Annotated in this window: 47 protein-coding genes and 1 other RNA gene; 17 read left to right on the plus strand and 31 right to left on the minus strand. The window is 63.8% G+C overall.

The window, feature by feature from the left end:
- Positions 1-218: 218 nt before the first annotated feature.
- Genes TZ03_RS05250 through TZ03_RS05260 form a run of 3 tightly spaced genes read right to left on the minus strand, consistent with a single transcriptional unit; the run spans position 219 to position 5,433 of the window.
- Positions 219-3,284 (minus strand): efflux RND transporter permease subunit, encoded by a 3,066-nt coding sequence (locus tag TZ03_RS05250; RefSeq protein WP_051096224.1) that lies wholly within the window; start codon positions 3,282-3,284, stop codon positions 219-221.
- Positions 3,281-4,348, minus strand: a complete 1,068-nt coding sequence (locus tag TZ03_RS05255; protein WP_051096226.1) for an efflux RND transporter periplasmic adaptor subunit — start codon at positions 4,346-4,348, stop codon at positions 3,281-3,283. Before TZ03_RS05255 ends, TZ03_RS05250 begins: the two co-directional genes overlap by 4 nt.
- Complete coding sequence (locus TZ03_RS05260) at positions 4,345-5,433, minus strand: efflux RND transporter periplasmic adaptor subunit (protein WP_051096228.1); 1,089 nt, start codon at positions 5,431-5,433, stop codon at positions 4,345-4,347. The genes TZ03_RS05255 and TZ03_RS05260 overlap by 4 nt, the downstream gene beginning before the upstream one ends.
- Positions 5,434-5,748: 315 nt before the next feature.
- Here TZ03_RS05260 and TZ03_RS05265 point away from each other — a divergent pair, with 315 nt between their 5' ends.
- Positions 5,749-6,204, plus strand: coding sequence for an REP-associated tyrosine transposase (locus TZ03_RS05265; protein ID WP_051096231.1), 456 nt, complete (start codon positions 5,749-5,751; stop codon positions 6,202-6,204).
- A 106-nt stretch (positions 6,205-6,310) separates the two neighbouring features.
- Here TZ03_RS05265 and TZ03_RS05270 read toward each other — a convergent pair whose 3' ends face one another.
- The 7 genes from TZ03_RS05270 to TZ03_RS05300 all read right to left on the minus strand — a co-directional run bounded on the left by TZ03_RS05270 (position 6,311) and on the right by TZ03_RS05300 (position 14,619).
- Positions 6,311-7,204: an ABC transporter permease subunit gene (locus tag TZ03_RS05270; protein WP_051096234.1), complete on the minus strand. Its 894-nt coding sequence runs from the start codon at positions 7,202-7,204 to the stop codon at positions 6,311-6,313.
- Positions 7,201-8,121 carry an ABC transporter permease subunit gene (locus tag TZ03_RS05275; protein ID WP_051096236.1) on the minus strand — a complete coding sequence of 307 codons (921 nt, stop codon included), beginning with the start codon at positions 8,119-8,121 and terminating at the stop codon, positions 7,201-7,203. Before TZ03_RS05275 ends, TZ03_RS05270 begins: the two co-directional genes overlap by 4 nt.
- Positions 8,118-9,260, minus strand: a complete 1,143-nt coding sequence (potA, locus tag TZ03_RS05280) for a polyamine ABC transporter ATP-binding protein (protein ID WP_051096238.1) — start codon at positions 9,258-9,260, stop codon at positions 8,118-8,120. Before potA ends, TZ03_RS05275 begins: the two co-directional genes overlap by 4 nt.
- 71 nt (positions 9,261-9,331) lie before the next feature.
- A complete protein-coding gene (locus tag TZ03_RS05285) occupies positions 9,332-10,426 on the minus strand; it encodes a polyamine ABC transporter substrate-binding protein (protein ID WP_051096240.1) in 1,095 nt (364 codons plus the stop codon).
- 157 nt (positions 10,427-10,583) lie between these two features.
- Positions 10,584-11,681, minus strand: coding sequence for a polyamine ABC transporter substrate-binding protein (locus tag TZ03_RS05290; protein ID WP_051096241.1), 1,098 nt, complete (start codon positions 11,679-11,681; stop codon positions 10,584-10,586).
- A 169-nt stretch (positions 11,682-11,850) separates the two neighbouring features.
- Positions 11,851-13,212, minus strand: coding sequence for an aspartate aminotransferase family protein (locus tag TZ03_RS05295; RefSeq protein WP_051096243.1), 1,362 nt, complete (start codon positions 13,210-13,212; stop codon positions 11,851-11,853).
- A 48-nt stretch (positions 13,213-13,260) separates the two neighbouring features.
- The gene (locus tag TZ03_RS05300) at positions 13,261-14,619 is read right to left on the minus strand and encodes a glutamine synthetase family protein (RefSeq protein WP_051096246.1); all 1,359 of its coding nucleotides are present in this window, start codon (positions 14,617-14,619) and stop codon (positions 13,261-13,263) included.
- Positions 14,620-15,193: 574 nt separating this feature from the next.
- On the opposite strand from TZ03_RS05300, the gene TZ03_RS05310 reads away from it, so the two are divergent.
- Positions 15,194-16,570 carry a glutamine synthetase family protein gene (locus tag TZ03_RS05310; protein WP_051096256.1) on the plus strand — a complete coding sequence of 459 codons (1,377 nt, stop codon included), beginning with the start codon at positions 15,194-15,196 and terminating at the stop codon, positions 16,568-16,570.
- Between the two features lie 303 nt (positions 16,571-16,873).
- On the opposite strand, the gene argA is transcribed toward TZ03_RS05310, so the two are convergent.
- Both argA and argE read right to left on the minus strand, forming a co-directional pair.
- The gene (gene argA / locus TZ03_RS05315) at positions 16,874-18,172 is read right to left on the minus strand and encodes an amino-acid N-acetyltransferase (RefSeq protein WP_051096258.1); all 1,299 of its coding nucleotides are present in this window, start codon (positions 18,170-18,172) and stop codon (positions 16,874-16,876) included.
- 124 nt (positions 18,173-18,296) lie between these two features.
- Entirely contained in the window at positions 18,297-19,439 is a 1,143-nt protein-coding gene (gene argE, locus TZ03_RS05320; protein WP_051096260.1) for an acetylornithine deacetylase, read from the minus strand.
- Positions 19,440-19,668: 229 nt separating this feature from the next.
- Here argE and TZ03_RS05325 point away from each other — a divergent pair, with 229 nt between their 5' ends.
- Complete coding sequence (locus TZ03_RS05325) at positions 19,669-21,036, plus strand: CYTH domain-containing protein (protein ID WP_051096262.1); 1,368 nt, start codon at positions 19,669-19,671, stop codon at positions 21,034-21,036.
- A gap of 103 nt (positions 21,037-21,139) precedes the next feature.
- Here TZ03_RS05325 and TZ03_RS05330 read toward each other — a convergent pair whose 3' ends face one another.
- Complete coding sequence (locus TZ03_RS05330) at positions 21,140-21,610, minus strand: Lrp/AsnC family transcriptional regulator (RefSeq protein WP_051096264.1); 471 nt, start codon at positions 21,608-21,610, stop codon at positions 21,140-21,142.
- Between the two features lie 126 nt (positions 21,611-21,736).
- Here TZ03_RS05330 and TZ03_RS05335 point away from each other — a divergent pair, with 126 nt between their 5' ends.
- The 3 genes from TZ03_RS05335 to TZ03_RS05345 all read left to right on the plus strand — a co-directional run bounded on the left by TZ03_RS05335 (position 21,737) and on the right by TZ03_RS05345 (position 24,336).
- Positions 21,737-22,042 (plus strand): hypothetical protein, encoded by a 306-nt coding sequence (locus TZ03_RS05335; RefSeq protein WP_051096266.1) that lies wholly within the window; start codon positions 21,737-21,739, stop codon positions 22,040-22,042.
- 204 nt (positions 22,043-22,246) lie between these two features.
- Positions 22,247-23,932 carry a GspE/PulE family protein gene (locus TZ03_RS05340; RefSeq protein WP_051096268.1) on the plus strand — a complete coding sequence of 562 codons (1,686 nt, stop codon included), beginning with the start codon at positions 22,247-22,249 and terminating at the stop codon, positions 23,930-23,932.
- 89 nt (positions 23,933-24,021) lie between these two features.
- Positions 24,022-24,336 (plus strand): DUF2388 domain-containing protein, encoded by a 315-nt coding sequence (locus TZ03_RS05345; protein WP_051096270.1) that lies wholly within the window; start codon positions 24,022-24,024, stop codon positions 24,334-24,336.
- 118 nt (positions 24,337-24,454) lie between these two features.
- Here the strand turns inward: TZ03_RS05345 and gcvP are convergent, their stop codons facing one another.
- The 10 genes from gcvP to TZ03_RS05395 all read right to left on the minus strand — a co-directional run bounded on the left by gcvP (position 24,455) and on the right by TZ03_RS05395 (position 36,989).
- Positions 24,455-27,328: an aminomethyl-transferring glycine dehydrogenase gene (gene gcvP / locus TZ03_RS05350; RefSeq protein ID WP_051096273.1), complete on the minus strand. Its 2,874-nt coding sequence runs from the start codon at positions 27,326-27,328 to the stop codon at positions 24,455-24,457.
- A 194-nt stretch (positions 27,329-27,522) separates the two neighbouring features.
- Positions 27,523-27,906 (minus strand): glycine cleavage system protein GcvH, encoded by a 384-nt coding sequence (gene gcvH / locus TZ03_RS05355; protein ID WP_051096275.1) that lies wholly within the window; start codon positions 27,904-27,906, stop codon positions 27,523-27,525.
- Positions 27,907-27,956: 50 nt separating this feature from the next.
- Positions 27,957-29,039: a glycine cleavage system aminomethyltransferase GcvT gene (gene gcvT / locus TZ03_RS05360; protein WP_051096277.1), complete on the minus strand. Its 1,083-nt coding sequence runs from the start codon at positions 29,037-29,039 to the stop codon at positions 27,957-27,959.
- A 137-nt stretch (positions 29,040-29,176) separates the two neighbouring features.
- Positions 29,177-30,799 carry an ABC transporter permease gene (locus TZ03_RS05365; RefSeq protein WP_051096279.1) on the minus strand — a complete coding sequence of 541 codons (1,623 nt, stop codon included), beginning with the start codon at positions 30,797-30,799 and terminating at the stop codon, positions 29,177-29,179.
- A 163-nt stretch (positions 30,800-30,962) separates the two neighbouring features.
- Complete coding sequence (locus TZ03_RS05370) at positions 30,963-31,964, minus strand: extracellular solute-binding protein (RefSeq protein ID WP_051096281.1); 1,002 nt, start codon at positions 31,962-31,964, stop codon at positions 30,963-30,965.
- 212 nt (positions 31,965-32,176) lie between these two features.
- On the minus strand, positions 32,177-33,394 hold the full coding sequence (locus TZ03_RS05375) for a 2-octaprenyl-3-methyl-6-methoxy-1,4-benzoquinol hydroxylase (RefSeq protein ID WP_177328437.1): 1,218 nt from the start codon (positions 33,392-33,394) through the stop codon (positions 32,177-32,179).
- Between the two features lie 9 nt (positions 33,395-33,403).
- Positions 33,404-33,886 carry a DUF4442 domain-containing protein gene (locus TZ03_RS05380; RefSeq protein WP_051096285.1) on the minus strand — a complete coding sequence of 161 codons (483 nt, stop codon included), beginning with the start codon at positions 33,884-33,886 and terminating at the stop codon, positions 33,404-33,406.
- Positions 33,883-35,082, minus strand: a complete 1,200-nt coding sequence (ubiH, locus tag TZ03_RS05385) for a 2-octaprenyl-6-methoxyphenyl hydroxylase (RefSeq protein WP_051096287.1) — start codon at positions 35,080-35,082, stop codon at positions 33,883-33,885. Before ubiH ends, TZ03_RS05380 begins: the two co-directional genes overlap by 4 nt.
- A complete protein-coding gene (gene pepP, locus TZ03_RS05390) occupies positions 35,079-36,413 on the minus strand; it encodes a Xaa-Pro aminopeptidase (RefSeq protein WP_051096289.1) in 1,335 nt (444 codons plus the stop codon). Before pepP ends, ubiH begins: the two co-directional genes overlap by 4 nt.
- A 21-nt stretch (positions 36,414-36,434) precedes the next feature.
- Positions 36,435-36,989, minus strand: coding sequence for a YecA family protein (locus TZ03_RS05395; protein ID WP_051096292.1), 555 nt, complete (start codon positions 36,987-36,989; stop codon positions 36,435-36,437).
- Between the two features lie 181 nt (positions 36,990-37,170).
- Here TZ03_RS05395 and TZ03_RS05400 point away from each other — a divergent pair, with 181 nt between their 5' ends.
- The 4 genes from TZ03_RS05400 (at position 37,171) to TZ03_RS05410 (ending at position 38,557) form a co-directional block, all read left to right on the plus strand.
- Positions 37,171-37,353: a TIGR02449 family protein gene (locus TZ03_RS05400; protein WP_051096548.1), complete on the plus strand. Its 183-nt coding sequence runs from the start codon at positions 37,171-37,173 to the stop codon at positions 37,351-37,353.
- Positions 37,350-37,670, plus strand: a complete 321-nt coding sequence (locus TZ03_RS05405) for a cell division protein ZapA (RefSeq protein WP_051096293.1) — start codon at positions 37,350-37,352, stop codon at positions 37,668-37,670. The genes TZ03_RS05400 and TZ03_RS05405 overlap by 4 nt, the downstream gene beginning before the upstream one ends.
- A 17-nt stretch (positions 37,671-37,687) precedes the next feature.
- Positions 37,688-37,867: non-coding RNA, 6S RNA (ssrS, locus tag TZ03_RS28360), on the plus strand.
- Positions 37,868-37,948: 81 nt separating this feature from the next.
- Positions 37,949-38,557: a 5-formyltetrahydrofolate cyclo-ligase gene (locus TZ03_RS05410; RefSeq protein WP_051096295.1), complete on the plus strand. Its 609-nt coding sequence runs from the start codon at positions 37,949-37,951 to the stop codon at positions 38,555-38,557.
- A 19-nt stretch (positions 38,558-38,576) separates the two neighbouring features.
- Here the strand turns inward: TZ03_RS05410 and TZ03_RS31210 are convergent, their stop codons facing one another.
- Positions 38,577-38,729, minus strand: a complete 153-nt coding sequence (locus tag TZ03_RS31210) for a hypothetical protein (RefSeq protein ID WP_177328438.1) — start codon at positions 38,727-38,729, stop codon at positions 38,577-38,579.
- 179 nt (positions 38,730-38,908) lie between these two features.
- On the opposite strand from TZ03_RS31210, the gene TZ03_RS05415 reads away from it, so the two are divergent.
- The 4 genes from TZ03_RS05415 (at position 38,909) to TZ03_RS05430 (ending at position 44,365) form a co-directional block, all read left to right on the plus strand.
- Positions 38,909-39,358 (plus strand): EVE domain-containing protein, encoded by a 450-nt coding sequence (locus TZ03_RS05415; protein ID WP_025341054.1) that lies wholly within the window; start codon positions 38,909-38,911, stop codon positions 39,356-39,358.
- 216 nt (positions 39,359-39,574) lie between these two features.
- A complete protein-coding gene (locus tag TZ03_RS05420; protein WP_051096297.1) occupies positions 39,575-40,534 on the plus strand; it encodes an HlyD family secretion protein in 960 nt (319 codons plus the stop codon).
- The gene (gene rbbA, locus TZ03_RS05425; protein WP_051096299.1) at positions 40,531-43,251 is read left to right on the plus strand and encodes a ribosome-associated ATPase/putative transporter RbbA; all 2,721 of its coding nucleotides are present in this window, start codon (positions 40,531-40,533) and stop codon (positions 43,249-43,251) included. Before TZ03_RS05420 ends, rbbA begins: the two co-directional genes overlap by 4 nt.
- 1 nt (position 43,252) lies before the next feature.
- The gene (locus TZ03_RS05430; protein WP_051096301.1) at positions 43,253-44,365 is read left to right on the plus strand and encodes an ABC transporter permease; all 1,113 of its coding nucleotides are present in this window, start codon (positions 43,253-43,255) and stop codon (positions 44,363-44,365) included.
- Positions 44,366-44,537: 172 nt separating this feature from the next.
- Here TZ03_RS05430 and TZ03_RS05435 read toward each other — a convergent pair whose 3' ends face one another.
- On the minus strand, positions 44,538-44,942 hold the full coding sequence (locus TZ03_RS05435) for a flagellar basal body-associated protein FliL (RefSeq protein WP_051096303.1): 405 nt from the start codon (positions 44,940-44,942) through the stop codon (positions 44,538-44,540).
- A 157-nt stretch (positions 44,943-45,099) separates the two neighbouring features.
- Between TZ03_RS05435 and TZ03_RS05440 the strand changes: the two genes are divergently transcribed.
- On the plus strand, positions 45,100-46,077 hold the full coding sequence (locus TZ03_RS05440) for an NADPH:quinone oxidoreductase family protein (protein WP_051096305.1): 978 nt from the start codon (positions 45,100-45,102) through the stop codon (positions 46,075-46,077).
- Positions 46,078-46,183: 106 nt separating this feature from the next.
- On the opposite strand, the gene TZ03_RS05445 is transcribed toward TZ03_RS05440, so the two are convergent.
- The 5 genes from TZ03_RS05445 to trxA form a co-directional block, all read right to left on the minus strand.
- Positions 46,184-46,834 (minus strand): gamma-glutamylcyclotransferase, encoded by a 651-nt coding sequence (locus TZ03_RS05445; protein ID WP_051096307.1) that lies wholly within the window; start codon positions 46,832-46,834, stop codon positions 46,184-46,186.
- Between the two features lie 277 nt (positions 46,835-47,111).
- Positions 47,112-48,080 carry a CDP-6-deoxy-delta-3,4-glucoseen reductase gene (locus TZ03_RS05450; protein ID WP_051096309.1) on the minus strand — a complete coding sequence of 323 codons (969 nt, stop codon included), beginning with the start codon at positions 48,078-48,080 and terminating at the stop codon, positions 47,112-47,114.
- A complete protein-coding gene (ubiD, locus tag TZ03_RS05455) occupies positions 48,080-49,546 on the minus strand; it encodes a 4-hydroxy-3-polyprenylbenzoate decarboxylase (RefSeq protein WP_013974733.1) in 1,467 nt (488 codons plus the stop codon). Before ubiD ends, TZ03_RS05450 begins: the two co-directional genes overlap by 1 nt.
- Before the next feature lie 202 nt (positions 49,547-49,748).
- A complete protein-coding gene (gene rho, locus TZ03_RS05460; RefSeq protein ID WP_003253661.1) occupies positions 49,749-51,008 on the minus strand; it encodes a transcription termination factor Rho in 1,260 nt (419 codons plus the stop codon).
- 227 nt (positions 51,009-51,235) lie between these two features.
- Positions 51,236-51,562: a thioredoxin TrxA gene (gene trxA, locus TZ03_RS05465; protein WP_012274768.1), complete on the minus strand. Its 327-nt coding sequence runs from the start codon at positions 51,560-51,562 to the stop codon at positions 51,236-51,238.
- A 256-nt stretch (positions 51,563-51,818) separates the two neighbouring features.
- On the opposite strand from trxA, the gene ppx reads away from it, so the two are divergent.
- The gene (ppx, locus tag TZ03_RS05470; RefSeq protein WP_051096311.1) at positions 51,819-53,321 is read left to right on the plus strand and encodes an exopolyphosphatase; all 1,503 of its coding nucleotides are present in this window, start codon (positions 51,819-51,821) and stop codon (positions 53,319-53,321) included.
- Here the strand turns inward: ppx and ppk1 are convergent.
- Complete coding sequence (gene ppk1, locus TZ03_RS05475; protein ID WP_051096313.1) at positions 53,308-55,563, minus strand: polyphosphate kinase 1; 2,256 nt, start codon at positions 55,561-55,563, stop codon at positions 53,308-53,310. The two genes, ppx and ppk1, sit on opposite strands and share 14 nt — an antisense overlap.
- Before the next feature lie 213 nt (positions 55,564-55,776).
- Between ppk1 and TZ03_RS28365 the strand changes: the two genes are divergently transcribed.
- Positions 55,777-56,421 (plus strand): DedA family protein, encoded by a 645-nt coding sequence (locus tag TZ03_RS28365; RefSeq protein WP_177328439.1) that lies wholly within the window; start codon positions 55,777-55,779, stop codon positions 56,419-56,421.
- Positions 56,422-56,846 lie beyond the last annotated feature (425 nt).

Raw genomic sequence — 56,846 nt, forward strand, 5'->3', positions numbered from 1 at the left:
TCCTTGGGGTGAAGGTGCCGGGCTGAGGTTTTGAAGGGGATTGCGCCTGGCTTGAGGGCAATAGTAGTGAGGCGGAGTTATTCTTAAAAATACTGTTTAAGAATGTTTATATAACCATTTATACAAATCAGCATGAAGCCTTTGTAGGAGCGGGTTTACCCGCGAATGCGATGGTGGATCCACCATTGCATTCGCGGGTAAACCCGCTCCTACAGTGTTCAGTGTTGGGTTTTAGTCGTGTTTTCAGGCTCGCGGATCTTGTACCAGGCCACATACAAGGCCGGCAGGAACAGCAGCGTCAGCAGCGTTGCACTGATGATGCCGCCGATCATGGCGTAGGCCATCGGCCCCCAGAACACTTCGCGGGCAATCGGGATCATGCCCAGGCTCGCCGCCGCCGCCGTCAGCAGAATCGGCCGCCGCCGGTGGTTGGTGGCCTCCATCACCGCGTCCCAGGGGGAATAGCCCTGCGCTTCGAACTCGTCGATCTGGGTCACCAGGATCACCGAGTTGCGAATGATGATGCCCGCCAGCGCCAGGATGCCAAGGATTGCCACGAAACCCATCGGCGTGCCCGTGGGCACCAGCGCCAGCACCACGCCGATCAACCCCAGCGGCGCCACGCTGACCACCAGGAACAGCTTCTGCACGCTGTGCAGCTGGATCATCAGGAAAGTCGCCATGAGGAACAGCATCAGCGGGATGACCTTGGCGATCGGCCCCTGGGCCTTGCTGCTTTCCTCCACGGTACCGCCAGTGGCCACTTCGTAACCGACTGGCAGCTTGCTGGCGAACTCGTCGATCTTCGGCTTCAGCTGGGCCACCAGGTCGGTGGGCTGGATGGCGCCGTTGACCGAGGCCTTGATGGTGATGGTCGGCTTGCGGTCGCGGCGCCACACCAGCGGCTGCTCCAGCTCGTAGCGCACGGTGGCGAACGCCAGCAGCGGGATCGAGGTGCCGTTGGGGGTGAGGATTTGCAGGTTCTGCAGGGTATCGGGCGAGCCGCGTTCACTGTCCTCGGCGCGCGCGACCACGTCGACCAGGTAAATGTTGTCGTTGACCTGGGTAATCTGCACGCCGCTGACGATGCTGTTCATCACATTGGCCACGTCTTCCGATGACAGCCCCAGCTGGCGCGCCTTGTCCTGGGCGATCTCCACGCGCAGCACCTTACCCGGCTCGTTCCAGTCGTAGATCATCTCGCCGATGTGCTCGTTCTGGTCGAGCAAGGTGGCCAGCTCGATGGCGTGCTTGCGCACCTGGTCGATGTTGGCGCCACTGACCCGGTACTGGATCGGCCGCCCCACCGGCGGGCCCATCTCCAGTGACTGCACGTTGGTACCGATGCCGACGAACTCTTCATGCAAGATCTTCTGCAGGCGCTCCATCATGCCCTGGCGCTCTTCGAAGCCTTTGCTGACGATCACCAACTGGGCGTAGTACGGGTTCTGCAGCTGCTGGTCGAGGGGCAGGTAGAAGCGAATCGCACCCTGGCCGATATAGGTACTCCAGTGCACCAGGTCGGGGGCATCCTTGATTCGCGCCTCGAAGCGGTCGACCACCTTGCGTGTCTCCTCGATCGAGGCGTTTTGCGGTAGGTTCAGGTCGACCAGGATCTCCGGGCGGTCCGACGAAGGGAAGAACTGGTTCTGCACGAAGCGCATGCTGAACAGCGACAGGGCAAACAGCAGGATGGTGCCGATGATCGTCAGCCAGCGATGGCGCATGCACCACAGCAGCCCCCCTTCGAACGCCCTGCCAACCCGCCCGGGTTCGGCTTCATGTGCCTTGAGCTTGCTGCTGCTGAGAATATGCACACCCAGCACCGGGGCGAAGAACACCGCAACGATCCATGACACCAGCAAGGCCACGGCGATGACCGCGAACAGCGTGTAGGTGTATTCACCGGCGGAGCTGGCGTTCAGGCCGATCGGCACGAAACCGACCACGGTCACCAGGGTGCCGGTGAGCATCGGGAACGCCGTGGAGGTATAGGCAAAGGTGGCCGCCTGCTCCTTGCTGTCGCCCATCTCCAGCCGGGTGACCATCACCTCCACGGTGATCATCGCATCGTCCACCAGCAGGCCCAGGGCAATGATCAGCGCACCCAACGAAATCCGCTGCATGGTGATGTCGCTGTACTCCATGAACACGAACACCATGGCCAGCACCAGCGGGATCGAGCAGGCCACCACCAGGCCGGCACGCACGCCGAGGCTGACGAAGCTCACCGCCAGCACGATCACCACCGCCTCGAACAGCGCGCTGGTGAAGCCGCCGACCGCCTGCTTGACCACCACCGCCTGGTCCGACACGGTGTGCACCCCAACGCCTATCGGCAGGTCTTCGACCACCTGGTCCATGCGCTTTTTCAGCGCCGCACCGAACACCTGGATGTTGCCGCCGGCCTTCATGCCGATGGCCAGGCCAAGGGCCGTCTGGCCGTTGTAGCGGAACATCGGCGACGGAGGGTCGACGTAGCCGCGCTCGATGTCGGCGATATCGGCCAGACGGAAGAAGCGGTCGTTGATCCTCAGGTTGACGGTTTGCAGGTCCTTTTCCGAGGCGAACTGCCCGGTGGTGCGCACCGAGATGCGCTCCGGGCCGGCCTCGATCACCCCGGCCGGGGTCACCGCGTTCTGCGATTGCAGCGCCTGCATCACCTGGCGCTGGTCGATGCCCAGGGCGGCCAGCTTGCGCGTGGAAAAGTTCAGGTACAGCACCTCGTCCTGGGTGCCGATCAGCTCGATCTTGCCGATGTTGGGCACGTCACGCACTTCGGCCCGCGCCTGTTCCACGTAATCACGCAGCTGGCGCAGGGTCAGGCCATCGGCGGTGAAGGCGTAGATCGAGCCGAACACGTCACCGAATTCGTCGTTGAAGCCTGGTCCCTGGATGCCCGAGGGAAACTCACCGCGAATGTCCTGGATCTTCTTGCGCACCTGGTACCAGATTTCCGGAATGTCCTTGGCCTTGGTGGTGTCGCGCAGGTACACGTAGACCGTGGACTCGCCGGGGCGGGTGTAGCTTTTGGTGTAGTCGAGCGAGTCGAGCTCCTCGAGCTTCTTCTCGATGCGGTCGGTGACCTGGTACAGGGTTTCGTCCTGGGTCGCGCCGGGCCAGCGGGTCTGTATGACCATGGTCTTGATGGTGAACGACGGGTCTTCTTCACGGCCCAGGTTGAAGTAGGAAAAAATCCCCATCAGCAGGCCGACGAACATCAGGTACCAGACGAACGATTGATGCTTGAGTGCCCAGTCGGACAGGTTGAAGCTTCCTTTCATTGCGCATCCTCGTCGAAGGTGACCTTCTGGCCAGGCTTGAGGCTGTTGACGCCGGCGGTTACGACCCGTTCGCCGGGCTGCACGCCTGAGGTCAGCACAATGCTGTAGGCGGTGCGGTCGATCAGCGCCACGTCACGGGTGGCCACGGTCTTGTCCTGCGTATCGATCACCCACACCTGGGTCTTGCCGTCACGCTCGAGCAAGGCACTCAAGGGCAACTCGCTGCGCGGGGTCACTGCCGAGCTCAGGGTCACGCTGATGGCAGTGCCCAGGTGGAAAGCCGCTGGCGTGCTGGCCAAAGTCAGGCGGGCGCGCCGGGTGCGGGTGGCGGCATCGGCCTGGGGCTCCAGTTCGCGCAGGCTGGCGGTGGTGTTGATGGTTGGGTCGAGTTGCGAGGCAACGGTGAAGGTCAGGCCTTTGCTCAACTGCTCGGCCAGACCGATCGGCAGGTCGATCACCGCCTCCTTCACATCCGGGCGCGCCAGGGTCACCACGGCCTGGCCGGCGGTGACGGTTTGCCCGGCTTCGGCCTGCCAGGCCGTGATCACGGCAGCGTGGTCGCTGCGCAGGGTACTGTAGTCGAGCTGGTCACGGGCCTGGCTGACGGCCGAGCGCGCCTGTTCCAACGCCGCACTGGTGGTTTTCAGGTTGGTCTGGGCGATGTCCAGCTGGGCCTGGGCACCGACACCGCGGTCGTACAGCTGCTGCTGGCGGCGGGCATCGGCCTGGGCGTTGATCCACTGCGCCTGCACCCTGGCCAGGTCGCCTTCGGCGGCGCGCAGCTGGTTTTGCTGGTCGGTCGGGTCGAGGGTGGCCAGGGTGTCGCCCGGTTTCACCTGGGCGCCCACATCCAGCCAGCGCCGGGCGATGCGCCCGGAAACGCGGAAGCCCAGGGTGCTTTCGAAACGCGCCTGGATACTGCCGGCAAAGCGCCCCAGCTGTGATTGCACCTGGGGCTCGACCTTGACCGACAGCACCGGCCGAATCGGCTCTGGCGCTTCCTTCTCGCTACCGCAGCCGGCCAGCAACACGCCGGCCGCGAGCATCAGCAGCAGGCGTTTCATAGCTCACCCCCCTGGGCCTTGGCATCGACCTTCTGCACCTGCATGCCGGGGTGCAGCAACTGCCCGCCATTGACCACCACGGTCTCGCCACCCTTCAAGCCGCTGGCGACCACGATCTTGCCAGTCAGGTAACGGCTGACCTCGACTGTGCGCAGCTCTACCTTATCGCCCTCGCCCACCACCCATACGGCAGGCTCATGCAAGGCCTTGGTCAGCGCCGACCACGGCAGCTCGATGCTGGGCCGGCCCTGCGCGTTGGTGGTAGCGGTCACCGGCGCGCCCAGTTGCATGCCCGGCGGCACGTCCTTGAGCCCGACCTTGACCTGCACCGTGCCGCTTTGCGCCGACACGGTGGGGGTGATTTCGCGCACGAAGCCGTGGGCCTGGATCTTCGGGTCATCCAGCAGACTGACGACCACCCCGGCATCGCTGGGCGGTGCTACCAGCAGCGATTCGTAGACGTTGAACACGGCATCACGGTCGCCATCGGTGGCCAGGCTGAAAATCGGCATGGTTGCCTGCACCACCTGGCCGACCTCGGCCTGGCGCTCGGTGATCACGCCGTCGGCCTCGGAGACCAGTGCGGTGTAGCCGAGTTGCTCGTTGGCATTGGCCAATTGCGCCTGGGCGGCCTTGAGTGCGCTCTGGTTGCTGCGCAGCGCCGCTTCGGCAGAATCGTATTCGCTCTGGCTGGTGTAACCCTTGGGCAGCAGTTTTTGCTGGCGCACGAAGGCGGCGCTGGTCTGGGTGACCCGCGCTTGCGCGGCGAACACCTCGGCCTTGGCCGAGTCGACGTTGTTCTGCAGGTCTTTCGGGTCCAGTCGCGCCAGCACCTGGTTGGCCTTGACGTGATCGCCCACGTCGACGCTGCGCGAAATGATCTTGCCGCCTACACGGAACGACAGGTCGGTCTGCACCCGCGCCTGTACATCGCCGGTCAGGGTGACCCTGGCAGCGAAGTCGGTGGACTGAACCTGTTGCACGCCAACCCGAGGCAGCGCCTCGGGGGCCTCTTCCTTGCTACAGCCGGCGAGCATGTACAGCAGCCCCAGGCAAACGACCGACAGCGGACGCATCAACGTCATGCAGGCTCCTTGCTTGCGCACAAATGATTTGTGGGATGCGACTGTCAGCGTAGTTCAGGGTTCGATAAACATCACTGATGGGGGCCAAGCTGGCATCTTCGGTGCCTGTGCCGGCCCCTTCGCGGGCACGCCCGCTCCCACAAGTACGGCGCAAGTCTTGAGGAATTCACTATCCCTGTGGGAGCGGGCGAGCCCGCGAAGAGGCCGGCACAGTCACGGATAAGCTTCTGCCATATCCAGAAACCATCAGCCACCCGGCAACCTCGCTTCAGCCGCTACCTTTCAAAGGGCGGTTCATTTTCAAGGAAGATCACAATGTCGTTAGCCGAGTCCCACCGACTGCGCCGTGGGCGCTTTTCCGAGCCAGGCAGGCTCTACATGCTGACCACCATCACGCACCAGCGAAAGCCACTTTTCCTCGACTTTCACCATGCCCGGCTGGTGGTCAAACATCTGCGGATCTCAAATGACATTCAGGACTGCCGGTCATTGGCCTGGGTAGTGATGCCGGACCATCTGCATTGGCTGATAGAACTGAAGGAAGTGACATTGGGGACACTGATGCGAAAGTTCAAATCACGCACAGCCATTGCGTTACGCAAGGCAGGTGTCAGGCATAAGCCGATATGGCAAGCGGGTTACCAGGACCATGCGCTGCGGCGGGAAGAGAGTGTGGTGCATGTAGCCCGGTACATTGTTGCCAATCCCTTGAGGGCTGGATTGGTCAGGAGTGTCAGGGATTATCCTCACTGGGATGCGGTATGGCTTTGAATCGGTGTTGGGGCCTTCGCGGGCTTGCCCGCTCCCACAGGGATTACCACAAGCCGGAAAGCCGTGCGGTCCCTGTGGGAGCGGGCAAGCCCGCGAAAGGGCCGGGTCAGGCCGACGCAGCCAGCTGCGTCGGGCGCTTGACCTGTGGCTGCGAGGCATTGGCCGCAGCGCCTTCCTCGATCGCCTGCTGAATCGCCTTGCGACGACGTTCTTCGGCCTGGCGGCTGAAGTACCAGACGAAGAAAGTCACCAGCGACACCGACAGCAGGATCAAGCTGGCCACGGCGTTGATCTCCGGCTTCACGCCCAGGCGCACCGCCGAGAACACTTCCATCGGCAAGGTGGTCGAGCCAGGGCCGGACACGAAGCTGGCCAGCACCAGGTCATCCAGCGACAGGGCGAACGACATCATGCCACCCGCCGCCAACGACGGCGCGATCATCGGGATGGTAATCAGGAAGAACACCTTCCACGGCTTGGCACCCAGGTCCATCGCCGCTTCCTCGATCGACAGGTCCAACTCGCGCAGGCGAGCCGACACCACCACCGCCACATACGCCGCGCAGAACGTGGTGTGGGCGATCCAGATGGTGACGATGCCGCGCTCCTGGGGCCAGCCGATCATCTGCGCCATGGCCACGAACAGCAGCAACAGCGACAGACCGGTGATCACCTCGGGCATCACCAGCGGCGCGGTGACCAGGCCGCCGAACAACGTGCGGCCCTTGAAGCGGGTGACCCGGGTCAGCACGAAGGCCGCCAGGGTGCCCAGCGCCACTGCAGCCACCGCCGTATAGCAGGCGATTTCCAGCGAGCGCATCACCGAACCCATCAGCTGGGTGTTGTCGAGCAGGCCGACATACCACTTCACCGACCAGCCGCCCCACACCGTCACCAGCTTGGAGGCGTTGAACGAGTAGATCACCAGGATCAGCATCGGCAGGTAGATGAACAGCAAGCCGAGCACCAGCATCAGCTTGGAGAAACTGAAGCGTTTCATGCCCTGCCCTCCATTTCTTTGGCCTGGCTGCGGTTGAACAGCAGGATCGGCACGATCAGGATCGCCAGCATCACCACCGCCAGGGCAGAGGCCACCGGCCAGTCACGGTTGTTGAAGAACTCTTGCCACAGCACCTTGCCGATCATCAGGGTTTCCGGGCCGCCAAGCAGTTCAGGAATCACGAACTCACCCACCACCGGGATGAACACCAGCATGCAGCCGGCGATGATGCCGTTCTTCGACAACGGCACGGTGATCTTCCAGAAGCTGTTGAAGGTGCTCGAACCCAGGTCGGAAGCGGCTTCCAGCAACGAAGGGTCGTGCTTCACCAGGTTGGCGAACAGCGGCAGGATCATGAACGGCAGGTACGAATAGACCACGCCGATATACACCGCCAGGTTGGTGTTGAGGATCTGCAGTGGCTGGTCGATCAGCCCGATCCATTGCAGGAAGCCATTGAGCAAGCCGTTGTTGCTGAGAATGCCCATCCAGGCATAGACACGGATCAGGATCGCGGTCCAGGTCGGCATCATGATCAGCAACAGCAAGACCGTCTGCGTCTCTTTCTTGGCGTTGGCGATGGCATAGGCCATCGGGTAGCCAATCAGCAGGCACAGCAATGTGCTGAAGAAGGCCATCTTCAGCGAGCCCAGGTACGCCGAGATGTACAGCTCATCCTCGGTCAGCAGGCCGTAGTTGGCCAGGTTGAGCACCAGCTGCATCTTGTCTTCGACGTAGCTGTAGATCTCGGTATACGGCGGGATCGCCACGTCGGCTTCGGCGAAGCTGATCTTCAGCACGATGAAGAACGGCAGCATGAAGAACAGGAACAGCCAGATGAACGGCACGCCGATCACCAGGTGCCGCCCCTCCGGGGTGATGCGCTGGAAGGCTCGCTTGAGCTTGCGCAGTTTCATGACCGCAGTACCACGCCACTGTCGTCTTCCCACCACACATACACTTCATCGCCCCAGGTCGGCCGGGTGCCCTGGCGCTCGGCGTTGGCGACGAACGACTGGACGACCTTGCCGCTCGGCAACTCGACGTAGAACACCGAATGGCCGCCCAGGTAGGCGATGTCGTGGACCTTGCCGCGCGACCAGTTGTGCTCGCAGGTCGGTTGCTGGGTGGTGACCAGCATCTTCTCCGGGCGCAGGGCGTAGGTGATGTGCTTGTCTTCCACCGAGGTGGTGATGCCGTGGCCGACGTAGATCTTGCGCTCCAGCTCCGGGCTGGCAATGATCGCGTGGCCTTCGGCATCGTCGACCACATCACCTTCGAACAGGTTGACGTTGCCGATGAACTCGCACACCAGGCGGCTGGTGGGCGTCTCGTAGATGTCCACCGGCGAGCCGATCTGGGCGATCCAGCCCAGGTGCATGATGGCGATGCGCTGGGCCATGGTCATGGCCTCTTCCTGGTCGTGGGTCACCATCACGCAGGTCACGCCCACGCGCTCGATGATCTCCACCAGCTCCAGCTGCATCTGCGAACGCAGTTTCTTGTCCAGCGCGCCCATCGGTTCGTCGAGCAGCAGCAGCTTGGGGCGCTTGGCCAGGGAGCGGGCCAGGGCCACGCGCTGGCGCTGGCCACCGGACAGCTGGTGCGGCTTGCGCTTGGCGTACTGGGTCATGTGCACCAGCTTGAGCATCTCGGCCACGCGGGCGTCGATCTCGGCCTTGGGCATCCTGTCTTGCTGCAGGCCGAAGGCGATGTTCTGCGCCACGGTCATGTGCGGGAACAGCGCGTAGGACTGGAACATCATGTTGATCGGCCGCTCGTAGGGCGGCATGTCGGTGATATCGACGCCATCGAGGAAGATCCGCCCTTCGGTCGGGCGCTCGAAGCCGGCCAGCATACGCAGCAAGGTGGACTTGCCGGAACCGGAGCCGCCCAGCAGGGCGAAGATCTCGCCCTTGCGGATTTCCAGGGACACATCGTCCACGGCTACCGTTTCGTCGAACTTTTTCGTGACCCGGTCGATCTTGACCAGCACCTGCTTGGGTTGCTGGCCACCCTCGAGGGCTTTTTTATAGGCACCGGAGGCAACTGCCATGAGTGAAACTCCCAACAAGATTTTTGTGCCCGCACGGCCTGGTCTGCAGGTGCCGCTGCGGGTCTGGATTTTTACTTGCCCGACTTGACCTTGGTCCAGCTACGGGTCATCAGCCGTTGCACCTTGGGTGGCAACTCTGAGTTCACGAACATCTTGTCCAGCACTTCCTGCGGTGGGTAAACCGCAGCGTCAGTCCTCACGGCCTGGTCCATCAGGTCGCCAGCCTTGGGGTTCGGGTTGGCGTAACCGACGTAATCACTGACCTGGGCGATAACCTCAGGCTTCAGCAAATAGTTGATGAAGGCATGCGCCTCTTTGACGTTCTTGGCGTCCTTGGGGATCGCCAGCACGTCGAACCAGAGGTTGCCGCCTTCCTTGGGAATGGCGTAGGCCAGGTTCACGCCCTTCTTCGCTTCTTCAGCGCGGGCCTTGGCCTGGAACACATCACCCGAGAAACCCGCCGCGACGCAGATGTCGCCGTTGGCCAGGTCGGTGATGTACTTGGACGAGTGGAAGTAGGTCACGTACGGGCGTACCGCCAGCAGTTTCTGCTCGGCAGCCTGGTAGTCCTTGGCATCGGTACTGTTGGGGTCCAGCCCCATGTAGTTGAGCACCGCCGGCAGCATCTCGTCCGCCGAGTCGAGGAAGGCCACGCCGCACTTGGCGAGCTTCTTCATGTTCTCGGGCTCGAACAGCACGGCCCAGGAGTCGATGGTGTCCACGCCCAGTGCGGCCTTCACCTTGTCGACGTTGTAACCGATGCCGTTGGTGCCCCACAGGTAAGGCACGGCGTACTGGTTGCCCGGGTCGTTCTTTTCCAGGCGCTTCATCAACGCCGGGTCGAGGTTGGCATAATTTGGCAGCAGGCTCTTGTCGAGCTTCTGGAACGCGCCCGCCTTGATCTGCTTGCCGAGGAAATGGTTGGACGGCACGACCACGTCGTAGCCGGTGTTACCGGCCAGCAGTTTGCCTTCCAGGGTTTCGTTGGAGTCGAACACGTCCTGCACGGGCTTGATGCCCGTGGCTTTCTCGAAGTCCGCGAGTGTGGTCGGGCCGATATAGTCGGACCAGTTGTAGAAGTGCACCGTAGGCGCCGCTTGGACGCTGCATGCCAGCGTCAGGCCCGCTCCAGCCATCAAGGCCTTGCGTAATAAGGAAATAGACAAGTGGGTGGTCCTCACAATCAGTGCCTGGGTAGCGACAATGCTGCCGCACACGCAAAACCGGCGCGCAACTTACCTTCGCAGCCTCGATGCCGCAATCATCAATTGCCTTTCACTGGCTCTGGGCCGGAAACCCCGGCCCAGAGGTGCTGCATCGGGGTTATTTGCCCGACTTGATCTTGGTCCAGCTGCGGGTGATGGCGCGCTGGGCGGATTGGTCCGGCGCGGCGATCGCGTACAGTTGCTTCTTCACATCAGCTGGCGGATAGATGCTCGGGTCGCTGGTGATGTCCTTCTCCACGAACGGAGTGGCGGCCTTGTTGCCATTCGGGAAGCGCACAGCGTTGGTGATTTCGGCCATGACTTCCGGCTGCATCAGGAAGTCCATGAACTTGTAGGCAGCTTCCTTGTGCTCGGCATCTTTAGGGATGGCGACCATGTCGTAGAAGGTACCAGCACCTTCTTTCGGAATGATGTAGTCCACTTTGACCTTGTCGCCAGCTTCGTGGGCGCGGGCCTTGGCCTGCTCGACGTCACCCGAATAACCGACGGCGACGCAGATGTTGCCATTGGCCAGGTCGCCGATGTACTTGGACGAGTGGAAGTAGGTAATCGAAGGACGAACCTTGAGGAACAGATCTTCGGCGGCCTTCAGGTCTTCTTTCTTGGTGCTGTTGCTCGGCAGGCCCAGGTAGTGCAGCGCGGCCGGCAGCATTTCGGTCGGGGCATCCAGGAAGCTCACGCCGCAGCTCTTGAGCTTGGCGATGTTCTCAGGCTTGAACACGGCGTCCCACGAGTCGATGTGGTCGACGCCCAACGCGGCCTTGACCTTCTCCGGGTTGTAGCCGAGGCCGATCGAGCCCCACATGTAGGGGAAGGCGTATTTGTTGCCCGGGTCGCTGGCATCACCGACGGCCTTGAGCAGGTCTTCGTCGAGGTTGTTCCAGTTCGGCAGTTTGGAACGGTCCAGTTCCTCGTAAACGCCAGCCTTGATCTGCTTGGCCAGGAAGTTGTTGGACGGCACCACGATGTCGTAGCCGGACTTGCCGGCCAGCAGCTTGGCTTCGAGGGTTTCGTTGCTGTCGAAAACGTCGTACTTGACCTTGATCCCAGTCTGCTTCTCGAACTTGGCGATGGTGTCCGGAGCGATGTAGTCCGACCAGTTGTAGACGTTCAACACCTTGTCTTCAGCCTGAACAGCGGTGGCCATGGCACCCATCAGCGCCGCAGCCAGCAACGTCTTGCCCATTTTCTTCATGCGTAATGCTCCAGAATTTTTATTTAGCCATCTGTTCAGCAGCCAGGACCTACGGTGCAGAGCGCGCGGCGACTGAAACAGTCGCTAGTCTGGCAAGTTACAAGGCTCTGTTTCAAGGAAAGCAGGGCCTTGTAACGACTTAATGTCACATCGCTAGCCTAGCAGGTGCTCAGTTGATCGCTTCCAGCGTCAAGTCGAGGCACTTGCGCGCCTTCTCCACCAGCTCATCGATCTCCGCATGGCTGATCACCAGCGGCGGCGCGATGATCATGGTGTCGCCCACCGCGCGCATGATCAGGCCGTTGTCGAAGCAGAAGGTACGGCAGATCATGCCCACGCCCTTGCCTTCGTAACGGCTGCGGGTGGCCTTGTCCTTGACCAGCTCGATCGCGCCGAGCAGGCCCAGGCCGCGTACCTCGCCCACCAGTGGGTGGTCCTGCAGCTCACGCAAACGTTTCTGCAAATACGGTGCCGCTTCGCTGCGCGCCTTCTCGATGATTTTCTCATCGCGCAGGATGCGCAGGTTTTCCAGGCCCACCGCGGCCGCCACCGGGTGGCCGGAATAGGTGAAGCCATGGTTGAAATCGCCACCCTCGCTGAGCACCTGGGCCACAGTGTCACGCACGATCACACCGCCCATGGGGATGTAACCGGAGGTCAGGCCCTTGGCGATGGTCATCAGGTCGGGCTTGAGGTCGTAGTAGTCGGAGCCGAACCACTCGCCGGTACGGCCGAAACCACAGATCACTTCGTCGGCGACGAACAGGATGTCGTACTTGGCGAGGATCTCCTTCACCTTCGGCCAGTAGGTGTCCGGCGGGATGATCACCCCGCCGGCGCCCTGGATCGGCTCGGCGATGAAGGCGGCGACGTTGTCTTCGCCGACTTCGAGGATCTTCTTCTCCAACTGCTCGGCCGCCCACACACCGAACGCATCCGGGGTCATGTCGCCGCCTTCGCCGAACCAGTATGGCTGCGGGATATGCACGATGCCCGGGATCGGCAGGCCGCCCTGCTCGTGCATGCCGCTCATGCCACCCAGGCTGGCACCGGCCACGGTGGAGCCGTGGTAGCCGTTGATGCGGCCGATGATGGTCTGCTTGTGCGGCTTGCCCTTCAGCGCCCAGTAGTGGCGGACCATGCGCAGCACGGTGTCGTTGCCTTCGGAGCCGGAGCCGGTGAAGAACACATGGGTCATGCCTTCCGGCGCCACGTCGGTGATCGCCTTGGCCAATTCCAGCGCAGGCGGGTGGGCGGTCTGGAAGAACAGGTTGTAGTACGGCAGTTCGCGCATCTGCTTCTCGGCCGCCTGCACCAGCTCCTCACGGCCATAGCCCACTGCCACGCACCACAGCCCGGCCATGCCGTCGAGGATCTTGTGCCCCTCACTATCCCACAAATGCACACCCTGGGCCTTGGTGATGATGCGCGGCCCTTTCTCCTTCAGCTGCTTGTAGTCGCTGAAGGGCGCCAGGTGATGCTCCCCACTCAGGGTTTGCCATTCACGGGTTTGCGGGTTGTTGACGCTCATGTGCTTCTCCGTTATTCGACAGCCGCGTCCTCTGCGGCACCGGGTTGATCAGACAGCGAACAGCAGGAACTCACGTTCCCAGGAACTGATGACACGTTTGAAGTTTTCGTGCTCGGCGCGCTTGGTGGCGACGTAGCCGGTGATGAATTTCTTGCCCAGGTACTGCACCAGCGCACGGCTGTTTTCCATGCGTTCCAGGGCGTCTTCGATGGTCAGTGGCAGGCGCAGGTTGCGGCGCTCATAGCCACGGCCCTGTACCGGCGCGCTGGCCGCGATGCCTTCGACCATGCCGATGTAGCCGCACAGCAGGCTGGCGGCAATGGCCAGGTACGGGTTGGCGTCGGCGCCCGGCAGGCGGTTCTCGACCCGGCGGCTTTGCGGGCCGGCATCCGGCACGCGCAGGCCGACGGTACGGTTTTCTTCGCCCCACTCCACGTTCACCGGCGCCGAGGTGTCGGGCAGGAAGCGGCGGAACGAGTTGACGTTGGGGGCGAACAGCGGCAGCGCCTCGGGGATGAACTTCTGCAGGCCACCGATGTGGTGCAGGAACAGCTCGCTCATGCTGCCGTCTTCATTGCTGAAGATGTTCTTGCCGGTGGCCACGTCGACCACGCTCTGGTGCAGGTGCATGGCGCTGCCCGGTTCGCCGGTCATGGGCTTGGCCATGAAGGTGGCCGCTACATTGTGCTTGAGCGCGGCTTCGCGCATGGTGCGCTTGAACACCAGGATCTGGTCGGCCAGGTGCAGGGCGTTGCCGTGACGGAAGTTGATCTCCATCTGCGCCGTGCCGTCTTCGTGGATCAGCGTGTCGAGGTCCAGCTGCTGCAGCTCGCACCAGTCGTAGACGTCTTCGAACAGCGGGTCGAATTCGTTGGCGGCTTCGATAGAGAACGACTGGCGGCCGGTTTCCGGGCGGCCCGAACGGCCTACCGGGGGCTGCAGCGGGAAGTCCGGGTCTTCGCTGCGCTTGGTCAGGTAGAACTCCATCTCGGGCGCGACGATCGGCTGCCAGCCCTTGTCGGCGTATAGCTTGAGGACTTTCTTCAGCACGTTGCGCGGCGACAGTTCGACCGGGTTGCCCTTCTTGTCGTAGGTGTCGTGGATCACCTGGGCGGTCGGCTCGATGGCCCACGGCACCAGGAACACGGCGTCTTCGTCGGGCCGGCAGATCATGTCGATGTCCGCCGGGTCGAGCAGTTCGTAATAGATGTCGTCGTCGACGTAGTCGCCGGTCACGGTCTGCAGCAGCACGCTCTCGGGCAGGCGCATGCCTTTTTCGGCGATGAATTTGTTGGTGGGCGAAATCTTGCCGCGCGTGATGCCGGTCAGGTCACTGATCATGCATTCGACTTCGGTGATCTTGTGCTCTTTCAACCAATCGGTGAGCTGGTCGAGGTTGTTACTCATAAATACCTCAGGAGGTAAGGTGGGCCGCGCATTGATTCTGGATGGAGTACATTGCTAAAGCAAAAACCCCCGCGCAGAGCCACAGTGGATACACTGAAAACAGGTGTGTCCGTAATGAGTTCGAAGGGCAGGAAGACGAAACGAAGGGCGGCAAGCCGCTACGAGGGCAGGCCTGGAAACGCCAAACGTCAATTATTGCGGCCAGGGCGGCCACGCCATTGACGAAGCTTGCAGAGATGACGGAGGTACCCGACGACACTGCGCAGGCAGTGCTTTCAGGTCGCGGCAAGCGGACCATGTGACCCTCGTATTATTGTGTTCTGGGTTGAGACCGAGCTTAGCCTTGTTCATTTTTTTACACAACACCTCCGTAAAAAATAAAACACGGCGTGTCGGAGATAGCCCTTTACGTAGGAAATAGCGGATAATGGCTTGCCCTGATATGCAGCAAATCTGCCGTCGATGTGCCATTTCAGGGCATCATGGGGTTGGCTTGACATCAGTTTGTCTTTTCGATTGACTGGTCCTGCAAGCCCCCCTTGATTGATATTTTTAACAACAAAGGTGTTGCATCATGTCGGTACCCCCGCGTGCCGTTCAGCTTAACGAAGCGAACGCGTTCCTTAAGGAACATCCTGAGGTTCTCTACGTTGACCTTCTGATTGCAGATATGAATGGTGTGGTGCGTGGCAAGCGCATAGAACGCACCAGCCTCCACAAGGTTTACGAGAAAGGCATCAACCTGCCTGCCTCCCTCTTCGCCCTGGACATCAACGGTTCCACCGTCGAAAGCACCGGGCTGGGCCTGGACATCGGCGATGCGGACCGCATCTGCTATCCAATCCCCGACACACTCTGTAACGAGCCGTGGCAAAAGCGCCCTACCGCCCAACTGCTGATGACCATGCACGAGCTGGAAGGCGAGCCGTTCTTCGCCGACCCACGCGAAGTGCTGCGCCAGGTGGTGAGCAAGTTCACTGATATGGGCCTGACCATCTGCGCCGCGTTCGAGCTGGAGTTCTACCTGATCGACCAGGAGAACGTGAACGGCCGACCACAGCCACCACGCTCGCCTATCTCGGGCAAGCGCCCGCAGTCGACCCAGGTATACCTGATCGACGACCTCGACGAATATGCCGACTGCCTGCAGGACATCCTCGAAGGCGCGAAGGAACAAGGCATCCCGGCTGACGCCATCGTCAAGGAGAGCGCCCCGGCGCAGTTCGAAGTCAACCTGCACCACGTGGCCGACCCGCTCAAGGCCTGCGACTACGCGGTACTGCTCAAGCGGCTGATCAAGAACATCGCCTACGACCATGAAATGGACACCACCTTCATGGCCAAGCCCTACCCGGGCCAGGCAGGCAACGGCCTGCATGTACACATTTCCGTGCTGGACAAAGATGGCAACAACATCTTCACCAGCGAGGATCCCGAGCAGAACGCCGCGTTACGTCACGCTGTCGGCGGTGTGCTCGAGACCCTGCCCGCGTCCATGGCGTTCCTTTGCCCGAACGTCAACTCGTACCGCCGTTTTGGCGCGCAGTTCTACGTACCGAACGCGCCAAGCTGGGGCCTGGACAACCGCACCGTGGCCCTGCGCGTACCGACTGGTTCGGCCGATGCCGTGCGCATCGAGCACCGCGTAGCCGGTGCCGACGCCAACCCGTACCTGATGATGGCTGCCGTGCTGGCTGGCGTGCACCATGGCCTGACCAACAAGGTCGAGCCAGGCGCACCGATCGAAGGCAACTCGTACGAGCAACTGGAGCAGAGCCTGCCGAACAACCTGCGCGATGCCCTGCGCGAGCTGGACGACAGCGAGATCCTCAACAAGTACATCGATCCGAAGTACATCGACATCTTCGTCGCGTGCAAGGAGAGCGAGCTGGAGGAGTTCGAGCACTCGATCTCCGACCTCGAGTACAACTGGTACCTGCATACCGTGTAAACAAAACGCCGCCCCCATTGTGGGAGCGGCCTTGTGTCGCGAAAGGGGTGCGAAGCGCCCCCAAGATTTCGTGTAACAAGCTGAGATTGCCGGGGCCGCTTTGCGGCCCTTTCGCCGGCAAGCCAGCTCCCACCTCGACGGCATAGGCCTCAAGCCCTGTGCAGTACCTGTGGGAGCTGGCTTGCCGGCGATGAGGCCGGCCCAGGCAATACAAGACAGTTGCTCCCACAGGTACTGCACAACCTTCAGGGCTGGCGCTTTCCCTGTGGGAGCTGGCTTGCCGGCGATAGGGCCAGTACAGGTTTACAAAGGCTTCTCGAAAATCTTCGAATTACGCTGGTAGTTGTACAGCGAAGCCCGCGCCGCCGGCAGCCGCTCCACACCACTCGGCGCAAAGCCGCGCTCGCGGAACCAATGCGCCGTGCGCGTGGTAAGCACGAACAGGGTACTCAAGCCCAACTGCCGCGCCCGGCTCTCGATGCGCTCCAGCAACTCATCTCCGCGCCCGCCATGGCGGTATTCCGGGTTCACCGCCAGGCACGCCAGCTCTCCGGTGTCGGAGTCGGCAATCGGGTACAACGCCGCACAGGCGATGATCATGCCTTCACGCTCGACCACGCTGAACTGCTCGATCTCCCGCTCCAGCACTTCGCGCGAACGGCGCACCAGGATGCCCTGCTCTTCCAACGGGCTGATCAGCTCCAGCAGGCCGCCAACGTCCTCGATGGTCGCCTCGCGCACCACTTCGAACTGCTCCTGCGACACCAGCGTACCGCCACCGCCACGGGTGAACAGCTCGGTCAGCAAGGCGCCGTCTTCGGCATAGCTGACGATATGGCTGCGCGCCACACCGCCCTTGCAGGCCTCGGCCGCAGCATCCAGCAACTCACCCTGGTAGTCGCTGCCCAGGCGCTGCAGATGCGGGGCAACCTGCTGCGGGCGCAGCTCACGCACCAGCTTGCCGTCGGCATCCAGCAGGCCCGGCTCGGCACCGAACAGCAGCAACTTGTCGGCTCCCAGCTCGATGGCGGCGCGGGTGGCCACGTCTTCGCAAGCGAGGTTGAAGATTTCCCCGGTGGGCGAGTAACCCAGTGGCGACAACAGCACGATGGAACGCTCGTCGAGCAGGCGGCTGATGCCCTTGCGGTCGACCCGGCGCACTTCGCCGGTGTGGTGGTAATCCACCCCTTCGAGCACGCCGATCGGCCGCGCCGTGACCAGGTTGCCAGAGGCTACACGCAGGCGTGAGCCCTGCATCGGCGACGCGGCGATATCCATCGACAGGCGCGCCTCGATGGCCAGGCGCAAGGCGCCGACGGCATCGATCACGCAATCCAGGGTGGCGGCATCGGTGATGCGCATGCCACGGTGGTAATGCGGGGTCAGCCCACGATCAGCCAGGCGGCTTTCGATCTGTGGGCGCGAGCCATGCACCAGCACCAGCCGCACGCCAAGGCTGTGCAGCAGCACCAGGTCGTGGACGATATTGCCGAAATTAGGGTGTTCCACCCCATCGCCAGGGAGCATGACCACGAAGGTGCAGTCGCGATGGGCATTGATGTACGGGGAGGCATGACGCAGCCAGTTGACGTAGTCGGGCATGACAGGGCCTGTGGATAAGTGGACGGAGAACGGCGATACAGGGAGCGTTCAGGATCATCGTCGGAACAGGCTTGCGGTCACGCGCGGTCTCCTCTATGCAGGAACGAATCAACTCGATGGACGTTTAGTTCAGGCAGTAATGCCGGATCAGGTCACGCAATAGACGCACGGTAGGCTCGATTCGTGACATTTCAAGGTATTCGCCGGGCTGGTGGGCACAGGCGATGTCGCCGGGGCCCAGCACGATGGTCTGACAGCCCAGCTGCTGAAGATAAGGCGCTTCGGTGCCGAACGCCACCGCTTCGGCACGGTGGCCGGTCAGGCGCTCCGCCACTTGCACCAGCTCGGCATCCGCGGCCTGTTCGAACGGCGGCACTTCCGGGAACAGCGGCGCGTAGTCGATACGCACCTCGAAACGCTCTGCCACGGGCACCAGCTTGTCGCGGATAGCCGCGCGCAGCTGCTCCACATCCATGCCCGGCAACGGCCGCAGGTCGAATTCCAGGGCACACTGGCCACAGATGCGATTGGGGTTGTCGCCGCCGTGGATACAGCCGAAGTTCATGGTCGGCGTCGGCACGGTGAATTGCGGGTTGCGGTAGGTTTGCTGCCATTGCTGGCGCAGGCCCATCAGCTCGCCCATCACCGCGTGCATGGCCTCCATGGCGCTACGGCCAAGGCTTGGGTCCGAGGAATGGCCACTGCGCCCGAGGATGTCTATGCGGTCCATGAGGATGCCCTTGTGCATGCGGATCGGCCGCAGCCCGGTGGGCTCGCCGATCACCGCCGCACGCCCCAGCGGCTGGCCGGCCTCGGCCAGGGCGCGGGCGCCGGACATGGAGCTTTCTTCGTCACAGGTAGCGAGGATCAGCAGCGGCTGCTTGAAATCGTGCTCCAGCAGCGGAATGACCGCTTCGATGATCAGGGCGAAGAAGCCCTTCATGTCGCAGCTGCCCAGGCCGACCCAGCGGCCATCGGCCTCGGTCAGCTTCAGCGGGTCGCTGGTCCACAACTGTTCGTCATAAGGTACGGTGTCGCTGTGCCCGGCCAGCACCAGGCCGCCCGGGCCTGTGCCACGGCTGGCCAGCAGGTTGAACTTGCCAGGGCTGACCTGTTGGATGTCGCACTTGAAGCCAAGGTCGCCCAGCCAGCCGGCCAGCAGGTCGATGACCTGGCGGTTGGACTGGTCCAGCGCAGGCTGGGTGCAACTGACCGAAGGCGCGGCGATCAAAGCGGCGAACTGGTCTTTCAGCGTCGGCAACGGCATGCGCGTACTCCTCGGAAGCGTTGCCCATCATAGCAATGCCATTCGTTCGCAGGGCAAGAGTGTGGGCTTCTTCGCGGGCTCGCCCGCTCCCACAGGGATTTCACTGCCTTCAAGGGCTGCGCTTTACCTGTGGGAGCGGGCGAGCCCGCGAAGAAACCACCACGATCCAACAGACCACAGCCGACTCCTGTAAACTCTTTGCCAACCACGCCCCTCCTTCGAGTCTGTGATGCACAAAGAAACCGAACTCAAGCTCCGCGCCAGCCGCGAGACCCTTGCCGCCCTGCGCGAGCACCCTCTGCTGAAAAAGCGCAACAAGTCCGGCTGGCAGACCCGCGAACTGACCAACCAGTACTTCGACACCCCCGAGCGCGAGCTGTCCGCCGCGCGCGTGGCCCTGCGCCTGCGCCGCGATGGCGATGTGGTCATCCAGACCCTCAAGTGCCGCGGCCAGAGCGTAGCGGGCCTGTCCGAGCGCAACGAGTACGAGTGGAATCTGGACAAGGCCAAGCTCGACCTGAAAAAGCTCGACGCCACCTGCTGGCCCGAGCAACTGGCCGACCTGGACAAAAAGACCATCAAGCCGCTGTTCACCACCGACTTCACCCGCGAATTCGCTGAAATCGCCTGGGGCCGTGGCAAGAGCAAGGTGGTGATCGAGGCCGCGCTGGACCAGGGCTTCGTGGTCGCCGGCAAGCGCAAGGAAGAAATCTGCGAGCTGGAGCTGGAACTGCGCGAAGGTGAGCCGCAGGCACTGCTGGAACTGGCCGCCGAGCTGGCCGCCAGCCTGCCGCTGATGCCTTGCGACATCAGCAAGGCCGAGCGTGGCTACCGCCTGCTGGAGCCGGACAGCTACGAGCTGGGCCTGCCGCACACCGAGCTGGAAGCCGAAATGGCCGTGGACGACGCCTATGCCGCGCTGGCCTGGCAACTGCTGGGCAGCAGCCAGCGCCTGGCCGAACAATACCGCCACAACGGCCACTGGCGCCTGCTGCAGGACTGGGTGGAGTGCCTGAGCGAGCTGCGTGCACTGACCGCAAGCCTGGGCCAGGCCGCGCCGCGCGCGACCACCCGCGACCTGCGCAGCAGCCTCGACGCCCTGCTCGAAGACTGGCGCCCGCTGGTACAGGCCGGCAACGATGACGAAGACATCCGCCGCGCCGCCCCCGAGCAGTTCGCCGAAGAACTGGAAGACGTGCGCTGGGGCCAGTTCTCGCTGGAAACCTCGCGCTGGCTGCTGGCTCGCGCCTGGACCGCAGAGCGCAAGGGCCGTGGCGAGCGCCAGGGCAAGGCGCAGCTGGCCAGCTGGATGGCGCACCTGCTGGGCGAAGAAGGCCGTGCGTTGAAGCTACCGCTGTACACCCAGCGCCCGGAAGACCTGGCCGAGCAATTGCCGCGTATCGAGCAACTGCTGGCCTGGTTGCACCATGCCCGCCAGGTGCTGGAGGCGCCGCAGATGGACCGCCTGTACGGCGACCTGAAGAAGCTGCATGAACTGGCCGAGCAGCCGATCAGCGATGAAGTGCTGGAAGCGCGCATCGAGCAGGCTCGGGCGGTGGATCAGAGCCGCGGCTGGAAGCACCTGCTCAAGGCTTGATTCCGCGTCGCCTGCTTCGCGGGCTTGCCCGCTCCCACAGGGAACTGCGCCAGGCCTGAGACTTGCTCGGGACCTGTGGGAGCGGGCGAGCCCGCGAATAGCCTCACCGCAATAGCGGCAGGCTAGTGGTGGACTTGATCTCCGAAAGCGCCACGATCGAGTTCACTTCCTGAATCCCCGGCACGTTCGACAGCTTTTCGAAGAAGAACCGCTCATAAGCCTCGATATCCGAGGTGACGATGCGCAGCAGAAAGTCCACCGAGCCCATCAGCACGTAACACTCCAGCACCTCCGGGAACCCGCGGATCGCCTCGGTGAATTCGGTGAAGTTGGAGCGCCCGTGGGCATTGAGCTTCACCTCGGCGAAGATCTGCGTATTCAGGCCGACCTTCTTGCGATCAAGCAAGGTCACCTGGCCGCGAATCACCCCCTCCTCCTTCAAACGCTGGATGCGCCGCCAGCACGGCGATTGCGACAGCCCCACGCGCTCGGCGATCTGTGCGCTGGACAGCGAAGCGTCCTCTTGCAGCAGTTCGAGAATACGGCGGTCGTAGGCGTCCAGCTCGCTATGCATTATTCATTCTCCAAAACCACATGATTCGAATAGCTCAATTCGTAAAGACAGCGAATTCATCAAATCATAGCGAAAAAATGCCGCCGCCAACGTGCAAGAATTTCTTCCACATTCGCGGAGACCAGCATGAACGCACAGCCCCGTACCGACGCATGGGCCGCCAGCAACGCCCACAGCACCGTTAGCTATCGCCTGCAGGCCGAAGCCGAGCCCGACAGCCTGTGCCGTGTGCTCAACCTGTTTGCCCTGCAGTTCCTGACCCCACACAGTGTGCAGGTCAGCCAGCAGGATGACTGGCTGGATATCGAGGTCGGCATCGGCGGCCTGAGCTGGCACCGGGCCGAGGTGATCGCGCAGAAACTGCGTAACCTGGTGTGTGTGGGTGAGGTGAGCCTGAGCAACCTGCAGCGGGTGGAGCTGGCGGTTGTGTAAGCATTTACCGGCCCTATCGCCGGCAAGCCGGCTCCCACAGGATCACCACAGGCTCGAACATCGCGCTGTACCTGTGGGAGCTGGCTTGCCGGCGATAGGGCCCGTACAGGCTCGGCAAAATCCCGAAACCCTTGATCCGCATTGACCCTCCCCCGTCCGGCTAGCCTTGATCAGCACTCCCCCCATCAGGCACGGACGCCAATCATGCATACCCCCGACAACCCGGCACTCGACCTCAAGCGTGTGCTCCAGGCCCTGCTCGTCGACCAGCACCTGCACGCCAACGACACCCTGCATGTGCTAGAGCACGCCGCCACCCGCCCCACCTGCCACCCACTGGAGCAGATCGCTGCCTGTGGCCTGGAAAGCCGCCAGCATCCCGGCCAAGCTCTGGACCTGGACCACCTCTGCCAATGGCTGGCCGGCAAGGTCGGCCAACCCTACCTGCGCATCGACCCGATGCAACTCGACATGCCCCAGGTCGCTGGCCTGATATCACCCGCCTTCGCCCAGCGCCACGGTATCCTCATCGTCGCCGCCGACCCTTCCGAGGTCACCGTCGCCAGCGCCCAGCCCTACCAGGATGACTGGCAGGCAGACCTGGCCCGCAGCCTAGGTCGGCCGATCCGCCGCGTGCTGGCCAGCCCGCTGCAGATCCGCCAGTCCGGGCAGTCGTTCTACCGCCTGGCCCAGTCGGTAAAGGGGGCGCAGTACCAGCAGTCGGCCAGCCTGGGCGAACTCGAGCAACTGCTGGAACTGGGCAAGCGCCACGCCGAGGCCAACGCCAACGATGCGCACATCGTGCACATCGTCGACTGGTTGCTGCAGTACGCCATCGAGCAGCGCGCCAGCGATATCCACCTGGAACCACGCCGTGAGCAGGGCCAGTTGCGCTACCGCATCGACGGCCTGCTGCACACGGTCTACGCCTTCCCCGCCGGGGTGACCCTGGCACTGGTCAGCCGCCTGAAGCACCTGGGGCGCATGGACGTCGCGGAAAAGCGCCGCCCGCAGGATGGCCGGCTGCAAAGCCGCCTGCCAAATGGCGGCGAGGTGGAATTGCGCCTGTCCACCCTGCCGACGCCGTTCGGCGAAAAGCTGGTACTGCGCCTGTTCGACCCGCAACAGCTACAAGAGGGCTTCGACCGCCTCGGCCTGGACGGGCCACAACTGGCCCATTGGCAAGGCCTGCTGCGTCAGCGCCAGGGCATCATCCTGGTGACCGGCCCCACCGGCTCCGGCAAGACCAGCACGCTGTACGCCAGCCTCAAGCTGTTGGCCACGCCGCAGGTCAACCTGTGCACCATCGAAGACCCGATCGAACGCCTGGAGCCGGCCTTCAACCAGTTGCAGGTCCAACCAGCCCTGGACCTGGGTTTTGCCAACGCTGTGCGGGCCATGCTGCGCCAGGACCCGGACATCATCATGATCGGCGAAATACGCGACCGGGAAACCGCCCTGGTGGCGGTGCAGGCGGCCCTGACCGGGCACCTGGTGCTGTCGACCCTGCATACCAACGACGCCTGCTCCGCAATCACTCGCCTGCAGGAACTGGGTGTGGCCGACTACCTGATCAAGGCCACGCTGGCCGGGGTCATGGCCCAGCGCCTGGTACGCACACTGTGCGCGGACTGCCAGGGCTGTGCAGCAGCTGCCAGCGGCCAGCCATGCCGCACCTGTCGTGGCACCGGGTTCCATGGCCGTACAGGGCTGTTCGAGCTGCTGGTACCCAGCGACAGCCTGCGCGCCCAGATAGGCCCGGGCAGCGACCTGGCCAGCCTGCGACGCCAGGCACTGGCCGATGGCCTGCTCGACCTGCGCAGTTGCGGGGAGGCCAAAGTGGCTTGCGGACAGACCCGCCCAGAGGAGGTGCTGCGGGCCTGTTCCTGAGCAAAAATCCTTTGTATTCAAGGAACTTGAAGCCGCGAAGCAGGATCAAACCACGCATCTTCAACCCTCACCCGTCGAGGTTTTTCATCATGCGTCGCAAAACCGCCATCGCCGCCGCTGCCTTGCTTTCGCTGCCCATCGGCTCGGCCATGGCCGATACCTTCTGGCGTAACGTGATCTCTTCGGGTGCCACCACGGCCTCGACCTACCTGACCTCGCGGGATCACAAACTGGTGATGGCGGCGCAGGATGACGCTGGCAGCTTCGTGGCCAGCGAAGGTGCGATCCGCGGGCCGTTCCTGGAAGCGGCGATTCGTCAGGCCCGTGCGGAAAACCCAGGCATGCAGGCTTCCGACATGGAACTGGCCAATGCCATCCTGGCCAAGAATGCGGTAGCCGAATAACCGCGTCGCCTGTTTCGCGGGCTCGCCCGCTCCCACAGGTATTGCACAAGATTCAAGCCTTGTGCAATACCTGTGGGAGCGGGCAAGCCCGCGAAGAATCCAACACCAACCTCCAGCCCTACCGATAAGCCTCCACCGGCACACACGCACAGAACAGGTTCCTGTCCCCATACACGTTGTCGACCCGGTTCACCGCCGGCCAGTACTTGTGCTGGCGCACGTGAGCGCTGGGCGCTACCGCCTGCTCCAGGCTGTACGGCCTGTCCCACGCCCCCAGCACATCGGCCAGGGTATGCGGCGCATGCTTGAGCGGGTTGTTCTCCGCTGGCCAGTTACCCTCCTGCACTTCGCCAATTTCCGCCCGAATCGCCAGCATCGCCTCGACGAACCGGTCCAGCTCGGCCTTCGACTCACTCTCGGTCGGCTCGACCATCAGCGTGCCCGGCACCGGGAATGACATGGTCGGGGCGTGGAAGCCATAGTCCATCAGGCGCTTGGCCACATCCTCTTCGCTGATGCCGGTCAGCGCCTTGAGCGGCCGCAGGTCGAGGATGCATTCGTGGGCCACCCGCTGGTTGCGCCCGCGGTAGAGCACCGGGAAGGCCGCGCCCAGCTGGCTCGCCAGGTAGTTGGCCGAGAGGATCGCCACCTCGCTGGCATCGGCCAGTTGCGGCCCCATCATGGCGATGTACATCCAGCTGATCGGCAAGATGCTCGCACTGCCCCACGGCGCGGCGCTGACCGCGCTGATGTTCGGGTCCAGGCCGGGTACCGGCACCACCGGGTGGCTGGCGACAAAGGGCTTGAGGTGGGCGCGAATGCCGATCGGCCCCATGCCGGGGCCGCCACCTCCATGGGGGATGCAGAAGGTCTTGTGCAGGTTCATGTGCGACACATCGGCGCCGATGTCCGCTGGGCGCGCCAGCCCCACCTGGGCATTGAGGTTGGCGCCATCCATGTACACCTGGCCACCGTGCTGGTGGACCACTTCGCAGATTTCGCGAATCCCCTCTTCGTATACGCCGTGGGTCGACGGGTAGGTGACCATCAGGCACGACAGACGGTCCCCGGCCGCGTGGGCCTTGGCCTTGAGGTCGACCAGGTCGACGTTGCCGTCGTCATCGCAATCGACGATCACCACCTCCATGCCAGCCATTTGCGCCGACGCCGGGTTGGTGCCATGGGCCGACGACGGGATCAGGCACAGCGTGCGTTGTGGCTGGTGGCGGCTGCGGTGGTAGCGGGTAATGGCCATCAGGCCGGCGTATTCCCCCTGGGCACCAGAGTTGGGCTGCATGCAGATGGCGTCGAAACCAGTGATCGCGCACAGCCACTTTTCCAGTTCGTCGATCATCGCCTTGTAGCCCGTGGTTTGGGATGCCGGGGCAAACGGGTGCAGCAGGGCAAAGCCAGGCCAGGTGATGGGGATCATTTCGCTGCTGGCGTTGAGCTTCATGGTGCAGGAGCCCAGAGGGATCATCGACTGGTTCAGGGCCAGGTCCTTGTTCTCCAGCTGCTTGAGGTAGCGCAGCATCTCGGTTTCGCTGTGGTGCAGGTTGAACACCGGGTGGGCGAGGAACGGCGTGCGCCGTACCAGGCTGGCGGGGATGCCTTCGGGCAGGGCCAATTGGTCGAGCGCGGCGATATCCAGGCCGTGGTCCACCCCCAGGAAAATGTCCAGCAGGCGCAGCACTGTCTGCTCGTTGCAGGTTTCATCCAGGCTCACGCCCAAGTGCCCACGGCCAAGGATGCGCAAGTTGATCTGCGCGGCTTCGGCGCTTTCGATGATGGCTGCCTGGGCACCGCCGACCTCCAGGGTAAGGGTGTCGAAGAAATGCTGGTTGAGGCGTTTGATGCCTTTGGCCTCGAGGCCGGCGGCCAGGATGAAGGTCAGCCGGTGCACGCGCTGGGCGATGCGCTGCAGGCCTTCCGGGCCGTGGTACACCGCGTAGAAGCCGGCAATGTTGGCTAGCAGCACCTGGGCCGTGCAGATGTTGGAGTTGGCCTTCTCGCGGCGGATATGCTGCTCGCGGGTCTGCAGGGCCATGCGTAATGCGCTGTTGCCACGGGCATCGCGCGACACCCCGATGATGCGCCCCGGCATGGCCCGCTTGTAGTCGTCGCGGCAGGCGAAATAGGCCGCGTGTGGGCCACCGTAGCCCATTGGCACGCCAAAGCGCTGGGTCGAACCCAGTACCACATCGGCGCCCAGTTCCCCGGGTGGCGCCAGCACCACCAGGCTGAGCAGGTCGACGGCCACGCAGGCCAGGGCGTGCTGGCTGTGCAACTGGTCGATCAGCGGGCGCAGGTCGCGCACCTCGCCGTGGGTGTCGGGGTACTGCAGCAAGGCCCCGAACACGGCGTGCTGACCCAGGTTATCCACAGAGTCGACGATCAACTCGAAGCCAAAGCCCTCGGCTCGGGTCTTCAGCACCGACAGGGTTTGCGGGTGGCAATGTTCGTCGGCGAAGAAGGCGTTGCTCTTGTTGCGCGCCACCCGCTTGGCCAGGGCCATGGCCTCAGCGGCGGCGGTGGCTTCGTCGAGCAGCGAGGCATTGGCCAGGGCCAGCCCAGTGAGGTCGATGACCATCTGCTGGAAGTTCAGCAACGCCTCCAGACGGCCCTGGGCGATTTCAGGCTGATACGGCGTATAGGCAGTGTACCAACCGGGGTTTTCCAGCACATTGCGCAGGATGACCGTGGGCGTGATGGTGCCGTGGTAACCCATGCCGATCAGGCTGGTCCACACCTGGTTCTGCCCGGCGTAACCCGCGAGCTTGGCCAGCGCGGCCTGTTCGTCCAGTGCCGGCGGCAGGTCGAGGGGGCGATTGAGGCGGATATCGGGTGGTACGGTCTGCTCTATCAGCTCGCTGCGGCTGGCGACGCCCAGCGCATTGAGCATGGCCTGCTGCTCTGTGGCATCGGGGCCCAGGTGGCGACGCAGGAATGGGTTGAGCTCTTGCAATTGATGCAGGGATGGCGACTGGGACATGACGACGCTCTCTTCCTGGAACAGCTCTCATGGAGACTTACAAGTCTAGGAAGGGATTGCCGATTGTGCGGGGAAACTTGTTTGGTCAGTACCGGCCCTATCGCCGGCAAGCCAGCTCCCACAGGTCAACCACAAGCCCTGAGGCGCGCGCTATCTCTGTGGGAGCTGGCTTGCCGGCGATGAGGCCTGAAGCCTTATTCGCCGATAGCGGCTTGGTAACCGGCAGCATCCAGCAGCTTGTCCAGTTCGGCCTTGTCGCTTGGCTTGAGCTTGAAGATCCACGCCCCATAAGGCTCTTCGTTGAGCAGTTCCGGGCTGTCGGCCAGCTCTTCGTTGACCGCGATCACTTCGCCAGCGACCGGGGCGTAGATGTCCGAAGCAGCCTTGACCGACTCGACCACACCGGCAGCATCGCCAGCGGCGAACACCTTGCCGACTTCGGCCAACTCGACGAACACCACATCACCCAGGGCTTGCTGGGCGTGGTCGCTGATGCCCACGGTCACGCTGCCGTCGGCTTCCAGGCGAGCCCACTCATGGCTTTCGGCAAAACGCAGGTCGGCGGGGATATTGCTCATGTCTTGAATTCCTCGATTGGCTCAGCGGTACGCCCGCCGGTTGGTAGTGTTCAGATCAGGATCTTGCCGTGGCGCACGAAGGTCGGTTTGACCACCCGCACCGGGTACCACTTGCCGCGAATTTCCACCTCGGCCCGGTCACCAGTGGCCATGGGTACGCGCGCCAGGGCAATAGACTTGCTCAGCGTAGGCGAGAAACTACCACTGGTGATCTCCCCTTCGCCAATGCCGGCCACACGAACCACCTGGTGGGCACGCAGCACGCCGCGCTCCTCCAGCACCAGGCCGACCAGTTTTTCCTGCACGCCGCGCTCGATTTCCGCCAGCAGGCCGGCGCGGCCGATGAAATCGCGCTCGGCCGGCTCCCAGGCAATGCTCCAACCCAGGTTGGAGGTGAGCGGGGTGTGGTCTTCGTCGATGTCCTGGCCGTACAGGTTCATGCCGGCCTCCAGGCGCAGGGTATCGCGGGCGCCAAGGCCACTGGGGGCAATGCCAGCGCCGACCAGGTCGTTGAAGAAGGCCACGGCCTGCTCGCCCGGGAAGATGATTTCCAGGCCGTCTTCACCGGTATAACCGGTGCGGGCAATGAACCAGTCGCCTTCGGCAACCCCTTCGAACGGGCGCAGCTCGCGGATCAGCGCGGCGCGCGCAGGGCTGAGCAGGGCCGCGACCTTTTCGCGGGCATGCGGCCCCTGGATGGCGAGGATGGCCAGGTCCGGGCGGACCTGAAAGTCCACGGCAAAACCGGCGCGCTGCCGTTGCAGCCAGTCGAGCACCTTGGCCCGCGTGGCAGCGTTGGTGACCAGCCGGTAGCCGCTTTCGGTGCGGTAGACGATCAGGTCGTCGATCACACCGCCTGCTTCGGTGAGCAATGGGCTGTACAGCGCCTTGCCGGTATCGTCCAGGCGGGCCACATCGTTGGCCAGCAGGCGCTGCAGCCAGGCGCTGGCGTCGCGGCCATCGACATCGATCACGGTCATGTGGGAAACATCGAACACCCCACAATCGCTACGCACCTGATGGTGCTCCTCGACCTGCGAGCCATAGTGCAGGGGCATGTCCCAGCCACCGAAATCGACCGTTTTGGCGCCGAGCGCCAGGTGTAGGTCATACAAAAGCGTGCGCTGTCCCATGGGTTTCTCCTTCCGGGCGTGGCGAAGCGGCGGCGGTCGATGACGTTGGGTCTTCAGCTTTTCTTATCAGCTCTTATCGCTTACACCCGCCGCGCGAATGCCGCGCATTGTAGCCGCAAGGGCGCAAGCTGGCACCCTCAGTGACTGTGACCGGGCCGACGCGCCGAACGGCGAATCAGGCCGATGACCGGCAGCAAGCCCACCAGCACCAGGGTCAGCGCCGGCAGCGAGGCGCGCGCCCACTCGCCCTCGCTGGTCATCTCGAACACCCGTACCGCCAAGGTGTCCCAGCCAAACGGTCGCATCAGCAAGGTGGCCGGCATTTCCTTGAGCACGTCGACGAACACCAGCAGGGCGGCGCTAAGGGCACCGGGCACCAGCAGCGGGAGATACACCTTGAAAAACAATCTGCCGCCACCGACGCCCAGGCTGCGGGACGCCTCGGGCAGTGATGGGCGGATACGCTCCAGGCTGCTTTCCAGCGGCCCGTAGGCCACCGCGATGAAGCGCACCAGGTAGGCCAGCAGCAAGGCGGCAAGGCTACCCAGCAGCAGCGGTTTGCCCGCCCCGCCCAGCCAGCTGGACAGCGGGATGACCAGATGGTTATCGAGGTAACTGAAAGCCAGCATGATCGACACCGCCAGTACCGAGCCGGGCAAGGCATAGCCCAGATTGGCCAGGCCGACCCCGGCGTTGATAGCACCGGTCGGCGCCTGGCGCCGGGCAAAGGCCAGCAGCAGCGCCACGCATACCGTGACCAGCGCCGCCAGACCGCCCAGGTACAGGGTGTGCAGCACCAGGCCGACATAGCGTTCGTCCAGGTCGTGCCGGCCGCGCTGCCAGAACCACACCAGCAGTTGCAGCAGCGGGATGACGAAGGCGCAGGCGAACACCAGCAGGCACCAGCCACTGGCCAGCAGTGCCTTGGCCCCACGCAGGTGGTACAGCGCCTGCCCTCGCGGCCGTTCGTTGCCGCTGCGGCTGGCGCCCCGGGCGCGGCGCTCGCCGTACAGCACCAGCATCACCGCCAGCAGCAGCAGGCTGGCCAGCTGGGCCGCACTGGACAGGCTGAAGAAGCCGTACCAGGTCTTGTAGATGGCCGTGGTGAAGGTGTCGAAGTTGAACACCGCCACCGCGCCGAAGTCGGCCAGGGTTTCCATCAAGGCCAAGGCGATGCCGGCGCCGATCGCCGGCCGTGCCATCGGCAGGGCCACGCGCCAGAATGCCTGCAGGGGTGACAAGCCCAGCACTCGCGCCGCCTCCATCAGGCCCTTGCCCTGGGCCAGGAAAGCCGTGCGCGCCAGCAGGTAGACATAGGGGTAGAACACCAGCACCAGGACGATGATCACCCCACCGGTGGAACGCACCCGTGGCAGGCGCATCGGCCCGAACACCTCGCGCAGGGCACTTTGCACGGGGCCAGCGAAGTCCAGCAGGCCGACGAAGACGAATGCCAGCACGTAGGCAGGGATGGCGAACGGCAACATCAGTGCCCAGTCCAGCCAGCGCCGGCCGGGGAACTCGCAGAGGCTGGTGAGCCAGGCCAGGCTGACGCCCAGTACAGTGACGCCGATGCCCACACCCACCACCAGCGTCAGGGTGTTGCCGAGCAGGCGGCTCATCTGGGTGTCGAGCAGGTGCGACCAGATCTGCAGGTCGATCGACTGCCAGGACAGCAGCAGCACGCTAAGGGGCAGCAGCACCAGGGCGGCGATCAGGGATACCGGGAAGTACCAGCGGCGTTGGGGGGTGTGGGGCAAGTTGAATGTCTCTGTGGCTGGTTTGCGACCGCTTTGCGGTCGTTCGCGGGCTCGCCCGCTCCCACAGGGACCGCACAACTCTCAAGGGCAGTGGAGATCCTGTGGGAGCGGGCATGCCCGCGAAGAGGCCTTTGCAGGCCTGCGCAAGGATAAAGCCTGGCGCTTAGTTCCAGCCAGCCCGATCCATCAGGCGAATGGCTTCAGCCTGACGCTTGCCGGCAATTTCCACGGCGATGCTGTCTGCCTTGAAGCTGCCCCACGCCGCCACTTCGTCCGATGGCTTGACCTTCGGGTTGGCCGGGAACTCCTGGTTGATGTCGGCGAACAGCTTCTGCGCTTCCTCGCCAGTCATCCATTCCACCAGCTTTTTCGCAGCCTCCGGGTGTGGCGCATGCTTGGTCAGGCCAATACCCGACAGGTTGACGTGCACACCGCGGTCACCCTGGTTGGGCCAGAAGATCTTCACCGGCAGCTGAGGGTTCTGCTTGTGCAGGCGGCCGTAGTAGTAAGTGTTGACCACGCCCACGTCGCACTGCCCGGCCTCGATGGCCTGGATCACCGAGTTATCGTCGGAGAACACGTCGGTGGACAGGTTGTTGACCCAGCCTTTGACGATTTGCTCGGTCTTGGCCTCGCCGTGGGTCTCGATCAGGGTGGCGGTCAGTGACTGGTTGTACACCTTCTTCGCCGTACGCAGGCACAAGCGGCCTTCCCACTGCTTGTCGGCCAGGGCTTCGTAGGTGCTCAACTCTTCAGGCTTGACCCGCTCGGTGGAGTAGATGATGGTGCGGGCACGCAGGCTCAGGCCGGTCCAGTCATGCGACGAAGCGCGGTACTGCGGCGGGATGTTCTGGTCGATGACTTCGGACTTGATCGGCTGCAGGATCCCCATCTGTTCGGCCTGCCACAGGTTGCCGGCATCGACGGTCAGCAGCAGGTCGGCCACGCCGTTGTCGCCCTCGGCCTTGATGCGCTGCATCAGCGGGGCTTCCTTGTCGGTGATGAACTTGATCTTGACGCCGGTCTTGGCGGTATAGGCATCGAACACGGGCTTGATCAGCTCGTCGATGCGCGAGGAGTACACCACCACTTCGTCCGCCGCCTGGGCGGTGCCGCCGAACAGGGTCAGGGCCAGGGCGGCCAGTAGGGGCTTGCGTGGCAACATGGGAAGCACTCCTCGGATCGTATGAGAAGTGCAAATGGTAGTGAATCCCATTTTCTGGCTCATCTACAGAGCCGTTACCGGATGTTGCAGAGGGATAACAACTGAAAGGCTCCTGTGGGAGCGGGCATGCCCGCGAACACCGGCAAAGCCGGTGCCATACACCGCGTCGCCTGTTTCGCGGGCATGCCCGCTCCCACCGGATTTCTGCAAGCTCAGGCCTTCGCGAGATCCGGCAGATCCCCGGAAAGCCCCAACGCCTGGCGCACGAACACAGCCTTGGCCTCGGGCATCTGCTCCACCAGCTTCAAGCCACTGTTACGCAACCAGCGCAACGGCAGCGGGTTGGCCTGGAACAACCGCTCGAACCCCTCCATCGCCGCCATCAGCGCCAGGTTGTGGGGCATGCGCCGTCGCTCGTAACGGCTTAGCACCTTCACATCCGCCAGCCGCTCACCACGCTCGCAGGCATTGACCAGCACCTCGGCCAGCACCGCCGCATCGAGGAAGCCCAGGTTCACGCCCTGCCCGGCCAGCGGGTGAATGGTGTGCGCGGCATCGCCGATCAACGCCAGGCCTTCATCCACATAGCGCTTGGCGTGGCGCTGGCGCAGCGGCACGCATACCCGTGGGTCGGCCTGCAGAACGTGGCCCAGGCACCCCTCGAAGGCCCGCTCCAGGGCCTGCAGGAACGCCGCATCATCCAACGCCATCAATTGCTCGGCATGCTCCGGCGTAGTCGACCAGACGATCGAACACCAATCCTGCTGGCCATCACGCGTCAATGGCAGGAAGGCCAATGGCCCTTCATCGGTGAAGCGCTGCCAGGCGGTGGCCTGGTGCCCGGCACTGCAGCGCACGCTGGTGACGATGGCATGGTGCAGGTAATCCCACTCGCGGGTTTCGCAACCGGCCAAGCGCCGCACTGCCGAGTTGGCGCCGTCGGCGGCAATCACCAGCGGCGCGCGCAGTTGCCGGCCATCGGCCAGGGTCAGCAGCCATTCGTCGCCGGAGCGGCGCAGCTGCTCCAGGCGCGCGTTGGGCAGCAGGCCGATGTCACTGTCGTGCAGGCGCTCCAGCAGGCCGTCCTGCACCACCCGGTTCTCGACGATATGGCCAAGCACCTGGGCATGCACGCTGGAAGCCGAAAAATGAATCTGCCCGGTGCCGCTGCCATCCCACACGTGCATGTCCGAATACGGCGTGGCACGCCGCTGGGCAATGCCGTCCCAGGCGCCAAGGCGCTCGAGGATGCGCTGGCTGGCCGCCGAAAGCGCGCTGACACGCGGCTCGAACGGTGCCTGTGCATCGAACGGCTTGACCGTCAGCGGGCCACCGTCGAGCAGCAGGATTTGCAAGCCGCTGTGGCGCAACGCCAGGGCCAGGGCGCTGCCGACCATACCGGCACCGACAATCAACAGATCTGCGCGCATTTCCATGCCTTACGCCAGCCTCGCTTGCGGCTTGAGCCGCACGTATAGGGTTTTATCGACCCGCGCCACCAGCTCACCGGCGCCATCGCGGATATCGACCTGCAAACGCGGCAGGCACTTCTTGCCGGTGGCGGTCTGCTGGCGGATTTCGTCCAGCAACGCGTCATCGACGTGGAACTCGGCGTACACCGGGCCTTTGCCCGGCGAGATGAAGTCGATGCTGGCAGCCTTGTCCCAGACGATGTAGTCGCGCCCCAACTGTTCGATCAGCAGCAGCATGTAGAACGGGTCGACCATCGCATACAGGCTGCCACCGAACTGGGTACCGACGTAGTTGCGGTTCCAGCGGGTCAGTTTCATCGCCACCTTGACGCTGCGCAGGTCCGGGCTGATGTGCTGCACACGGATACCAGCACCCAGGTACGGCGGGTAAAGGTTCAACATCCAGCGCAGCATGCGCGCCCGGCGCGCCAGTTTACCTGGGTTGCTCATGCCTGGCCCCGCGGATCGGGACGGGTGCCCAGGCCCATGGCCTGGCGGGCGAACCAGCTTTTCGCCGGTGGCAGCAAGTCGAGCCCGAGCAGGCCGAGGTTGCGCCCCGCGGCCAGCAACGGCTGGCTGCTGCCGAACAGGCGCGTGACCTGGTCGGAAAAGCCGATGGTCAGGGCCTGGTCCAGGCGCTGGCGCTGGTGATAGGCCTGCAGCGTGCTCAGGTCGCCAGGCTGCTGCGGGCCGGCCAGCAGCGCCTCGGCCAACGCCTGCACGTCACGCAGCGACAGGTTGAAGCCCTGGCCGGCGATCGGGTGCAGGCTGTGCGCGGCGTTGCCCAGCACCACCAGGTGCGGCCGCACCTGCTCCTGGGCTTCGATCAATGACAGTGGGTAGAGGTGCCGTACCCCGACCTGGCGCAAGGCGCCCAGGCGGTAACCGAACACGCCCTGCAGCTCACGCAGGAAGCTGCGCTCGTCGATGTCGGCCAGGCGCCGTGCATCCATGCCCTGGCGGGTCCAGACCAGCGCACAGCGGTTTTCTGGCAGCGGCAGCAGGGCCATGGGGCCTTCTTCGGTGAAACGTTCGAAGGCCTGGCCGCCATGGGCCTCGCCCGGGGTGATATTGGCGATCAACGCGCTCTGTTCGTATGGCGTTTGGCGCACGTGGATGCCCAACTGCTCGCGCAGGCCAGAACGGCCGCCATCGGCCAGTACCGCCAGGTCGCATTCCAGCTGGGTATCATCGTTCAGCAACAGGCGGTAGCCGCCTTCGACCGCCTGCATCGAGGTCACTTCCGCCGGGCAGCGCCAGCTCACCACCTCGCTGTCCAGCCCTTGCCACAGGCACTGGCCCAGCCAGGCGTTTTCCACCACATAGCCCAGCGCCGGCACACCTTCTTCCAGAGCATCCAGGCGGGTAGCGCCGAAGCGGCCACGGTCGGACACGTGAATCTGCAGGATCGGCTCGGCGCGGTGGCTGATGGTCTGCCACAAGCCCAGATGCTGGTAGATCTGCTGGGTGCCGAACGACAGCGCCGAAGAGCGCGCATCGTAGCTGGGCTGGAAGCTGTCGCCGGGGGCGAACGGCTCTATCAGCAGGATTTTCCAGCCACGCGCCTTGGCCCCGGCCTGCAGGGCCAGGGCCAAGCTCGCCCCCACCAGGCCACCACCGATGATCGCCAGGTTCACCCGGTTCATGCCGCGTCCTTGCGGGCGGCCTGCATCAGCGCCTCGATCTCGGCGACCGTGCGCGGCACGCCGGAAGTCAGGATTTCACAACCTTGCCTGGTGACTACCACGTCGTCCTCGATCCTTACCCCAATGCCGCGCCATTTCTTGGCCACGGCCTGATTGTCGGCGCCTATGTAGATGCCCGGTTCGACGGTCAGCGCCATGCCGGGCTCCAGCACCCGCCACTCGCCACCCACCTTGTAGTCGCCCACGTCATGCACATCCATGCCCAGCCAGTGCCCGGCACGGTGCATGTAGAAGGCTCGATAGGCCTCGCTGTCGATCAGCGCCTGCACCTCACCGCTCAGCAAGCCAAGTTCCACCAGGCCCTCGGTGATGACCCGCACGGTCGCCTCGTGGGCGTGGTTCCAGTGCTTGCCGGGGGCGATTTCGGCAAACGCCGCCGCCTGGGCCTTGAGCACCAGCTCGTAGATGAGCTTCTGCTCGGGCGAAAAACGCCCGCTGACCGGGAAGGTGCGGGTGATGTCGCTGGCGTAGCAGTCGATTTCGCAGCCGGCGTCGATCAGCACCAGGTCGCCATCCTTGAGCGGGGCATCGTTTTGCTGGTAGTGCAGGATGCAACCATTGCGCCCGGCCGCGACGATCGAGCCGTAGGCCGGCATCTTCGCCCCGCCCTTGCGGAATTCGTAGTCCAGCTCGGCTTCCAGGCTGTACTCGTGCAACCCGGCCCGGCAGGCCTGCATGGCCCGCACATGGGCCCGCGCGGAAATATCCGCAGCAGCGCGCATCACCTTCACTTCCGCCGCCGATTTATACAGGCGCATGTCGTGCAGCAGATGATCCAGCGCAACGAACTCGTTCGGCGGCTGGGCACCCAGGCGCGCCTTGGAGCGGATCACGTTGATCCAGTCCATCAACCGGCGATCGAACTCGGGGTTGCTGCCCATGGCGCTGTAGACACGCTCGCGGCCTTCGATCAGGCCCGGCAGGATCTCGTCGATATCGGTGATGGGGAAGGCATCGTCGGCACCGAAATCGCGTACCGCGCCTTCCTGGCCAGCCCGCAGCCCGTCCCACAGCTCGCGCTCGGGGTTGCGTTCACGGCAGAACAGCACGTATTCGCCATGTTCACGCCCTGGGATCAGCGCGATCACCGCCTCCGGCTCGGGGAAGCCGCTGAGGTACTGGAAGTCGCTGTCCTGGCGGTACACGTGCTCGACGTCGCGGTTGCGGATGGCAACCGCGGCAGCGGGCAGGATGGCGATGCTGTTGGGGACCATCTGCGCCATCAGCGCCTTGCGCCGACGGGCATACTCGGCCTTGGGAATGTGGCTCATGGGCAGACTACCCCTGGTTGATCAGTGCAGCGATGGCTTGGGCGCGGGGGCGGCCGGCTTGGCCAGCTCGGAGAACAGCAGCAGGGGCGCCACACGCAGGTATTCCATGACTTCCATGTAGTCGCTCTCGCCGTCCTCGGACTCTTCGAGAGCTTCCTGGACCTGGGAAATGGCCACCAGGTCCTGCAGCACTTCCTTGGCTTCGATGGACAGCTCCTTGCCGCCGGCGTTCAGGCCGAAACCGGTGATGAACCCCTGGCACCACTGACCCAGCGCGGTGGCGCGGTCGCTCAGCGCGGCGTCGTCGGTAGGCAGCAGCAGGACGATCGCCATGTCGTCGCTGGTGAGCTCGCCCTTGACCATTTCCTGCAGGCCGACCAAGGCGTTGCGCACGCTGTCACCAGGCTCGGTTTCCAGCAACTGGGCGGCATCGGCCAGCCAGCCTTCGGCGTCGAAGCCGGCACCGGCGCAACTGCGGCCGATCAGCAGGCCGTGCAGTTCGGCCGGGGTGACAGGATGGCCATTGCTCGAGAGCAGCATGGCGAAGGCGATGTAGGGCGATTGGGTATTGGGCATGGGCAGCTAGGCGCCAGACGGCGCAATGACTAGAATGGAGACCTTGTATCCTAGCACCGGCAGGCGCGCCAAGACCATCGGCACTGGCCGTCCCGGCACAGGGAGAGGCATCATCGCCAGGTGACTCAACGACGGAGCGAATCGAGTGCAACCCACGCAAGAGAACGACCTGCAGGCACTGATGAGCCGATTCGAGTTGCTGATCGAACGCATCGAGCAACTAAAACGGCAAAATGCACTCCTAATAGCTCAGGAAAAATCCTGGCGCGAAGAGCGCGCCCACCTCATCGAAAAGAACGAGATCGCCAGGCGCAAGGTCGAGTCGATGATTTTACGCCTCAAGGCTCTGGAGCAAGACTCATGAGTTCAAGCAATAGCGTCACCGTGCAGATCCTCGACAAGGAGTACTCGATCATCTGCCCACCGGAAGAGCGCAACAACCTGGTCAGCGCCGCGCGCTACCTGGACGGCAAGATGCGCGAGATCCGCAGCAGCGGCAAGGTGATCGGCGCCGACCGCATCGCGGTCATGGCCGCCTTGAACATCACCCACGAGATGCTGCACCGCCAGGAAGACCGCAGCGATGCCCCGGCAACCGGCACCACCCGCGAACAGGTGCGCGACCTGCTGGAACGGGTCGATCAGGCATTGTCCGACGATGCGGATACCAAAATCGGCTGAGATTGGTATACTGGCGCCACTCCCTGGGGGATGCGCCAGTCGGTTATGTCCCTGAGCCGATACGCACAACCACGGGGGTTGCACGCTGGGGCCGGTGTGCATGTCCGCCCGACGGAAAGCCTTAACGCCCCCTGCAATCTCCACCTTGAACTTTCGGGTTCAAGGGCTACACCGATAGCGGTCTTATCGGGGAGCCTGAATGCTCTTGCCCGCCTCTTCCGGCGGGCAATTCGTCTTGGCCGACAGCGTCGGCCAGCACACCTGGGATCGCCCGTGCCATGACCGACACCGCGCCGCTCACCCGCCCCCAGCTCCGTCGCCTGCTCCGCAATGCCCGCCGCGCCCTCACCCCTGCCCAGCAGCGCCAGGCTGCCGTTGGCCTGTACCGCCAGTTGGCGCAACACCCGCTGTTCCGCCGTGCCCGGCACATTGCCCTGTACCTGCCCAACGATGGCGAGATCGACCCTTACCTGCTGCTGCGCGAAGCCCAGCGCCGTGGCAAGCGCACCTACCTGCCGGTGCTGCACGCCTGGCCACGCACGCGCATGGTGTTCCAGCGTTTCGAGCATGGCGAGAAGCTCAAGCCCAACCGTTTCCGTATTCCCGAGCCGGTCACCGAGCGCAAGCGCCAGCGCCCGATCTGGTCGCTGGACCTGATCCTGCTACCGCTGGTCGGTTTCGACGAAGTGGGTGGGCGCCTGGGGATGGGCGGTGGCTTCTATGATCGCAGCCTGGCCTACCAGGCGCGTCGGCAGACCTGGAAGAAGCCTTTGCTGCTGGGCCTGGCGCATGAATGCCAGAAGGTCGAGCGGCTGGCGCAGGCCAGTTGGGATGTACCGCTACAGGGAACGGTCTCGGACCGCGACTGGTACCTGGCGCCGCGTTGAGCGGCGCCGGCGGGGAGCATCAACGTTGTGGCTGGCTGGCGTCGACCGGCATCTGATAGGCGTTGTCCAGCTTGCGCTCCCAGAACCCTTGCGCATAACCGGTAGTGACCACACCCAGGCCAAAAATGAACACCAGGACCCACAGCAGATCCGGCTTTTTACGTTGATTCATCGAAGATTGCCCCCCAGGCAAACTGTTCAGTGCTCGGCGATTTTCTGGGTATCGCCGGAGCGTCGCGCTTTAAACGGGGCGCATTTTCCGACAACCTGCGTCTGCACGCAAACCTTGACGTCAACCGGCTGTCGGTTTCGTGCAATAGGTTATTTCAAACCTTTTCAGGAGCAGCATCCATGGCCTACTGGCTGATGAAATCCGAGCCCGACGAGCTCTCCATCGAAGCCCTCGGCCGCCTGGGCGAAGCGCGCTGGGACGGCGTGCGCAACTACCAGGCGCGTAATTTCCTGCGGGCCATGAGCGTTGGCGACGAGTTCTTCTTCTACCACTCCAGCTGCCCGCAACCGGGCATCGCCGGCATTGCCAGGATCACCCGCGCGGCCTACCCCGACCCGACCGCGCTGGACCCGCAAAGCCATTACTACGATGCCAAGGCCACGGCCGACAAGAACCCGTGGAGCGCGGTGGATGTGGCCCATGTGCAAACCCTGCCGCGGGTACTGGAACTGGGCTGGCTGAAACAGCAGGCCGGCCTGGCCGAGCTGCCGCTGGTGCAGAAAGGCAGCCGCCTGTCGGTGATGCCGGTGACGCCCGAACAATGGGCGGTGATTGTCGCGTTGCGTTGAAACTGCGGCTAAGGTCAGAGTTTGCTTAGCGGCTCGGTCCCTGTAGGAGCGGCTTTAGCCGCGAACACCGGCACCGCCGGTGCCATCCACGGCGGTGTCTGCTTCGCGGGTAAACCCGCTCCCACAGGGACCGTGAGGGCCTTTTGACCGATATCAACACACCCCACATGGCCGCAAGCCATGATGTGCTGTGCATGACCGCAAGGATGCAGAACGATGAACCGATACGCTCCCAGAATCTTCGCCACCGCACTGATCGCCCTGCTCGCTGCAGCCGGTGGGCTGGGGTACTGGAAGTCGCTCCACGACCAGTTGCCCGAAGGCCTGAGCATGGGCAACGGCCGCCTCGAAGCCACCGAAGTGCAGATCGCCAGCAAAATCCCCGGCCGCCTGGCCGAAGTGCTGGTCGACGAAGGTGACAAGGTAACCCGCGGCCAACTCCTGGCACGTATCGACACCCGCACCATGGAAGCCCAGCGTAGCCAGGCCGAAGCCGAAGTGCTGCGCGCCCGGGAAAACTACGCGGCCGCCCAGGCCAGCGTGCAACTGCGCCAAAGCGAACTGCTGCTGGCCAGCCAGGAGCTCAAGCGCGTGCGCGAGATCTTCCAGCGCAAGTACGCCAGCCAGCAACTGCTCGACCAGCAGCAGGCGCGTTTCGACACGGCCAACGCCGCTGTGGTCGCCGCCCGCGCTCAACTGGCGGCGATCAAGGCCGCCATCGGTGCCGCCGAGGCCCAGGTGGCGCAGCTCACCAGTGAAATCGACGACAGCAGCCTGCGCGCGCCGATCGACGGCATCATCCAGCTGCGCCTGGCCGAGCCCGGCGAAGTATTGGGTGCTGGCGGCCGCGTGCTGATGCTGATCGACCCGAGCGATCAGTACATGAATCTCTACCTGCCGGCCTCCACCAGCGGCCAGCTGACCGTGGGCGACCAGGCCCGTATCGTGCTCGACGCCCTGCCCGAGCGGGCACTGCCGGCCAAGGTGGCGTTTGTCGCGGCCAAGGCCCAGTTCACCCCAAAGCAGGTGGAAACCCGCGACGAACGGCAGAAGCTGGTGTTCCGCGTCAAACTGCGCCTGAGCGACCCCGATGCCGTGCCGCAGGCCAAACCAGGCATGCCCGGTGCCGGCTATGTACGCACGGCTGAAGTGGACTGGCCGGCCAACCTGCAATGAACGCCCCGGCACTGCTGGCCGAGGGTATCAGCCACCGCTATGGCGACCTGACGGCCCTGCACACCCTTGGTTTCAGCCTGCCGGCGGGCACCCGCTGCGCGCTGATCGGCCCGGATGGGGCTGGCAAATCGACCCTGCTGGGGCTGATCGCTGGCGTCAAACGCCTGCAACAGGGCGAACTACAGGTGCTGGGTGGCTCGATCCGCCAGCGCCGGCATCGCGCGGCGCTTTACCCGAAAGTGGCGTTCATGCCGCAGGGGCTGGGCAACAACCTGTACCCGGAACTGTCGATCAGCGAGAACATCCGCTTTTTCGCCACCCTGTTCGGCCTGGGCCGGCGCGAGTGCGAGCAACGCATGGCCAACCTGCTGCAGGCCACCGACCTGCAGCGCTTTGCCGAACGCCCGGCCGGCAAGCTGTCGGGCGGCATGAAGCAGAAGCTGGGCCTGTGCTGCGCGCTGATCCACGAGCCGGACCTGCTGATCCTCGACGAACCCACCACCGGGGTCGACCCTCTGTCGCGGCGGCGCTTCTGGGAACTGGTCGGACAGGTCCGCGCGCAGCGCCCGCAACTGACCCTGCTGGTGGCCACCGCCTACATGGAAGAAGCCGAACAGTTCGAGCATTGCCTGATGCTCGATGGCGGCCGCCTGCTCGCTGCCGGCCCCAGCCACGAGCTGGCCGCAGTCACCTCCAGTGGCAAGCTGGACGACGCCTTCACCCACTACCAGGGTGCGGGCAAGGCGCAACACCCATCACTCATCATCCCGCCGCGCCCGGCCACTGACGGCCCGGTCGCCATCGAGGCCCACGACCTGACCCTGCGCTTTGGCGACTTTACCGCGGTGAACAAGGTCAGTTTCGCCATTGGCCGCGGGGAGATCTTCGGTTTCCTCGGCTCCAACGGCTGCGGCAAGACCACCACCATGAAAGTGCTCACCGGCCTGATGCCGGCCAGCGAGGGCAGCGCCAGCTTGCTGGGCCGCCCGGTGGACGCCAGCGACCTGGCCACGCGCAAGCGGGTCGGGTTCATGTCGCAGAGCTTCTCCCTGTATGGCGAACTCAGCACCCGGCAGAACCTGGCCTTGCACGCGCGCCTGTTCGACCTGCCCAAGGCCGAGAGCGCCCAGCGCATTGATGAACTGATCGAACGCTTCGACCTCGGCGGTATCGCCGAGCAACCGTCCGCCGCCCTGCCCCTTGGCCTGCGCCAGCGCCTGTCGCTGGCGGTCGCGGTGCTGCACCGTCCCGAAGTGTTGATCCTCGACGAGCCGACCTCCGGCGTGGACCCGGCCGCCCGGGACGACTTCTGGCGCCTGCTGGTGGAGCTGTCACGCGAACAGGGCGTGACCATCTTCCTCTCCACCCACTTCATGAACGAAGCCCAACGCTGCGACCGCATCTCGCTGATGCATGCCGGCCGGGTACTGGCCTGCGACACACCGGCTGCGCTGCAACGCCAGTACCAGGGCGACACCCTGGAAGACGCGTTCGTGCGCTGCCTGGAGCAAGCCCAGGAACTGGCCCCGCAAGCCACTGACCACAGTGTGCTGGAGCAGGCGGCCACACCCACGCCGCCCCTGCGCCGGGGCTTCAGCCTGCGCCGCCTGCTGGCCGTGGCCAGCCGCGAGGGCAAGGAGCTGCTGCGTGACAAGGTGCGCCTGGCCTTCGCCCTGCTGGGCGCGGTGTTCATGATGGTGATCTTCGGCTACGGCATTTCGCTGGATGTGGAAAACCTCGCCTTCGCCGTGCACGACCAGGACCAGAGCCCGCAGAGCCGGGCCTACCTCGAAGCCTTCCGCGGCTCACGCTATTTCGCCGAACAGGCGCCGATCCGCGATAGCCGTGAGCTGCACCAGCGCCTGCAGCGCTCGGAAATCAAACTGGCGCTGGAGATTCCGCCCGGGTTTGGCCGCGACCTGTATGCCGGGCGCCAACCGGTGGTGGCGGCCTGGCTCGACGGCGGCATGCCGTTCCGCGCAGAAACCAGCCGCAACTACGTGGAAGCGGTACACCAGGCCAACCTCGAACAACTGGCTGCGGCCAGCCAGCAGCCGCAGCCGCGCCAGGACCTGGTGCGCCTGGAAACCCGTTTTCGCTACAACCAGGACGTGGTCAGCGTGAATGCCATCGGCCCGGGGGTAATGGCGCTGATCCTGGCCTTCATACCGGCCATGCTCACCGCCCTGGGCATCGTCCGCGAGAAAGAGCTCGGCTCTATCACCAACTTCTACGCCACGCCCCTTACCCGCCTGGAGTTCCTGCTCGGCAAGCAGATGCCGTACCTGGCCGTGAGCCTGGTCAACCTGGCGTTGCTGGTGGCGATGAACCGCTGGCTGTTCGCCGTACCGCTCAAGGGCAGCGTGCTGGCCCTGGCCTGTGGCGGCGTCGCGTACCTGCTGGCGACCACCAGCCTGGGTTTGCTGATCTCGGCCTTCACCCGCACCCAGATCGCCGCCATCCTCGGCACCATGATCATCACCAGCCTGCCGACCATCCAGTTTTCCGGGCTGATCGTGCCGCGCTCGTCGCTGGACGGCGCAGCGGCGGTGATGGGCCAGTTGTTCCCGGCGGGCTATTTCCTCGATATCGCGGTCGGCACCTTCACCAAGGCACTGGGCCTGCGCGAGCTGTGGCCGCAGTGCCTGATCCTGCTGAGCTTCTTTGCCGTGTTCACCGGCCTGAGCCTGGCCATGCTGAAGAAGCAGGAGGCCTGAGATGTCGCGCCTGAACCACACCCTGCGCCTGGGCCTGAAAGAGCTGACCAGCCTGCGCCATGACAGCGTACTGCTGCTGTTCCTGCTGTATGCCTTCAGCGTGGCCATCTACATGCCCGCGGCCGGCTCGGTGATCGGCGTGCACAACGCCAGCGTCGCGGTGGTGGACGAAGACCACAGCCTGCTCTCGCGCAAGCTCGGCGAAGCCCTGCAACCGCCCGAATTCCAGCCCGCCGTGCCGCTGGCCCCGGACCGCCTGGACCAGGCCATGGACAGCGGCCAGTACACCTTCGTGATCAATGTGCCGGTGAACTTCCAGAGCGACCTGCTGGCCGGGCGCTCGCCCGAGCTGCAAATCAACGTCGACGCCACGGCCATGAGCCAGGCGTTCATGGGCGCCGGCTATATCGGCCGTATCTTCGAGCGCGAGCTGCTCGACTACAGCCAGCGCAGCGACGGGCAAAGCCCGGTACTGATTAACGCCAAGGCCCTGTTCAACCCCAACCTGGAAGGTGGCTGGTTCCTGGCGGTGATTCAGATCGTCAACAACATCACCATCCTGGCGATCATCCTCACCGGCACCGCGCTGCTGCGCGAGCGCGAGCACGGCACCCTCGACCATCTGCTGGTGCTGCCGCTGACCGCGCTGGAGATCATGCTGGCGAAAATCGCCAGCAACGCACTGGTCGTGGTGATCTGCACCTGGATTTCGCTGGTGGTGGTGGTCAAGGGCGCGCTGGGTGTGCCGTTGTCCGGCTCGATGGGGCTGTTCCTCGGCGTGACTGCGCTGTACCTGTTCGCCAGTACCGCGCTGGGCATCTTCCTCGCCACCTTGGCACGCTCGACGCCGCAGTTCGGCCTGCTGGCGATCCCGGTGATCATCCCGATGCTGTTGCTGTCCGGCGGCAGCACCCCGCTGGACAGCATGCCGCAGTGGCTGCAGTGGGTGATGCAGGGGTCGCCATCGACGCACTTCGTCAGCCTCGGTGCAGCGATCCTGTTCCGCGATGCCGGGTGGGCGGTGGTATGGCCGGATATCCTGGCGCTGGCCTTGATCGGGCTGGTGTTCTTCAGCGTGGCCCTGGCGCGGTTTCGCCGTAGCCTGGCGTCCTGAACAAAAGCCGAAACCTGCGCAATCCCTGTGGGAGCGGGCGAGCCCGCGAACACCGGCGCAGCCGGTGCCATTCACCGCGCCGCCTGCTTCGCGGGCTTGCCCGCTCCCACAGGTCCCGGCAAGGCCATTGGATGAAAATTCTATCCGAGGTCCGCTAGCTCTAACGAGCGGGTCACTGCACGATCAAGTTGTTGAACAGCAAGTCCTCAACGATCGGCTTGCCCTCTTCGGCTTCCATCACCTGCTGCACCTGCTTCAGCGCCTCTTGGCGAAGATGCTCCTTGGCCTCGACGTTGCTCATGCCGTCCAACGACTGCTGGGTGAACAGCGCCACCAGTTGGTTACGGATCAGCGGTTCATGGTGCTGCACCGCCTTGGCGGCTTCGGCACCGCTCACGCGCAGGGCCACGTCAGCCTTGTACACGCGCAGCCGCGGGCCGCCGTCGAGGGCATAGTTGCCGACAAAGGGCGGGGTCAGGCTGATGTAGGCGACCTTGGGCGCCCCTTCCTTGGCTTCCTCGGCCATGGCCGCAGCCGGCAGCAACAGCGCCAGCACCATCAAGATCCACGCTTTCACGAATTCGCTCCTCAATACAGTTGGCGCCAGCTTACCCAGCACACCGCTCAAACCCAAGCCCGGGCTTATGCCAGCCCATCAGGGCGGGCCATGCTCGTTGACCCGGCAGGCGGCCCTCCTACACTTATCGGCCACTACCCGCAAAGGAATAGCCCCGATGAAAGCTGTATTGTGCAAAACCCTGGGTCCGGCGCGCGACCTGGTGCTGGAAGAGGTGGCCAGCCCGGTGCCGAAGAAGAACGAGATCCTGCTGGATGTGCAGGCCGCCGGGGTCAACTTCCCCGATACCCTGATCATCGAAGGCAAATACCAGTTCCAGCCACCGTTGCCGTTCTCCCCCGGCGGCGAGGCGGCAGGGGTGGTTGCTGCAGTCGGGGAAAAGGCCGGCGCGTTCAAGGTGGGCGACCGGGTCATGGCGCTCACCGGCTGGGGCGCATTCGCCGAACAGGTGGCGGTGCCGTTCTACAACGTGCTGCCGATCCCGGCGAGCATGGACTTCACCACCGCTGCGGCGTTCGGCATGACCTACGGCACGTCCATGCATGCCCTGCGCCAGCGTGGCCAGTTGCAGGCAGGGGAAACCCTGCTGGTGCTGGGTGCGTCCGGCGGGGTCGGCCTGGCGGCGGTGGAAATCGGCAAGGCCATGGGCGCGCGGGTGATCGCGGCCGCCAGTAGTGCCGAAAAACTGGCCGTGGCCAAGGCGGCCGGGGCGGATGAACTGATCGACTACAGCCAGGCCAGCTTGCGTGAAGAGATCAAACGCCTGACCGGTGGCCAGGGCGTGGATGTGGTCTACGACCCGGTCGGTGGCGAGCTGTTCGAACAAGCGGTGCGCGGGCTGGCCTGGAATGGCCGACTGCTGGTAGTGGGGTTTGCCAGCGGGACCATCCCGCAGCTAGCAGCCAACCTGGTGTTGCTCAAGGGCGCGGCGGTGCTGGGGGTGTTCTGGGGGGCGTTTGCCCAGCGCCAGCCGGAGGACAATGCCGCCAACTTCCGGCAGCTGTTTGCCTGGCATGCCGAGGGCAAGTTGAAGCCGCTGGTGTCGCAGACTTATCCACTGGCTGAAGCCGGGGCTGCCATTGAGAAACTGGGGCAGCGGCAGGCTGTGGGTAAGTTGGTGGTGCTGGCCAGGTAAGGCTTTAGATCTTCATCAGCAGTCCCGGCCTCTTCGCGGGCAAGCCCGCTCCTACAGAGGGCTGTGTAGGAGCGGGTTTACCCGCGAAGAGGCCGGCCCAGGCTGATCAAACCTCACGCAGGTTATGACAGCGCCTGAACCGCGCCTCCAGGTTGCGATCAGGCATCTGGTGGCTGCGCAGGGCATTCAAGGTCTGTTCGACATAGTCGCGCGTGCTGCCATAGCGCCCCTTGGCACTGGCCAGGATCTGGCTGAGCAAGGTATCCGGCAGGTTGCCGGCATAGCACGGCAAATGCCGCTCCAGCACGAAACCTAGGGCCTGCACCTTGCTGCCATCGCCCAGCCGGCAGCTGAGCCAGTGCGGCCGGTACGCCGGGAACGGCATCTCGCGTTGCCACAGGGCCATCAGCGAGTCGTCCAGGTTGCTTTCATCCAGCCTGAAGGCAAAGCCACTGCAGGAACCACCGCGGTCCAGGCCAAATACCAGGCCGGGGGTTTCCGGGGTGCCGCGGTGTTCGTGCGACCACAAGTACAAGCCACGATGATAACCATGTACCCGCGCGCGTTGACGCTCTACCGAGTTGCATTCCGGACGCCATATCAACGATCCATAGGCGAACAACCAAACCGGGCCGCCCTGATGCTGTGACATGGTCATCTGCATGGAGTTGTACAGTTGCTCGCGAGTCAGTTGCTGACCGAAGTCGAGCGAGGGAGGATAAGTAACTTTCCAGGACGAACTTTCAAGTGCCGACATAAGCTGCCGCCATTATTCCCTGTGAACTACGCATGTAGCGAAAAACGATCTCAAGCAGCAATTATGTACCGCCTGTTCCGGCCCTATCGCCGGCAAGCCGGCTCCCATAAGGGAGTCATGCATAACCTAAGGCAGACCGGTGCGTTAGCTCAAGTATATGTCGGAATTTTCATCGAGCATTCCGACGATTGGGAATTATTATTCCTGGCCGTGTGAAAGTTATTAGCCAAGGCGGTAACAATTACCGCCTTATACCCAAACTTTCAAACTTCGGTTATTAGCCGCGCGGGGCGTAGGCGAACACATCCGCACGCATGCGGTGCGCATCCATGCCGGCCTCGACCAGGGCGTCGAGGGTGGCGTAGATCATGTTCGGCGAGCCACTGGCATACACATGCACGGTATTGAGATCGCCAATATCCTCGCAGACGGCCTCATGCAGCATGCCGCAACGGCCTTCCCAACCACAAAGGTCGCTGACCACCTGGTGCAGGAACAGGTTGGGCAGACGCTGCCATTCGTCCCAGTGCTCGATCTGGTAGAAGTCCTCGGGCTGGCGTACGCCCCAGTAAAGATGTACCGGGTGCTTGAAACCCTTGGCCCGGCAATGCTCGACCAGGCTGTGCATCTGCCCCATGCCGGTGCCAGCGGCAATCAGCACCAGCGGCCCATCGGGCAGCTCGGCCAGGTGGGTGTCACCGAATGGCATTTCGATGCGCGCCAGGCGGTCGCGCTGCAGCTGCGCGATCAGTTGCAGCGCGCTGGGCTCACGCGCCAGCACATGCAGCTCCAGCTCACGCCCGGCGTGCGGCGCGGAGGCCAGCGAGAAAGCCGCCTGCTTGCCGCCCTCGCGCTCGATCATCAGGTACTGCCCGGCGTGATAGCGCGGTGGCTTGCCGGCCGGCGCGCGCAGACGCACGCGCCAGACGTCGCCGCCGACGTCGACGCATTCAGTGACGCTGCATGCCAGCTTGCGCACCGGCAGCTCGCCCAAGGCGAGCACACCATCCCAGAGCAACACGCAGTCCTCCAGCGGTTCGGCAATGCAGGTGAACAGCTCGCCATGGTCGCGCACTTCGCCGTTCTGGCGTACCCGGCCTTCGACCAGCAACGCGGCGCAGACATGGCAATTGCCATTGCGGCAGCTGTTCGGGCAGTCATAGCCCAGCCGCCGCGCTCCATCCAGGATCCGTTCCCCGGGTTCAAGCGCCAGCACCGCCCCGGACGGCTGCAACGTTACCTGCATCAATCTATTCCCAACTGATCCCACAGCTCATCGATACGGCGGGTGACGGCTTCGTCCTTGACGATGACCCGCCCCCATTCGCGTGTAGTCTCGCCCGGCCACTTGTGCGTGGCATCCAGGCCCATCTTCGACCCCAGCCCCGATACCGGCGACGCGAAGTCCAGGTAATCGATCGGGGTGTTGTCGATCATCACCGTATCACGCTTGGGGTCCATGCGCGTGGTGATGGCCCAGATCACATCGTTCCAGTCGCGGGCGTTGATATCGTCATCGGTGACGATAACGAACTTGGTGTACATGAACTGTCGCAGGAACGACCACACACCCAGCATTACACGCTTGGCGTGGCCGGGGTACTGCTTCTTCATGGTCACCACCGCCATGCGATACGAACAGCCTTCCGGCGGCAGGTAGAAGTCGACGATTTCCGGGAACTGCTTCTGCAGGATAGGCACGAACACTTCGTTCAGCGCCACGCCGAGAATCGCCGGCTCATCTGGTGGGCGACCAGTGTAGGTACTGTGGTAGATCGGTTTCTGCCGGTGGGTGATGCGTTCGACGGTGAACACTGGGAAGCTGTCCACTTCGTTGTAGTAACCGGTGTGGTCGCCGTAGGGGCCTTCCGGGGCCATTTCTCCCGGGTGGATCACGCCTTCGAGGATGATCTCGGCAGTGGCCGGCACCTGCAGGTTGCTGCCTCGGCATTTGACCAGCTCGGTGCGGTTGCCACGCAACAGGCCGGCGAAGGCATATTCGGAGAGGGTGTCCGGCACCGGCGTCACGGCACCGAGGATGGTCGCCGGGTCAGCGCCCAGCGCCACGGCGACCGGGAACGGCTGGCCGGGGTTCTTCTCGCACCACTCGCGGTAATCCAGGGCACCACCACGGTGGCTGAGCCAGCGCATGATGACCTTGTTACGGCCGATCACCTGCTGGCGGTAGATGCCCAGGTTCTGGCGGTCCTTGTTCGGGCCACGGGTGACGGTGAGGCCCCAGGTGATCAGCGGCGCCACGTCGCCCGGCCAGCAGTGCTGGATCGGCAGTGCGCCGAGGTCGACATCGTCACCCTCGATGACCACCTCCTGGCACACCGCATCCTTGACCACTTTCGGCGCCATCGACACGACTTTCTTGAAGATCGGCAGCTTCGACCAGGCATCCTTCAGGCCCTTCGGCGGCTCGGGCTCCTTGAGGAAGGCCAGCAGCTTGCCGATTTCACGCAGTTCATCGACCGACTCGGCGCCCATGCCCATGGCCACGCGCTCCGGGGTACCGAACAGGTTGCCCAGCACCGGGATGTCGAAACCGGTGGGCTTTTCGAACAGCAATGCCGGGCCCTTGGCACGCAGGGTACGGTCGCAGACCTCGGTCATTTCCAGGACGGGGGAGATCGGAACCTGGATGCGCTTGAGTTCGCCGCGCTGTTCCAGGCCACGGATGAAGTCGCGCAAATCGCGATACTGCATGCATGAGCCTCGTGTTGGCCGTATCGGTCGGGGTGCAGAGTGTAGCGCCGTTCGGTGCCCAATGGCCAAAAATGACTTGGGGCCGCTTCGCGCCCCTTCGCGGGCAAGCCCGCTCCTACATCGGGTCGCACTGACCTGTGTAGGAGCGGGCTTGCCCGCGAAGGGCTGCGAAGCAGCCCCAATCAATCCCAGCCTGAAACGCTTACTTACGCTTCATCGACAGGAAGAACTCGTCGTTGGTCTTGGTCTGCTTGAGCTTGTCGACCAGGAACTCGATGGCGGCGATTTCATCCATCGGGTGCAGCAGCTTGCGCAGGATCCACATGCGCTGCAGCTCGTCGTCGGCGGTCAGCAGCTCTTCGCGGCGGGTACCGGAACGGTTGATGTTGATGGCCGGGAACACACGCTTCTCGGCGATGCGGCGGTCCAGCGGCAGCTCCATGTTACCGGTGCCCTTGAACTCTTCGTAGATCACTTCGTCCATCTTCGAGCCGGTTTCGACCAGCGCGGTGGCGATGATGGTCAGCGAACCGCCTTCCTCGATGTTACGTGCGGCACCGAAGAAGCGCTTCGGCTTTTCCAGGGCGTGGGCATCGACACCACCGGTCAGCACCTTGCCGGAGCTCGGGATCACGGTGTTGTAGGCACGTGCCAGACGGGTGATGGAGTCCAGCAGGATGACCACGTCCTTCTTGTGCTCGACCAGGCGCTTGGCCTTCTCGATCACCATCTCGGCAACCTGCACGTGGCGGGTTGGCGGCTCGTCGAAGGTGGAGGCAACCACTTCGCCGCGCACGGTGCGCTGCATTTCGGTCACTTCTTCCGGGCGCTCGTCGATCAGCAGGACGATCAGGTGGCACTCGGGGTTGTTGCGGGTGATGTTGGCCGCGATGTTCTGCAGCATGATCGTCTTACCGGCTTTTGGCGGGGCGACGATCAGGCCACGCTGGCCTTTGCCGATCGGGGCGCACAGGTCGATGACGCGGCCGGTCAGGTCTTCGGTGGAGCCATTACCGGCTTCCATCTTCAGGCGCTTGTTCGGGAACAGCGGCGTCAGGTTTTCGAACAGGATCTTGTTCTTCGCGTTTTCCGGGCGGTCGAAGTTGATGGTGTCGACCTTCAGCAGGGCGAAGTAACGCTCCCCTTCCTTCGGCGGGCGGATCTTGCCGACGATGGTGTCGCCGGTACGCAGGTTGAAGCGGCGGATCTGGCTGGGCGAGACGTAGATATCGTCGGGGCCGGCCAGGTAGGACGCATCAGCCGAGCGCAGGAAACCGAAACCATCCTGGAGAATCTCCAGCACGCCGTCACCCGAGATCTCTTCGCCGCTTTTCGCGTGCTTCTTCAACAGGGCGAAAATCACGTCCTGTTTGCGCGAACGGGCCATGTTTTCGATGCCCATCTGTTCGGCCATTTCCAAAAGATCGGTAATCGGCTTTTGCTTGAGTTCAGTCAGGTTCATAAGGGGAGTGACGTAATCATGTAAGAAGGGAGAATTAAGCTTCTGGCTTAATGAGGCCGCGCCGCTAGATGGCGACAGGATCGCGTACTGATTCGAATTAGGGATGCTTCGGCGACGGCGTGTAGAGGGCACTGGAGAAGCAGTGCGAGGCCGAATGTAACACTTGCTTTTTTCTGCGTCTAGTGCTCTGAAAAAGAAAAGCCCCGCATTCGCGGGGCTTTTTCATATCACAGGTGGGCGTCGAGGAACGCGGCCAGCTGCGATTTGGACAGTGCGCCAACCTTGGTGGCTTCGACGTTGCCGTTCTTGAACAGCATCAGCGTCGGGATACCACGCACGCCGTGCTTGGCCGGGGTTTCCTGGTTCTCGTCGATGTTCAGCTTGGCGACGGTCAGCTTGCCCTCGTAGGTGGCAGCGATGTCGTCCAGAACCGGAGCGATCATCTTGCATGGGCCGCACCATTCAGCCCAGTAGTCGACCAGCACCGGGCCTTGAGCCTGCAGTACGTCGGCTTCGAAGCTGGCGTCGGTGACGTGTTTGATTTTGTCGCTCATGGAAATCTCCAAGGTCGTAAGCAATAAAAAACGTTGCCCATCATAGCCGCCCCCGTCGCCTACAGGAAGCCACGGACGATTGAGTGTAACTATAGTTGGGCAAGACGCCGCGAATCGAAACTGTCATATAGCGGTCATAGAATCGAATGGCACATTGCCTTGCATCAAGGCCAGCACAACGGCTGCGTGTCACGCGTTGGCGATAGCCTGCTATCGTGGCACGATTGCCAGGTTAACGACCGAGAACAACCAGATCATGCCGCATACCATCGCGAAGAACCTGTCCCTGATCGCCGCCATCGACCTTGGCTCCAACAGTTTCCACATGGTCGTGGCCAAGGCCCACCATACCGAAATCCGCATCCTCGAGCGGCTCGGCGAGAAGGTTCAGCTAGCCGCCGGCATCGACGAAGAGCGCAAGCTCAGCGAAGAAGCCATGGAACGAGGCCTGGATTGCCTCAAGCGCTTTTCCCAGCTGATCAACGGCATGCCGGCCGGCTCCGTGCGCATCGTCGGTACCAACGCCTTGCGCGAAGCGCGCAACCGCAACGAATTCATCCAGCGCGCCGAAGCCATCCTCGGCCACCCGGTCGAGGTGATCTCCGGCCGTGAAGAAGCGCGCCTGATCTACCTGGGTGTCTCGCACACCCTGGCCGACACCCCCGGCAAGCGCCTGGTCGCCGACATCGGCGGCGGCAGTACCGAGTTCATCATCGGCCAGCGCTTCGAGCCACTGCTGCGCGAAAGCCTGCAGATGGGCTGCGTCAGCTTCACCCAGCGCTACTTCCGCGACGGCAAGATCACCCCGGCCCGCTATGCCCAGGCCTACACTGCCGCGCGCCTGGAGCTGATGAGCATCGAGAATGCCCTGCACCGCCTGACCTGGGACGAGGCGATCGGCTCGTCCGGCACCATCCGCGCCATCGGTGCCGCCATCAAGGCCGGTGGCCTGGGCAATGGCGAGGTCAACGCCGAGGGCCTGGCCTGGGTCAAGCGCAAGCTGTTCAAGCTTGGCGAGGTCGACAAGATCGACTTCGACGGCGTCAAGCCGGACCGCCGCACCATCTTCCCGGCCGGCCTGGCAATTCTCGAAGCGATCTTCGACGCGCTGGAGTTGCAACGCATGGACCACTGCGACGGCGCCCTGCGCGAAGGCGTGCTGTTCGACCTGCTCGGTCGCCATCACCATGAGGACGTGCGCGAGCGCACCCTCAACTCGCTGATGGAGCGCTACCACGTGGACCAGGGCCAGGCCGCGCGCGTCGAGCGCAAGGCCCTGCACGCCTTCGACCAGGTGGCCGAAGGCTGGGAGCTGAAAGATGGAAACTGGCGCGATCTGCTGGGCTGGGCGGCGAAAGTGCACGAAATCGGCCTGGATATCGCCCACTATCACTACCACAAGCATGGCGCCTACCTGATCGAGCACTCCGACCTGTCGGGCTTCTCCCGCGAGGACCAGCAAATGATGGCCTTGCTGGTGCGCGGCCACCGCCGCAACATCCCCAAGGACAAGTTCGCCGAGCTGGGCGAGGAAGGCGTCAAGCTGCTGCGTCTGTGCGCATTACTGCGCTTCGCCATCCTGTTCCACCACATCCGTGGCAACCAGCAAATGCCGAAGGTACAGCTCACGGCTGCCGGTGACAGCCTGGATGTGGTGTTCCCGCAAGGCTGGCTGGAACAGAATCAGCTGACCCAGGCCGACTTCGCCAACGAGGCGGAATGGCTGGCCCGGGTCGGCCTGGTGCTCAGCGTACGTTGAGCACCGGGTTGCTCAGGCGTTCCAGCAGGGTCGCCTGGGCACTGCGCGGGTTCTGGTTGCCGGTGGGGGTGCTGCGCACGTAGCGCCCGTCTGGCTGCAAGGTCCAGGCGTGGGTGTTGTCGGTCAGGTAGCCTTCCAGCTCTTTCTTCACCCGCAACAACAGCTTCTTGCCTTCCACCGGGAAGCAGGTCTCGACACGCTTGTCGAGGTTGCGCTCCATCCAGTCGGCACTGGACAGGTAGATCTGCTCCTCGCCGCCATTGAGGAAGTAGAACACCCGCGTGTGCTCCAGGAAGCGACCGATGATGGAACGCACCTGGATGTTGTGCGAAACCCCCGGAATGCCTGGGCGCAGGCAGCACATGCCACGTACCACCAGGTCGATCTTCACGCCCGACTGGCTGGCCTTGTACAGCGCCTTGATGACCTTGGCATCGGTCAGCGAGTTGAACTTGGCGATGATGTGCGCCGGCTTGCCTTCGAGGGCGAACTGGGTTTCCCGCGCGATCATGTCGAGCATGCCCTTCTTCAGGGTGAACGGCGCGTGCAGCAGCTTCTTCATGCGCAGGGTCTTGCCCATGCCGATCAGCTGGCTGAACAGCTTGCCGACGTCCTCGGTGAGGGCATCGTCAGAGGTCAGCAGGCTGTAGTCGGTGTACAGGCGGGCGTTGCCGGCGTGGTAGTTACCGGTGCCCAGGTGCGCATAACGCACGATCTCGCCCTGCTCGCGGCGCAGGATCAGCATCATCTTGGCGTGGGTCTTGAAGCCCACCACGCCGTAGATCACCACCGCACCGGCCGCTTGCAGGCGGCTGGCCATCTGCAGGTTGGACTCTTCGTCGAAACGCGCACGCAGTTCGATGACCGCGGTGACCTCCTTGCCGTTACGCGCCGCGTCCACCAGGGCATCGACGATTTCCGAGTTGGCCCCGGAACGGTACAGGGTCTGGCGCACGGCGAGCACGTGCGGGTCCTTGGCTGCCTGGCGCAGCAGGTCGATCACCGGGGTGAAGGACTCGAACGGGTGCATCAGCAGGATGTCCTGCTTGCCGATCACGCTGAAGATATTGTCGGCGTTCGCCAGCAGCTTGGGGATCGCCGGGGTGAACGGCGTGTACTGCAGCTCCGGGTGGCTGTCCAGGCCGGTGATGCTGAACAGCCGGGTCAGGTTGACCGGCCCGTTGACCTGGTACAGCTCGCTTTCGCTGAGGCTGAACTGCTTGAGCAGGTAGTCCGACAGGTGTTTCGGGCAGGTATCGGCCACCTCCAGGCGCACCGCATCGCCGTAACGGCGCGAGAACAGCTCGCCGCGCAGGGCGCGGGCCAGGTCGTCGACCTCTTCGGAATCCAGCGCCAGGTCGGCGTTACGGGTCAGGCGGAACTGGTAGCAGCCCTTCACCTTCATGCCTTGGAACAGGTCGTCGGCGTGCGCATGGATCATCGACGACAGGAACACGTAGTTGGCGCCCGGGCCGCCCACCTCTTCAGGTACGCGGATGACCCGCGGCAGCAGGCGCGGGGCCGGGATGATCGCCAGGCCCGAATCGCGGCCGAAAGCGTCGACGCCTTCGAGCTCGACGATGAAGTTGAGGCTCTTGTTCACCAGCAGCGGGAACGGGTGGGTCGGATCAAGGCCGATCGGCGTGATGATCGGGGCGATTTCGTCGCGGAAGTAGCGGCGCACCCAGGTCTTGAGCTTGGGTGTCCAGTAACGGCGGCGGATGAAGCGGATCTGGTGCTTTTCCAGCTCCGGCAGCAGCACGTCGTTGAGGATCGCGTACTGGCGTTCCACCTCGCTGTGCACCAGTTCGCTGATGCGCGCCAGCGCCTGGTGCGGCTGCAGGCCGTCGGCACCGGCCTGTTCACGGGCGAAGTTGATCTGCTTCTTCAGGCCGGCGACGCGGATCTCGAAGAACTCGTCGAGGTTGCTGGAGAAGATCAAGAGGAACTTGAGGCGTTCGAGCAGCGGGTAGTTCTCGTCCAGTGCCTGCTCCAGCACACGGATGTTGAACTGCAGCTGCGAGAGTTCGCGATGAATGTACAGGCTGCTGTCATCCAGGCCAGGGACGGCGATTGCCGGGGCCGGGGACGGAGCCGGGGCGGGCGCCGGAGCCGCAGGCTCGGCCACCTGCTCCGCGGCAAGCTTGGGCGCCGGCGGCAGGTCTGGCGGGGTCTGCACCATTTCTTCCGGGAGCTCTTGAGCATCCTTGATCGCGACAGGGGTGAGCACTTCATTATTCATCTGGCGTTCCTGAGGACGTTAACGCCCTATCATCAATTGAGCGGCAAGATAAGCGCCCATTATGACGCCTGTGTGACACGCCAGGGCAAGCCATGGCGCGCGGGCTCTGGCATTGTCCGTGTAGGAATTGTTCACGTCGAGACACATTTGGACACTTTCACGAATGCGCGTGAAGGGGTAGGCTGCGCGTTCATTTCGCCAGCACCTCAGAAAATGCTTCAACAATTCCTGCAGGATTTCGGCTACTTCGCCCTTTTTCTAGGTACCTTCTTCGAAGGCGAGACCATTCTGGTGCTTGCGGGTTTCCTTGCGTTCCGCGGTTACATGGACATCAAGCTGGTGTGCCTGGTGGCGTTCTTCGGCAGCTACGCCGGCGACCAGCTGTGGTACTTCATGGGCCGTCGCCACGGCCGCAGGATCCTGGCCCGCAAACCGCGCTGGCAGGCGATGGGTGACCGGGCGCTGGACCACATCCGCCGTCACCCCGACATCTGGGTACTGAGTTTTCGCTTCGTCTATGGCCTGCGCACGGTCATGCCGGTGGCCATTGGCCTGTCGGGCTACCCACCACGCCGCTACCTGCTGCTGAACGGTATCGGCGCAGCCATCTGGGCACTGGCCCTGGGCGTGGCCGCGTACCACTTCGGCGCCATCCTCGAAGGCCTGCTGGGCAACGTGAAACGTTACGAGCTATGGGTGCTCGGCGGTCTGTTGGCGCTGGGCGGCCTGCTGTGGCTGCGCAGGCGTTTCCGCACCCTGCGCGCGGAGCGCAAGGCGGCAGGCCAGGCCCAGCCCCCAGAGGCTGAGCAGGCTGTAGGCCACGAGCATGAGCCAAGCCAGCGGCGCGACCACCGCTAAGCCCAGCGCGCCGGCCAGGTACAGCGCCGGTGCACTCGACAACAGCCGCGCCAGCTCCAGGCGCACAGCCCAAGGCCGGTTCTCCAGCAACGCGCCCAGCACGAACAAGCCAAACGCCATCAGCGCCCAGCCGAGCACCAGCGCACTGGCCGACACCCGCTCGGCCACGTCCATCAGGTAGCTGCCCAGCGCCACGTAGAGCACGAACTGCGCGACCACGTAGGCCTGCTGCGCGCGGCCCAGGGCGACCTCGAACTTGCGAAACCGCGCCAGGTCCTGCTTGGCCTGCGGGTAGCGTGCGGCCACATCGGCCGGGCGCCAGCCCGTGGGCATGAACCAGATGCGCAGCTTGTCCCACAGGCTGCGGGTGCGCCGGGCATCGTGCCAGAGCTGGGCATAGAACTGCAGGTTGGCCCACAGCGGGT

The organism is Pseudomonas sp. 10-1B (genome assembly GCF_000935045.1).
In the GTDB taxonomy this organism is placed as follows: Bacteria; Pseudomonadota; Gammaproteobacteria; order Pseudomonadales; family Pseudomonadaceae; genus Aquipseudomonas.

What these genes read in the sequence shown, in the direction of transcription:
- TZ03_RS05250 (WP_051096224.1), bottom strand. Translation starts at nt 3,284, where the DNA reads ATGAAAGGAAGCTTCAACCTGTCCGACTGGGCACTCAAGCATCAATCG.
- TZ03_RS05255 (WP_051096226.1), bottom strand. Translation starts at nt 4,348, where the DNA reads ATGAAACGCCTGCTGCTGATGCTCGCGGCCGGCGTGTTGCTGGCCGGC.
- TZ03_RS05260 (WP_051096228.1), bottom strand. Translation starts at nt 5,433, where the DNA reads ATGACGTTGATGCGTCCGCTGTCGGTCGTTTGCCTGGGGCTGCTGTAC.
- TZ03_RS05265 (WP_051096231.1), top strand. Translation starts at nt 5,749, where the DNA reads ATGTCGTTAGCCGAGTCCCACCGACTGCGCCGTGGGCGCTTTTCCGAG.
- TZ03_RS05270 (WP_051096234.1), bottom strand. Translation starts at nt 7,204, where the DNA reads ATGAAACGCTTCAGTTTCTCCAAGCTGATGCTGGTGCTCGGCTTGCTG.
- TZ03_RS05275 (WP_051096236.1), bottom strand. Translation starts at nt 8,121, where the DNA reads ATGAAACTGCGCAAGCTCAAGCGAGCCTTCCAGCGCATCACCCCGGAG.
- potA (WP_051096238.1), bottom strand. Translation starts at nt 9,260, where the DNA reads ATGGCAGTTGCCTCCGGTGCCTATAAAAAAGCCCTCGAGGGTGGCCAG.
- TZ03_RS05290 (WP_051096241.1), bottom strand. Translation starts at nt 11,681, where the DNA reads ATGAAGAAAATGGGCAAGACGTTGCTGGCTGCGGCGCTGATGGGTGCC.
- TZ03_RS05295 (WP_051096243.1), bottom strand. Translation starts at nt 13,212, where the DNA reads ATGAGCGTCAACAACCCGCAAACCCGTGAATGGCAAACCCTGAGTGGG.
- TZ03_RS05300 (WP_051096246.1), bottom strand. Translation starts at nt 14,619, where the DNA reads ATGAGTAACAACCTCGACCAGCTCACCGATTGGTTGAAAGAGCACAAG.
- TZ03_RS05310 (WP_051096256.1), top strand. Translation starts at nt 15,194, where the DNA reads ATGTCGGTACCCCCGCGTGCCGTTCAGCTTAACGAAGCGAACGCGTTC.
- argA (WP_051096258.1), bottom strand. Translation starts at nt 18,172, where the DNA reads ATGCCCGACTACGTCAACTGGCTGCGTCATGCCTCCCCGTACATCAAT.
- argE (WP_051096260.1), bottom strand. Translation starts at nt 19,439, where the DNA reads ATGCCGTTGCCGACGCTGAAAGACCAGTTCGCCGCTTTGATCGCCGCG.
- TZ03_RS05325 (WP_051096262.1), top strand. Translation starts at nt 19,669, where the DNA reads ATGCACAAAGAAACCGAACTCAAGCTCCGCGCCAGCCGCGAGACCCTT.
- TZ03_RS05330 (WP_051096264.1), bottom strand. Translation starts at nt 21,610, where the DNA reads ATGCATAGCGAGCTGGACGCCTACGACCGCCGTATTCTCGAACTGCTG.
- TZ03_RS05335 (WP_051096266.1), top strand. Translation starts at nt 21,737, where the DNA reads ATGAACGCACAGCCCCGTACCGACGCATGGGCCGCCAGCAACGCCCAC.
- TZ03_RS05340 (WP_051096268.1), top strand. Translation starts at nt 22,247, where the DNA reads ATGCATACCCCCGACAACCCGGCACTCGACCTCAAGCGTGTGCTCCAG.
- TZ03_RS05345 (WP_051096270.1), top strand. Translation starts at nt 24,022, where the DNA reads ATGCGTCGCAAAACCGCCATCGCCGCCGCTGCCTTGCTTTCGCTGCCC.
- gcvP (WP_051096273.1), bottom strand. Translation starts at nt 27,328, where the DNA reads ATGTCCCAGTCGCCATCCCTGCATCAATTGCAAGAGCTCAACCCATTC.
- gcvH (WP_051096275.1), bottom strand. Translation starts at nt 27,906, where the DNA reads ATGAGCAATATCCCCGCCGACCTGCGTTTTGCCGAAAGCCATGAGTGG.
- gcvT (WP_051096277.1), bottom strand. Translation starts at nt 29,039, where the DNA reads ATGGGACAGCGCACGCTTTTGTATGACCTACACCTGGCGCTCGGCGCC.
- TZ03_RS05370 (WP_051096281.1), bottom strand. Translation starts at nt 31,964, where the DNA reads ATGTTGCCACGCAAGCCCCTACTGGCCGCCCTGGCCCTGACCCTGTTC.
- TZ03_RS05375 (WP_177328437.1), bottom strand. Translation starts at nt 33,394, where the DNA reads ATGCGCGCAGATCTGTTGATTGTCGGTGCCGGTATGGTCGGCAGCGCC.
- TZ03_RS05380 (WP_051096285.1), bottom strand. Translation starts at nt 33,886, where the DNA reads ATGAGCAACCCAGGTAAACTGGCGCGCCGGGCGCGCATGCTGCGCTGG.
- ubiH (WP_051096287.1), bottom strand. Translation starts at nt 35,082, where the DNA reads ATGAACCGGGTGAACCTGGCGATCATCGGTGGTGGCCTGGTGGGGGCG.
- pepP (WP_051096289.1), bottom strand. Translation starts at nt 36,413, where the DNA reads ATGAGCCACATTCCCAAGGCCGAGTATGCCCGTCGGCGCAAGGCGCTG.
- TZ03_RS05395 (WP_051096292.1), bottom strand. Translation starts at nt 36,989, where the DNA reads ATGCCCAATACCCAATCGCCCTACATCGCCTTCGCCATGCTGCTCTCG.
- TZ03_RS05400 (WP_051096548.1), top strand. Translation starts at nt 37,171, where the DNA reads ATGAGCCGATTCGAGTTGCTGATCGAACGCATCGAGCAACTAAAACGG.
- TZ03_RS05405 (WP_051096293.1), top strand. Translation starts at nt 37,350, where the DNA reads ATGAGTTCAAGCAATAGCGTCACCGTGCAGATCCTCGACAAGGAGTAC.
- TZ03_RS05410 (WP_051096295.1), top strand. Translation starts at nt 37,949, where the DNA reads ATGACCGACACCGCGCCGCTCACCCGCCCCCAGCTCCGTCGCCTGCTC.
- TZ03_RS31210 (WP_177328438.1), bottom strand. Translation starts at nt 38,729, where the DNA reads ATGAATCAACGTAAAAAGCCGGATCTGCTGTGGGTCCTGGTGTTCATT.
- TZ03_RS05415 (WP_025341054.1), top strand. Translation starts at nt 38,909, where the DNA reads ATGGCCTACTGGCTGATGAAATCCGAGCCCGACGAGCTCTCCATCGAA.
- TZ03_RS05420 (WP_051096297.1), top strand. Translation starts at nt 39,575, where the DNA reads ATGAACCGATACGCTCCCAGAATCTTCGCCACCGCACTGATCGCCCTG.
- rbbA (WP_051096299.1), top strand. Translation starts at nt 40,531, where the DNA reads ATGAACGCCCCGGCACTGCTGGCCGAGGGTATCAGCCACCGCTATGGC.
- TZ03_RS05430 (WP_051096301.1), top strand. Translation starts at nt 43,253, where the DNA reads ATGTCGCGCCTGAACCACACCCTGCGCCTGGGCCTGAAAGAGCTGACC.
- TZ03_RS05440 (WP_051096305.1), top strand. Translation starts at nt 45,100, where the DNA reads ATGAAAGCTGTATTGTGCAAAACCCTGGGTCCGGCGCGCGACCTGGTG.
- TZ03_RS05445 (WP_051096307.1), bottom strand. Translation starts at nt 46,834, where the DNA reads ATGTCGGCACTTGAAAGTTCGTCCTGGAAAGTTACTTATCCTCCCTCG.
- TZ03_RS05450 (WP_051096309.1), bottom strand. Translation starts at nt 48,080, where the DNA reads ATGCAGGTAACGTTGCAGCCGTCCGGGGCGGTGCTGGCGCTTGAACCC.
- ubiD (WP_013974733.1), bottom strand. Translation starts at nt 49,546, where the DNA reads ATGCAGTATCGCGATTTGCGCGACTTCATCCGTGGCCTGGAACAGCGC.
- rho (WP_003253661.1), bottom strand. Translation starts at nt 51,008, where the DNA reads ATGAACCTGACTGAACTCAAGCAAAAGCCGATTACCGATCTTTTGGAA.
- trxA (WP_012274768.1), bottom strand. Translation starts at nt 51,562, where the DNA reads ATGAGCGACAAAATCAAACACGTCACCGACGCCAGCTTCGAAGCCGAC.
- ppx (WP_051096311.1), top strand. Translation starts at nt 51,819, where the DNA reads ATGCCGCATACCATCGCGAAGAACCTGTCCCTGATCGCCGCCATCGAC.
- ppk1 (WP_051096313.1), bottom strand. Translation starts at nt 55,563, where the DNA reads ATGAATAATGAAGTGCTCACCCCTGTCGCGATCAAGGATGCTCAAGAG.
- TZ03_RS28365 (WP_177328439.1), top strand. Translation starts at nt 55,777, where the DNA reads ATGCTTCAACAATTCCTGCAGGATTTCGGCTACTTCGCCCTTTTTCTA.